We start from the raw sequence: 57,671 nt of genomic DNA on the forward strand, positions 1-57,671 counted from the left end.
GGGCCGACCGGTCAGCGTGATAACGCGCCCTTCATCCGTGTCCTCGACCGTGATTTCGGCACCAAAGCCCGCAAGCATCCGTTCGGAATGATCGCGGGTCGCTTCCTTCTCGATCACGATGGTCTTGCCGGGAGCGTTCAGCCCTGCCAGCAGAACGGCGGATTTCACTTGCGCCGAAGGCACAGGCACCTCATAGCGCACCGGGGTGGGGTCCGCAGCTCCGACAATGGTCATCGGCAGACGTCCACCGTCTCGGCCGACAGATTGCGTTCCGAACAGCGCCAGCGGATCGGTGACCCGCGCCATCGGACGTTTGTTCAGGCTCGCATCTCCGGTGAAGGTCGCTGTGATCGGAGAAGTCGCCATCGCCCCCATGATCAGGCGCACGCCAGTGCCCGAATTGCCACAATCGATTACCTGATCTGGTTCGGAAAAACCACCAACGCCTACGCCATGCACCGACCATTCGCCACCGCCATGATCCGATACTTCGGCTCCAAAGGCACGCATGGCCTTAGCGGTGTCCAATACGTCCTCGCCTTCCAGCAGGCCCGATATCTTGGTTTCTCCCACAGCCATTGCCCCCAGGATCAGGGACCGGTGCGAGATCGACTTGTCCCCGGGCACCTCTGCGGTGCCTGTCAGCGGGCCGCAAGGCTGCGACGTCATCGGGATGGGCGTGCCGTGTCCGGACATGGGGGCTCCTGTTTTCGCTATCAGTCCTCAGGCCGATTAGCGAATTGGGGCCGGTTGGTCCAGCGACAATCAGTCTTTGCGGCGGAAGGTCAGGTAATGGGGTGTACGGCCTTCGCGCAGCGCCTTCTGTTCGTAGCGCGTGGAAATCCAGTCATCCCACGGCTCACGCCAGTCGGCAGGGCGCTCGGCCAGCCATTCGAAGCCCGCCCGCGGCACCTCTTCCAGCGTTTGGCGCACATAGTCAGGGATGTCTGTGGCAACGCGAAAGATCGACCCTGGCTTTAACGCGCGCGCCAAGGGCTCCAGGTGTTCAGGTGTGACAAACCGACGGCGGTGATGCCGTGTTTTGGGCCATGGATCGGGATAGAGCAGAAAAGCGCGCGATATGCTGGCTTCTGGCAAAACGTCGAACAAGTCTCGCGCGTCCCCGGGATGTACGGCAAGGTTTTCAACACCGGCCTGACGGATTTTACCCAACAGCATCGCAACACCATTGATATAGGGTTCGGCTCCGATGATGCCGATATCCGGGTTTTGCTGAGCCTGATGCACCAGATGCTCACCGCCGCCAAAGCCGACCTCAAGCCAAACAGGCTTGCCTCTGAATAGACCGTCGAGATCAAGCGGATCGCGTTCAGGATTACCGTCCCAATCCACCGCACCGGGGGACAAGGCAGCAAGATCTTCCGACAGATAAGTCTTTTGACTGGGCTTCAGGGTTTTGCCCTTAAAGCGGCCATAAAAATTTCTGCGCGGGCGTTTTGGGGTCTTTGTACTCATGGCGCAGCCCATACTGCGGGGCTGAAATTGTTGCAAGTGGTCGCCCGCTTGCAAAAAACGCGCCGAAACCGGCGCGTTTTTCTAATTTTTAATCAGACCGCCTGTTTCAGCGCGTCCACTAGATCGGTGCGCTCCCAGCTGAATCCGCCGTCCGCATCGGGTTCACGACCAAAGTGGCCATAAGCAGCGGTCCTCTGATAAATCGGCTTGTTGAGTTGCAGATGTTGGCGAATTCCGCGCGGAGTCAGGTCCATCACCTGCCCAACTGCTTTTTCGATCACTGCATCGGCAATCTGGCCAGTTCCATGCGTGTCGGCATAGATCGATAGGGGCTTTGACACCCCAATCGCATAACTCAACTGAATGGTGCAGCGCTCTGCCATCCCTGCAGCAACGACATTCTTGGCCAGATAACGCGCTGCATAAGCCGCCGAGCGGTCCACCTTGGTTGGATCTTTGCCCGAGAATGCGCCACCACCGTGAGGTGCTGCACCGCCATAAGTGTCGACGATGATCTTGCGACCGGTCAGACCCGCATCACCATCCGGACCGCCGATGACGAACTTGCCCGTGGGATTCACGTGCCATTCGGTTTCGGCGGTCAGCCAGCCGTCAGGGAGGGTTTCACGGATATAGGGCTCGACAATGGCGCGAATATCACCCGAGGTCAGCGCCTCATCCATGTGCTGCGTCGACAGCACGATTGAGCTGACACCGACTGGCGTGCCGTCGCGATAGATAACAGACAACTGTGATTTTGCATCCGGGCCAAGGGCGGGTTCACTACCATTTTTGCGAACTTCAGCGAGACGGCGAAGGATAGCATGCGAGTATTGGATCGGTGCAGGCATAAGCGCTGGCGTCTCGGTCGTGGCATAGCCGAACATAATGCCCTGATCGCCTGCACCTTCGTCTTTGTTATCGGCAGCATCCACGCCTTGCGCGATATGGGCCGACTGCTCGTGCAACAGGTTCGTCACTTCGACGGTTTCGTGGTGAAACTTGTCCTGCTCGTAGCCGATATCTTTGATACATGCCCGCGCGATATCGTCGATATGCGCCATATAATCATGCAACTTGTCCTGATCCGACAGACCCACTTCACCGCCGATTACCACGCGATCCGTGGTGGCAAAAGTTTCGCAGGCAACGCGGGCCTCGGGTTCTTCGCGCAGGAATGCGTCTAGTACTGCATCGGAAATACGATCGCAGACCTTATCCGGGTGTCCTTCGGAAACGGACTCCGAAGTAAAAGTATAATTCTGTCGGGACATGAATGTGCTCCATTAAGTTTACCCCACCACGTCAGGAAGCCGTTGTGACAGGCGTGCGACCGAATACGCTTAGCGTTTGACAGGGTCAATCGGAATTTGGTCGTTTACGCGCCGGGTGTGTCGCCATAGCAGCGCGAATAGCACCAATAGAGCTACTAATACCGGACTATCACCAATTCGGGAATAAACGGTCGGAGTTTGTGGGCGCGGCAATTCGGCGTCGATAAACCCCGCCTGCCCAAGCGCCAGCGCCTCGGTGATCTGCCCCGCTGGGTCAATCATTGCCGAAACTCCGGTATTGGCCGAGCGCAACATCGGCAGGCCTTGTTCGATTGCACGCATCTGCGCCTGGGCGAGGTGCTGATACGGGCCGGAACGCGTTCCGAACCAAGCGTCGTTTGTAATCTGCAAAAGAAAATCCGCACGATCCGGCGCGGATAAAATATCCTGCGTGAAAACCGCCTCGTAGCAGATCAGCGGCAGCGCCTTGCCAAGCACGCCTACATCCATCAATGCGGCACCCGGTCCCGCGCTAAAGCCATTCCCTGTGGTTGCGGCCATCCCGTAGATGCCGAACCTTGCCATCACTTCACCAAATGGCACATATTCCCCAAAGGGCACCAAGTGATGTTTATCGTATAGCCCGTCTTGCTGACCCTCCTCATTTAGATAGATCATCGAGTTATAAATCTGCTGCCCATCTGCACGCTGAATGCCCAGGATCACCGGGGTGCCCTGTGCCGCTTCGCCAATGGCTGAAAGATAGGGCTGTGCGCTGCCCAGCCATGCCGGGACCGACGTTTCCGGCCAGACGATCAGGTCCGGGCGGGGCTCGGCCGCTGTGAATTCAAGTTGGCGTGCGAAAAACACTGACGCATAGGCAGGATCCCATTTCTGGTGCTGGGGTGCATTGGGTTGAATCAGCCGCACGATATGACCAGAGGGCATGACAGGAGGTCGGTTCGCTGCATAGAGCAAAGCCAAGGCCGCACAGCCTGCGGTCAACGCGATAGGTACAACGATGCCGCTTCGGGTACGATTGCTGAACAAGGCTGCGCCCAATGGCAATGCGGCAAGCAGTGTCAGCGCTCCCAATCCATAAGGGCCGACAAGTGACAGAGTCTGGGCAAACGACGTATCCACCCAAATCTGCGCGATGCCTGCCCAAGGAAATCCGGTCAGAATGTAGCCACGCGCAAACTCGACCAGCGCCAGCGTGACAGACAGCAAAGCCCCCTGCAAGACGGGCGCTCCACCGATGCGTTTCGAAACTCCGAAGGCCAACGCCCAGAACAAGGCCAACCCGCCCGACAAGAAGATCAGAGCAAAAGGGGCCATCCACGCATGGCGTTGGAAATCAACCAGAAACGGCTCGATAATCCAGCTTAATGCGTGCGCAAAATAGCCCGTTGCGAAGACCCAACCCAGCAAAACCGCTCGGCGATTTGTCTCAGTGCTCAGATACAACGGCGCTATCAGCACCAGCGACAGCAAGCTTATTGGCCAATATCCCAATGGTGCCTGACCACTGGCCGCTGCGACACCCAACAGCGCCGCCAGCACCAACCGCAGCCAAAAGGGCCACCCCTCGGCAGGGTTCATGCAACAATATCCGGCAGCATGACACGCAACCGTTTTATGCGGCGCGGGTCTGCGTCAATGACCTCGAACTCGGGCCCTTCGGGGTGGCATACAACCTCACCACGCGCCGGAACCCGCCCCGAGAGCATGAAGACCAAACCGCCCAATGTGTCGATCTCTTCTTCGTCTACATCTTCGTGGCTGGTCAGAGAGCGGCCAATCTCGGCCTCGAACTCTTCAAGTGGTACACGCGCCTGAACCACGTAGCAGCCGGGTTTCTCTTGTATCCATAGCTGATCTTCGTCGGCATCATGTTCGTCGGCGATTTCTCCGACAACCTGTTCAATCAGATCTTCGATAGTCAGCAAACCATCGACTCCACCGTATTCATCGATCACCAGAGCCATATGGCGACGTTCTGTCTGCATCTTGGTCAGCAAAACGCCAATTGGCATCGATGGTGGCACGAACAGCAATGTCCGCAGCATCGACCTCAGATCGAACTCGGAGGAGTTGCCGTTAAAGCCATGAGTCAGCGCAAAGTCCCTGAGATGCACAAACCCCAAGGGCGTATCCAAAGTGCCATCGTAAACCGGAATGCGTGACAAGCCGCTGTCGCGGAAAATCTGGACAAGTTCGTCTTTCGGGGTTGTCGAGGGGACCGATACGATTTCGGCTGTTGGGATCGCAACATCTTCGACCCGCATTCTGCGCAGGTTGATCATGCCCCTTGGCTGAGCGCTGACGACCTCTGCCCCGTTTAGCTGGCTGGTCTCTTCGCCCTGAGAAGAAAATACGTCGATGAGTCGAGAAAAAAGCCCGCCTCTCTCGTCGCTGTCATTGCTGCTGTTCTGAGAATGCGCGCCATGCGCCGCCCTAGAACTGCCGTCTGTTTCGCCCATTATCCTGTTCCAAATGATCGGGCAAAGGTGCCCATGTCATACATTATATGGGTCATCTATACCCAGTTTGCCAAGTATCTCGACCTCGACCCTTTCCATCAAAGTGGCGTCGAGGTCACGAATGTGATCATACCCCAGCAAATGTAGTGTACCGTGAACGATCAGATGCGTCACGTGATCGTCGGTGCTTTTGCCGGCTTCAGCTGCTTCGCGCGCGCAGGTGTCATAAGAGATCGCAATGTCGCCCAGCACGATTTCGCCAGTAAAGTCAGGTTGCGGAGCCGGCGGAGTGTCTCCCGCCCGATCCGGGGCCAGTTCTTCGGCAGGCCAGCTGAGGACGTTGGTCGGCGTGGATTTTTCACGAAATTCAGCATTCAACTCAACGATCCGTGCATCATCGCAGCCCAGCAAGCTGATCTCGCATTGATCCGCCTCAAGATCGCAATACTCAAGAACAGCAGCAATTGCGCGCGTGGCCAAAGGCTCCAGCCCGCGCCAGCGATCATCCTCAAGCGTGATTTCCAGATTCATACCTTTGGCTCCGAGCCCAGCTTCAATCGGCGCCTTGAAAGTTAACCGGTTTCGCGCCCCGCATCGGCCTCATACGCCTCGATAATGGCGGCGACAAGCGGATGGCGGACGACATCTTTCGAGGTGAAATAGTTGAAGCTGATATTCGGGATCGTTTTCAGCAACCGTTCGGCATCCTTGAGACCCGACTGCACACCGCGCGGCAGATCAACCTGAGACCGGTCGCCGGTAATAACCATCCGGCTACCTTCACCAAGCCGGGTCAGGAACATCTTCATCTGCATCGTTGTGGCATTCTGCGCCTCGTCCAGCACCACAAATGCATTTGCCAGCGTACGACCGCGCATGAAGGCAAGCGGAGCAATCTCGATCCGCTTTTCTTCGATCAGCTTGGCAAGTTGCTTTCCGGGCAGGAAATCATTCAGCGCGTCATAAAGCGGCTGCATGTAGGGATCGACCTTATCCTTCATGTCACCGGGCAGGTAACCGAGCTTTTCACCGGCCTCGACCGCCGGACGGCTGAGAATGATGCGGTCAACGTGCCCGCCAATGAACATGGACACCCCGACCGCAACGGCCAGATAGGTTTTGCCGGTGCCCGCGGGACCAATGCCAAAGGCCAGTTCGTTGTTGAACAGCGACTGCACATAGGCCTTCTGGGCGTCGGTGCGCGGCTCGACCAGTTTTTTGCGTGTCTTGATCTCGACCGTGCCACCCTTGAACATCTCAAGCTGGTCACCATCGCGCGTGCCAGTTCCGACCTCGGAATTGCCCATGCGCAACTCGCGGTCGACATCTGCGGCTTCCACATCACGCCCACCTTCGAGCCGTGTATAGAGGGCCTGTAGAACCTCAATCGCCTGCTTTTGCGAATCCTCGTCGCCCAGCACGACAAGCTGATTGCCGCGTCGCACAATCTGCACCGAGAGCTTCTGTTCGATATCGGTCAAGTTGCGGTCATACTCTCCGCACAAATCGATCAATAATCTGTTGTCTGGAAATTCAACAAGCGCCTCACGCTGGGGCATGTCATCTTGCGGTGGGGTCAGGGCACCGATGGCCAATCCGTTCTCCTGTCTTGGCGGTTCACCTTGAGCGTAGACAAACTGAAGAGGTAGACGCAAGCGGCAGTTTCAAAATTTGCACACCTCATGACAAATGCGCCGATGAACGCTGAAACAGCCAACTTTAAACGCCAATCGCGCGGATATCAGAATGTATAGTTCAACCCGATCCGCAGTCCGCGATAGCTTGGCGTCGATTTGGTCGAGAATGACGGACCCAGTTCGACCGTTTTTGATTCGAACTGCAGATACTCGATCTCGCCGGTGATCGACCAATTTTCGTTCAGTTTGTGTTCAGCGCCCAAGCTGGCCGAGAAACCTTGTCGGCGGTCCTCGCTCTCAAATCGGCTTGTCCCGCTTGCATCAGTTAGTGAGCCTGACGTGGTGATATCGCCGCGGACATAACCCACAGTCACGAAATAGAGGACACTGCCGCTGCGGTTGGTAAGCCCGTTCCGCAGGCGGATGGACAATACATCCGAGATCGCGGATCTGCCGCTGACCTCTGCCCCACCGGATCGGGACGAGGTGATGTCATCGAGCGTGCCAAAGTCATAGCCGACTTCCAGCCCATACACATAGTCGCGCCCACCTCTGGCTGGCAGAATGCCGCGCCAGCCACCGCGAAAACCTGCGAAATTTCCGCTTGGCTTAAGGTCGCCCGCAGCAAACGTGTCTCCGTCGTTCACGCGCAGGCCAAACTCGTCCGAACCGCCCGAGGCATGTCCGGCGCTGACCCCCAGATAGAACGCATTGACGTCGCGCGCGAAACGCTGAGACGAGATTACGTCGGGCTCAGTGACTTCCCCGACGACATCGCCGGCCAAAGTCGGGGCAGCGCAAGATAGAAACACGACAGTCGCCGACAAAACACGGGAAAGGTTTACACTCGGAAAACGTATCCAGCTCACTACTCGTACCCTCCGCAAAGGCGGGCCGTCAGGCGGGGTCGGTGCGTTTGTCGACACCCAAAATTCGGCCCAGAAAAATCTAGCCTTCCTCGGAACATAGTTCCAAGCCATAAATCAAGGGTTAAATTTCAAGGCGAAAACCCTTTGCGGGCCAGCCACAAGGGATCAGACCAACGCACCACCCAGCGAGTTCGCGCCAGACGATTTTATCCTTACCTTACGTAAGTCGCCGCTCGCGATATCAGCGTCAGCGACGTGAACCGCATGCAGATACTCGGATTTTCCAACCATCTGGCCCGGTTGCCGCCCAGGCTTTTCAAACAGGACATTAACTGTCTTTCCGACCATCGAGTCCTGAATCTCGCGCTGGTGGCGCGTGATCAACCCTTGCAAGCGCTGCAGGCGTGCATCCGCCACTTCGGCCTCGACCTGTGGCCGTTCTGCTGCAGGTGTGCCGGGTCGCGTCGAGTATTTGAAGGAATAGGCGTAGCCGTATTTGACCTCTTCGACCAAATCCAGAGTGGCCTGAAAATCCTCTTCCGTCTCTTCCGGGAAGCCCACGATGAAATCGCCGGACATCAGAATATCGGGGCGCGCTTCTCGGATACGCTCGATCAATCGCAGATAGCTTTCAGCCGTATGGCTGCGGTTCATCCGCTTCAGAATTTTGTCCGACCCCGACTGCACCGGCAAATGCAGATATGGCATCAACTTCTCACAGGTGCCATGCGCTTCGATCAGCGCATCATCCATGTCGTTCGGGTGCGAGGTGGTAAAGCGTATGCGCTCTAGCCCGTCGACCTTGTTCAATTCCCAGATCAGACCGGCAAGGGTCATGTCTCCGTCCGGTCCAGCCCCGTGATAGGCATTGACGTTCTGCCCCAGCAGCGTGATCTCACGCACACCGCGCTCAACCAGATCGCGGGCCTCACGCAGGATGCGATCTGCCGGGCGGCTGACCTCGGCCCCGCGTGTATAGGGCACAACGCAGAAGGCACAGAACTTGTCACACCCCTCCTGCACGGTCAGAAATGCCGTCGGTCCGCGCTTGGCCTTGGGGCGGTTCTTGAGCTTTTCGAATTTGTCTTCTTCGGGGAACTCGGTATCAAGCGCCTTTTCACCCGCGCGCGTCTTCGCCTCCATCTCGGGCAGGCGATGATAGCTTTGCGGCCCCACCACCAGATCGACAAGCGGCTGGCGGCGGATGATTTCCTCGCCTTCGGCCTGAGCGACGCAACCCGCGACACCGATTTTAAGGTCCGGCTTTTCCGCCTTGAGGCCCTTGAAACGGCCCAGTTCGGAATAGACTTTCTCAGCTGCCTTTTCTCGAATGTGGCAGGTATTGAGCAGGATCATATCCGCATCATCGGGCGATTTGGTCTCGACATAGCCCTGCCCGCCCAGCGCTTCGGCCATGCGTTCGCTGTCATAGACGTTCATCTGACAGCCATAGGTCTTGATAAACAGCTTTTTCGGTTCAGACATGGGTTGGCCTTTGCAGTCGCTGGATCGGCGTCGTCTATACGTATCGAACGCCGCTTGCAATGCTGGCGCAATTACCCGAATTTGGCGGGAATTTCCAGCAAGGCGGCAACGAAACCAACGATGCAGTACGAATCCCTTGATCACCTTCTGAATTCCGATCGGTCGATCCTGAGCAAGGGACCCGTGGCACTGATATTTGCCGAAGATGATGTCGAGCTAGAAGGGACGCTGCACCATCATTTGAAGCTGGGGTTCAAATCCGTGATCACATTCCTGCCCCAGGAATTCACGCTGGATGAAGCGCTGGAGGAAAGGGTTCATCGAGTGACGATGACCTGCGCGCCCAGAACCGTCGTATTTGAGGCCGTCAATCGGATCATTCAGGCGGCTCAGGGTGCATGGGTATACTACTGCTACAACTCTGAATATCTGTTCTACCCTTTCTGCGAGACCCGCTCGGTCGGAGAGTTACTGGCCTTCCATTCTGAAGAACGGCGCCAGGCCATGCTGACCCATGTGATCGATCTTTATGCGAATGATCTGACGGCCTATCCAAACGGAGTGGCCCCCGATCACGCAATGCTGGACAAGACCGGATACTACGCCCACACGCGGCATGACGCATCTGGCAAGCCGCTAGAGCGGCAACTGGATATGTCTGGTGGTCTGCGCTGGCGGTTCGAAGATCATATCCCGTATGAACGGCGCCGTATCGATCGGATTTCGCTGTTCAAAGCAAAACCCGATCTGAAACTTCTGCCTGATCACACTTTCAATGAGCCGGAATACAACACCTACGCCTGCCCGTGGCACAACAACCTGACCGCCGCGATCTGTTCGTTCCGGGCGGCCAAAGCATTGAAGACGAACGCCGGATCGACGTTTGATATCTCAAACTTCTGCTGGAACCATTCAACTCCGTTCGAGTGGGACTCGCGCCAATTGCTGGATCTGGGCCTGATCGAATCGGGCCAGTGGTTCTAGGTTCTAACGCTGTAGCAGAACTGGGAACCAGTCCTCGCGCAGCCGCTGCCCCGGCACCATTTCATGTCCCGGAAATGGCGGCGAAGTCCGGCCTGGACGCTCGACATAACGTGCATCATCACCAACCAATCGCAGCGAAAATGCCCTGCGTCGGCTATCGGAAGTATTGCCTCGGGCCCCGTGTAGCGTGCGATAGTTGAAGGCCACTGCGTCACCGGGCTCCATTTCAAATTCTACAATCTTCATCCCTTCGGCATCTGGGTCCGGAATCGGCATGTACTGCCCCTCGTCGGGGAAGAAACCTTCTTCCGAGACCCAGCGGGTAGGCAGCACTTCTTTTTCCCAGCGGTGCGAACCGGCAACGCAGCGCAAAGTCGCTTGTTTCACCGGATCCAACGGTGACCAGAAGCTGATATTCTGTTGACCATCCACAAAATAGTACGGCCCATCCTGATGCCACGGCGTTGTCATTGAGGTTCCGGGTTCCTTCACCAGAACATGGTCATGGAACATTTGCACGGATTGCGACTGCATGAGATCGGCCGCTACTTCAGCAGCAGGAGATTTTTCGATCACTTCACGAAACTGCGGGATACGGGACCAGTTGCAATAGTCGTCAAAAAAACGGCCGGTTTCGCCATCTTTCCTGTTCTCCGAAGCATAAGGACCCGGCTCGGCCATATTCGCGGCAACCCCGGCCCGTAGGGTTTCAATATGATCGGCGAACAGGCTTTTGACCAACACAACGCCGTCCGTCTGGAAGTTGTCGATCATGGCCTGAGAAACAAGAGGGTGAGTCATTGCGGTCTCCTTAGATTTGTCGCCCGATCTGCGCATGAATAAGACATCTGTTCAAATCATATCTTTCAATTTAGGTATTAACTCTATGTTATACCTCACTCTACGCCAATACGAATATGTTTGCGCCATCGGTCGGCATGGCAGCCTGTCTGCTGCGGCACAACGCCTAAATGTCTCGCAACCTGCCTTGTCCAATGCGCTGACCCGGGTCGAATCACGTTTGGGATATCCACTGTTTGCCCGAAGACGGGGTGCCGCGATGGCGCTGACCCCGCAGGGCCGCAAATTCATCGAAGAGGCCGAGGCCTTGTTGAAGCGAGCTGCGCTTTTGGAACAGTCAAAGCAGCCGATAACCGGCGAACGCCGATTGCGCCTGGGATGCTTTGTCGATCTGGCACCCTTTCTTCTGGCCCAATCTCTGCACCGCCTGCAAGAAGCTTTGCCCGACGTCGCCCTGACACACGGGGTTGAGACGTTCGAAGGCCTGATTTCCGGCTTGATCGATGGCAGATACGATTTTGCACTCACCTATGACCTCGGCATGGATGCCGGTTTTTCCTGCAAGAAGTTGTTCGACAGCACTCCACACGCTCTGCTTTCACCTGATCATACACTGGCGGCGGCCAATCAGCTCACCCTGACCGAGCTAGCGTCATATCCACTGATTCTGTCTAAAGAGGGTTTGTCTGCACAGCATGTACTCGCGCTTTTTAGACGCAAAGGTCTGAACCCCACAATCTCGCACCGAGCGGAATCATTGGAGCTTTCGCGCAGTCTGGCCGCTCATGGGGAAGGCATCGGGATAAGCTATACCAGCCCTAAAAACGGCTTCAGTTATGATCAGGTCCGCGTGATAAGCCTGCCGATCACCGATCCAGATGCAACCGAATCTGTTGTATTGGCACGGCATGGCACGGGGCCGACAGATCCGATGATCACGCAGGCTGAGCATGCGTTGGTTACGTTGTTGTGTAAGGATTAGAGGTTACTTCTTCCGCAGGCGGATCACCACATCGACCGATGCGATTTCGACGCCTTCAGGAGCTTCCGGCAATTGTTGGATCACCAATTGGTCGGATGGTGCATCGCTCAGACGGCTTTCGTCTTCCCAATAGAAATGCGGATGGTCATGCGTGTTGGTGTCGAAGTAGCTTTTGGACCCGTCAACAGTGATCTCTTGAAGCACCCCGGCATCGCAAAACGCCCGCAATGTGTTGTATACGGTCGCCAGCGAAACCGCGTCACCTTTGGCTTTTGCGGATTCAAACAGGCTTTCCGCTGTCACATGACGATGCAGACCGTCGCCCACAAGCAATTCGGCCAAAGCAACCCTTTGGCGCGTGGGGCGCAAACCTGCGTCAACCAACCAATTTGCAGCGATCTCACGGCTCTGAGGTGTCATGAATCCGATACCTGTGTTTTGCTGCCCTTAATATAAGTGCGCCCTGCCTGCAATTTCAAATGAAATTCATTCGCAAAGAATATTGTAGTCACAACAAGATATGGAGTGCTGGTCTTGCAGGACCTTGCATACGGGTGATAGACGAGGCCAGATGTAATAAACGGACCCAGGCAGGAGAGGCGGCAGAATGGCCCAATTCCCGAGCAGTTTTGACAAGGACGATCTGCTGAAATGCGCCCGCGGCGAACTATTTGGCCCTGGCAACGCGCAGTTGCCGGCTCCGCCGATGTTGATGATGGACCGCATTACCGAGATTTCCGGCGACGGTGGAGCGCATGGCAAGGGTCATGTGCTGGCCGAATTCGATATCACACCTGAGCTTTGGTTCTTTGACTGCCATTTCCCTGGCAATCCGATCATGCCCGGCTGTCTGGGCCTGGACGGTTTGTGGCAACTGACCGGCTTCAACCTCGGCTGGCGCGGCTGGCAAGGACGTGGCATGGCCGTTGGCGTCGGAGAGGTCAAGTTGACCGGCATGGTGCGCCCGGACCGGAAGATGCTGACCTATAAGATTGATTTCAAAAAGGCGATCCAGACGCGCCGCCTGACCATGGGTGTGGCAGATGGCATCGTCGAAGCCGATGGCGAATTGATATACGACGTCAAGGATATGAAGGTCGTTCTGTCAGACGCCTGAGCCTGACCGGCCGCAATAAGGAGTACGCACATGCGTCGAGTAGTCGTCACCGGTCTGGGGGTTGTGTCCTCGATCGGGAACAATGCCGAAGAGGTGCTCGCCTCGCTCAAAGCAGGCAAATCCGGCATCGTAGCAAGCGAACAAATGGTCGAGCACGGCTTTCGCAGCCAAATCGCCGGTTCGCTGAAAATCGATGTGGCCGATCACGTGGACAAGCGGACCCTGCGGTTCATGGGTCCGGGTGCTGCCTATGCCCATATCGCGATGAATCAGGCCATCGCGGACGCCGGGCTGACCGAAGATCAGGTGGTCAATCCGCGCACAGGTCTGGTGGCCGGTTCGGGTGGACCATCGACCAGCGCGATGTTGACCGCGCACCAAACCGTGCTGAAAACCGGCGCAACCAAACGGATCGGCCCGTTTGCAGTGCCAAAGTGCATGTGTTCGACGATTTCTGCGAACTTGGCGACCGCGTTCAAAATCAAAGGTATCAACTACTCGATCACCTCGGCCTGCTCGACCTCGCTGCACTGCATCGGCAATGCGGCTGAACAGATCATGCTGGGCAAGCAGGATGTGATGTTCGCGGGCGGCGGAGAAGAGCTGGACTGGACCCTGTCCTGCCTGTTCGACGCGATGGGTGCGATGTCGTCCAAGTACAACGACACACCTGATAAAGCCTCGCGCGCATTCGATCAGAACCGCGACGGATTTGTGATTTCCGGCGGTGGCGGCATCGTGGTTTTGGAAGACCTCGAGCATGCGCTGGCGCGCGGTGCGAAAATCTATGCCGAAGTAACCGGCTATGCCGCGACATCTGATGGGCACGACATGGTGGCACCATCCGGCGAAGGCGGCGAGCGCGCGATGCGTCTGGCGCTGTCGACCGTGCCCGAAGGCCGCAAGGTCGGCTATATCAATGCCCACGGCACCTCGACCCCAGTGGGCGACGTCGGAGAAGTCGAAGCCGTACGCCGTATCTTTGGTGAAGGCAGTGTGCCTCCGATTTCATCGACAAAATCGATGACCGGTCACGCGCAAGGCGCAGCGGGGGCGCTTGAGGCGATCTTCTGCCTGCTCATGCTGGAACATGATTTCATTACTCCGTCGATCAATGTCGACACACTTGCCGACGGCATCCTGCCCGGTGAAATTGCAACTCAAGTGGTTGAAAACGCAGGCTTGGACAGCGTGATGACCAATAGCTTCGGCTTTGGCGGCACCAACGGATCCATGGTTCTGTCGAAGTATAACGGGTGAACAAGATGTCGGATATTCTCAAGGGTAAACGCGGCCTGATCATGGGCGTGGCTAATGACCGCTCTATCGCGTGGGGCATCGCCAAAGCCATGCACGAAGCGGGCGCTGAGCTGGCTTTCACCTATCAGGGCGAGGCGTTTGGCAAACGGCTTGAACCGCTGGCCCAAAGCTTGGGCAGCGACTTCATGGTCGATGCGGATGTGACCGATGATGATTCACTGGATCGCGCGTTTGGCGAGTTGTCCGCCCGCTGGCCAACAATAGATTTTGTTGTCCACGCTATCGCTTATTCGGACAAGTCCGAACTGACCGGTCGATTCTTGAACACCACGCGGGCAAACTTCAAACACTCGCTGGATGTGTCGGCCTATTCGTTCATCGAAGTTGCCCGTCGCGCTTATCCGCTGATGAAGGACAATGGCGGCACATTGTTGACCCTGACCTATCAAGGATCGAACAAGGTTGTACCAAACTACAATGTCATGGGCGTCGCCAAGGCTGCGCTGGAATCGGCGACGCGCTATCTGGCGAACGATCTGGGCCCCGAGGGTATTCGCGTGAACGCCATCTCGCCCGGCCCGATGAAAACATTGGCAGGTGCGGCTATTGGTGGTGCACGCAAGACCTACAAGTTCTGCGACCAGAACGCACCGATGCGTTCGAATGCCACGCTGGAGGCCGTCGGAGGCACCGCTGTGTATCTTGCGTCCGACGCCGGCAGCTATACTTCGGGTGAGATCATCCGCGTCGACGGCGGGTATCATATTTTGGGCATGCCCCAGCCAGAGGCCATGTGACCATATCTTTCCCTGCGGCTGCCAAGATTTGAACATCTTTGCCCCGCAGGGATTACGATATGAGCAAACTTGAACAGATCCTTGCGAGCAACGCGCGCTCGCCAGCTTTGAAACGCAAATCAGGAAGCGGACGTGCGCGTCTTTTGCTGCTGATTCTCACATCGCTGCTGATTGCCTTTGTGTTTCTGACCCAACCGCCCGTGCGCGATGCGATTGAGCCGTTGTTGTCACATATCCCGGGCCTTTGATCCAATCAGCATCAGTTGATCGAAACGATTTCGATATCGAAGACCAGATCTTGCCCCGCTAGTGGATGATTTGCATCCAAGGTCACTGTCGCCTCATCTACCTCGACGACAGTCACTGGCAATACCTGACCGTCAGGAGTTTGCATCTGTAACTGCGTGCCGGGTTCAAGCGGAATGTCATCCGGGATGCCTTCACGCGGGATCTGCTGCCGCATGCCCGGATTGATCGGGCCATAGGCGTCAACGCAATCGATCTCGACACGCTTTTTCTCGCCAATCTCCATGCCCGGCAGGGCAGCGTCCAGACCGGGTATGATCTGCCCGGAACCAACCGCAAACTCCAACGGATCGCGCCCCTCGGAACTGTCGAAGACTTTGCCGTCCAGCAGAGTTCCGGTGTAGTGGATGCGAACCGTGTCGCCTTGTTTGATTGCGGTCATGATGGCCTCCGGCCTGAAAAGAAATGAACGGCGCAGCCTAGAGGCTGACACAGCATTGTAAACCCTGCCCTCTTTAACCCCGGAACCGGTTGTGTTTACCTGCGCCCGATCAGGGGAGGATCGGATGGCTATCACCACGTGTGTATTCGACGCTTATGGCACTCTGTTTGACGTGGCCGCCGCCGCAAGGCAGGCCGCAGCGGAACCGGAGTTCGAAACGTTGGCTGATAAATGGCCCGAGTTGGCCAATCACTGGCGTTTAAAGCAACTGCAATATACTTGGTTGCGTGCTGTCGCTGATGCGCATTGTGACTTTTGGGATGTCACGCAAGATGGGCTGGATTGGGCCTTGGAAGCGGTAGGCCTTCAGGGGGATAACACCCTTCGGCAGCGTCTGCTCGATTTGTATTGGGAATTGCAGGCCTATCCCGAGGTCCCCGATATGTTGAAGGCGCTGAAGGCCGGTGGGTTGCAGACCGCCATCCTATCCAACGGTTCACCCCCGATGCTGAACGGGGCGGTGCAGTCTGCCGGGATCGGTGATGTGCTGGATGATGTTCTGTCGGTCGAAAGCGTGGGGGTCTTCAAACCCCATGCCAGCGTATACGATCTGGTGCAGAACCGCTTCGGCTGCGCGCGTGATGAAGTGCTGTTCGTCAGCTCAAACGGGTGGGACGCTGCCGGGGCAAGCGGCTATGGATTTGTCACAGCTTGGGTCAACCGCGCTGGCGAGCCAATGGACCGTCTGCCGTGGAAACCTGCACATGTGCTGCCAGACCTGACGACGATCCCTCAATTGGCAGGGCTTTGATGGCATATTTCACCACCTCGGACGGCAAACGCCTGTACTATGAAGATACCGGCACGGGCCATCCTCTGCTTTGCTTGGCTGGCTTGACGCGCAACTGCCGCGACTTTTCATTTCTTGCGCCACATATGCGTGATCTTCGTATGATTGCGATGGATTATCGCGGGCGCGGCAAGTCCGATTTTGATGCGAACTACATGAATTATAACATCCTGCGCGAGGGGCTGGATGCGGTTGATCTGCTGGATCAACTGGGCTTGGAAAAGGTGACCCTGTTGGGCACATCACGCGGAGGGCTGATCGCCATGGCCTTGGCCGCCAGCCATCCTGACCGGCTGGCAGGTGTGATATTAAATGACGTTGGCCCGGTAATCGAACCCGCCGGCATTGCCAAGATTATGGACTATGTCGGCAATCCCCCAAGTTCACAATCCTATGATGAGGCTGCGCAGGTCCTGCAAACGATGATGGCGCCACAGTTCCCGGGCATCGCTCAGGACGTCTGGAAACTGCAGGTAGAACATCAATACATTCAAACCGATACCGGGCTACAGCTGCGTTATGACCCCGCATTGCGACAAGCGCTGATCGAGCAGGCCGCCATCACCCCGGCACCGGACCTGTGGCCTTTGTTCGACGCCCTGCGTACGATCCCCACCGGTGTGATCCGCGGCGCAAACTCTGACCTTTTAAGCGCGGCCACAGTGCAAATGATGCACGCACACCACCCCGAATTGATCTCGACCGAAGTGCCGGGCCGAGGACATGTCCCGTTCCTGAACGAGCCTCAATCCCTAGACCTGATCCGCAAGATACTGGACGCCAAATGAGCAACATAGACATGATCGAAGCCGCCGCCGAGCGGCTGAAAGGTCACGTGCGCGAGACACCACTTCTGTCATCGCCTTTCCTGGATGAAATCGCGGGTCGCCGCGTTCTGATCAAACCCGAATGCCTGCAACACACCGGCAGCTTCAAATCTCGCGGCGCGTGGTCAGCTATTTCGGCATTAGATGAGGCGGCGCGCAATCGGGGCGTCATCGCCTATTCCTCGGGCAATCACGCGCAGGGTGTTGCTTATGCGGCGGCACAGCATGGAATCTCGTCCGTCATCGTCATGCCGTCGGATGCGCCAAAGCTGAAAATTGAAAACACCCGCGCGCTGGGCGGTGAGGTCGTCCTTTATAACCGCGCCAGCGAAAGCCGCGAAGACATCGGCGAGGCATTGGCTGCCGAGCGCGGTTTGACCTTGATCCGGCCTTATGACGAACCGCAAGTGATCGCTGGCCAGGGAACAACGGGACTGGAGCTGGCGCGTCAGGCACGGGCGCTGGGCGTGACCGAAGGTGACGTGCTGATCTGCTGTGGCGGCGGCGGGCTGACATCTGGTATAGCGCTGGCATTAGAGCGTCACGCGCCCGGTCTGCGCCCTCGTCCATGCGAGCCTGAAGGGTTCGAAGACGTGAAACGCTCGCTGGCAAGCGGGACGATCCAAAGCAACGACGCTACTTCGGGAAATATCTGCGACGCAATCCTGACGCCACAGCCGGGGCAGATTACCTTTCCCATCCTACAGCGGCTTTGCGGCCCTGGTCTGTCGGTATCTGAACAGGAATCACTACGCGCCATGGCCCTTGCGTTTCTGCGTCTGAAGATCGTGCTGGAACCGGGCGGAGCTGTTTCGCTGGCCTCCGCCCTGTTTCGCAAGGATCAGATTGATGGGGATGCGGTGATCGTAGTCGCCTCGGGCGGCAACGTGGATCCGCAGATCTTTGAACGGGCGTTGGAATTCCTTACCTGACAATCGCTTACAGCCGGTGCAAAATCCGGTCGTAGTCGTTTTAACCGACACCCTGAGCAGACGGGGACGCTAAACATGCATATCGCTGACCTCAAAGATGTTCGGATACACTACCGAATTGATGGCGACGCCGCTGGCGCCCCCATCGTGTTTGCTAATTCACTGGGTACGGATATGCGGCTGTGGGACCCGATATTGTCGCTACTGCCCAAAGGCCTGCGCATCATTAGGTACGACAAACGCGGGCACGGATTGTCATCAGCACCTTCAGCGCCCTATTCCATGGGAAATCTGGTGCGCGACGCCGAGCAATTGCTGGATTATCTAGAAGTCAAGGATTGCGTATTCGTGGGTCTGTCCGTCGGTGGCATGATTGCGCAGGGCCTGGCGGTCAAGCGTATGGATCAGATCCGCGCGCTGGTGCTGTCGAATACGGCCGCCAAGATCGGCACTCCCAAGATGTGGCAGCATCGTATGGATGCTGTCCGTACCGGCGGGATCGAGGCACTGGCGGATGCCACCATGGATCGGTGGTTCTCGAAATCATTTCGCGCCAGCGCCGAGATGACGCTTTGGCGCAACATGATGGTCCGACAACCGGTCGATGGCTATCTGGGCTGTTGCGCTGCAATCTCGGGCACCGATTTCTATACGCCAACCAGCGGATTGCGCCTGCCGACCTTGGGGATTGCGGGCAGCGAAGACGGCTCAACCCCGCCCGATCTGGTGCGCGAAACGGTCGATCTGATCCCTGGTTCACGCTTTGCGCTGATCCGAAAGGCAGGCCACCTGCCCTGCGTCGAGCGCCCTCAGGACTTTGCCCAATTGATTGGTGATTTTCTGACCGAGATCGGACATATTTGAAGGAGGGATTGTTGGCAGATTTCTTGCTTGTACATGGCTCTTGGCACGGTGCCTGGTGCTGGCGCGATCTGATCCCGGAATTGACCACATTCGGACATACCGCCCGCGCCATCGATATGCCAAGCCACGGCTCGGACCCGACGCCTATCCGCGATGTCACCCTTGGAACGTGCAGAGATGCCGTGCTGAAGGCTTCGACACCAAAGACCATCATCTTAGGGCACTCGTGGGGTGGATATCCAGTAAGTGCGGCTGCCGAGACCGACCCGAACGCCATGCGAGGTGTGATTTATCTAAGTGCCTATGTTCCGAAATCCGGGCTATCTATGGTCGAAATGCGCAAACGAGCCCCACGCCAACTGATCGGAAATGCCGTCGAAGTATCCGGCGACGGGTTGTCGTATTCGGTGGTACCGGATCAGGTGCACGACCTGCTTTATCACGACTGCGCGCGCGAGGTGGTTGCCTATGCATTCGCGCGCCTGTGCCCCCAGGCGATCGCACCGCAGACTACCCCACTAGACGTCGGCGATAACTTCGCGCGCGTTCCAAAAGGGTACATCAGAACTACCGATGACCGAATCGTTCCAACCGAATATCAGGCCGAGATGGCGGGTTGTGCGGACCCTGATATGCACCTCACGATAGACAGCTCTCACTCGCCGTTTTTTTCGCATCCTGAGCATCTTGCCGGGTTGATGCACCAGATCTCGCAACGAATGTAGCCAGCCACCGTCGATGTCCCGACCCCGATACGCCGTGCGCCGATCTGTTTGGTTGTCGCACACTGAACCGATGACCCACACAATGCTTATCAATAGGTGGATTCTTTTGCGTCTACCCCACTTTGGCAGAACAACGACACATCCGTGACGGTTTCCACCTTGCAGGTCCCGCCGGGACGGGTCACCGTGATCCCGTTAGGGAGCGGGAAAACACATGCAAACCATCAAAGCAGCCGTATGCCGGGCCTTCGGCGAACCTCTGGTCATCGAAGACATCCTGATCGCACCACCCGGCATGGGCGAGGTCGAGGTCACGCTGGATGCAGTGGCGATTTGCCATTCGGACATTTCCTTTGCAAGCGGCGCATGGGGCGGCCACTTGCCCGCGGTTTACGGGCACGAAGCGGCTGGCATCGTTTCTGCTGTTGGCGAAGGCGCAGGGGATTTCAAACTTGGTGATCCCGTTGTGGTAACCTTGATCCGCGCCTGCGGGTCCTGCCCGTCCTGTGCCGGTGGCATGCCCACCATTTGTGAAACACCTTATGACACGGTGAAAGGTCCGCTGCAGACTGCCGACGGTGATGCGCTGGAACAGGCCATGGCATGCGGGGCCTTTGCCGAAAAGGTAGTTGTCAGCCACCGACAGATCGTCCGCATACCTGAGACCCTGCCCAAGGACCTTGCCAGCCTGCTGTCTTGCGGGGTGATCACCGGTGTTGGCGCAGCGGTCAACGCCGCCCAGCTTCGCCCCGGGCAGGACGTGGTTGTCATCGGCGCCGGGGGCGTCGGCTTGAACGCAATCCAAGGCGCACGTATCGCCGGAGCTCGCCGTATCGTTGCGGTCGATATGACACAGGATAAGCTGGATATCGCAATGGAGTTCGGCGCGACCCATGGTGTTTTGGCCAGCCAGAAAGAGCCGTGGAAAGCCGCCTACAAGGCGCTGGGCGGACGTGGCGCAGACGCCGTCTTGATTACTGTTGGTGCAATCCCCGCCTATGATCAGGCCCCGCGTTATCTTGGTCGGGGCGGTAAGGCGATCATGATCGGGATGCCCCATTCTGGTGACATGTCCAGCTACGAACCCGTCGTGCTGGCCGCGCTTGGCCAGGGCATGGTGGGCTCAAAAATGGGCGATGTAGTGATCCAGCGAGACATCCCCTGGATGATCGATCTGTATGAACAGGGGCGGCTGAAACTGGACGAGTTGATCTCGGGTCGCTGGACCCTGTCACAGATCAATGAGGCCATCGAAGACACCAAGTCCGGTGCGGCCAAACGCAATGTAATCTTGTTTGATCGCGACTGAACCCCGCAAAAGGAACACCCGATGAAACTGCAAGATCTCGATGTCATTGTCACCGCGCCTCCGGCACCGGGTTGGGGTGGGCGCTATTGGATTTTGGTCAAGGTCACCACGGATACGGGCGTGATCGGTTGGGGGGAATGCTACGCGTCCTCGGTTGGTCCCGAAGCCATGACCCATGTCATTCGCGATGTATTCGAACGGCACATGCAGGGCGAAAACCCCGAGAATATCGAGTTGATGTTCCGCCGCGCCTATTCCAGCGGCTTCACTCAGCGACCAGACCTGACCGTCATGGGTGCGTTCTCAGGGCTCGAAATTGCCTGCTGGGACATTTTGGGCAAGGATCGTGATCGTCCGGTCTATGCGCTGCTGGGTGGGCGGATGAACGACCGTATCCGGGCGTACACCTATCTCTACCCACTTCCTCAGCATAACCTGACGGACTTCTGGACTTCACCTGAGCAGGCCGGAGAAAGTGCTGCTGAAATGGTCCGGCGCGGCTATACCGCCGTCAAGTTTGATCCCGCCGGGCCTTATACAATCCGCGGCGGGCACATGCCCGCGATGTCCGATATCTCAATGTCGATAGCGTTTTGCAAAGCGATCCGTGAGGCAGTTGGAGCCAAGGCCGATCTGCTGTTCGGTACTCATGGCCAGTTCAACACAGCCGGAGCTATACGTCTGGGCCAAGCGCTGGAACCCTTTTCGCCGCTGTGGTTCGAAGAACCCACACCCCCCGACATGATCGAGGATATGGCCCGTGTGGCGCGCAATGTCCGTATCCCTGTCGCGACCGGTGAACGGATGACAACCAAAGCGGAATTTGGCGCGGTCCTGCGCGCCGGGGCCGCCGAAATCCTTCAGCCTGCGTTGGGACGCGCTGGTGGTATCTGGGAGATGAAGAAAGTCGCCGCGATGGCCGAGGTTTTCAACGCCCAGATGGCACCCCATCTGTATGCGGGACCGATCGAGTGGGCGGCGAATATTCATCTGGCGGCGTCGATCCCGAACCTGCTGCTGCTTGAAAGCATCGAGACCCCATTCCACGATCAACTGATAAAGGGAAGCATCCGCGTCGAGAAGGGGTTCGTCACTCCTCCGATCGAGCCCGGCCTTGGTATCGAAGTCGATGAAGGCCTTGCCCGAGCCCATCCCTACAAAGGTAACGGGCTGCACCTACAGATGCAGGAAACCCCATGTGACTATGCAAATGGGAATGCGTTTCAAGGCGGTGCACCCGCAACCGAAGGGTAACAATCGACAGGCGAGCAAGCCGATCAGTTCGAGACATACCCCGCGATGACCTGCAACAGTTTAAAGGCTGTGGCTGCATCGTTCTCGACGACCGCCAGAAATTCCTCTTCACCGATCCGTAGGCAGGACAGTTCCGTTTCAGCCACCATGCTCAACGCCCGAGGCTCTTTTCGGATCAACCCCAGCTCTCCCACCAACGCGCCCGCACCAACCGTAGTGATCAGTTGATCGGCCTCGCCCGAACGCGGCAGGTACAATCCTGCCTCGCCCTCAAGGATGACATAGGCGCCATCGGTTGGCTGATCATCCTTCAGAAACACCACCTGGCCAGGTTTCGCTTCGAACCAGCGCGCACCAAAGGCCAGCAGTCGAAGCTGGCGACGGTCGAGCCCAGAGAACAACGGGGTCTGCTCAAGCGCACGCAATTTGCGTACCAGATCGGCAGACGCCGCACCGTCGCCGTCGACGTCGGTTGGGCCTTCACCCGTCACGACCCGGCCCTGACGGATTTCAACATACATGTCGAAAACATCTGGATTTTCGAACGCATCATTTAGATAGATTACAGTAGTTTCGGGCAGCAATTCACGCAGATTTTTATAAACTGCGACCTGTGTCTCCATATCATAGCTGGCAAGCGCGGTTTCCAGGATCAGAATATCCGGCTTTTTGATCGCAGCGCGGGTAAAGGCCAGTGGTTCGGCAAATACCGCAGGCAAGTTCTGGCCGCCAATCGAGACCGGAACATCATAGATCAGTTCCACCACCATCGGTCGCGCCCCGTTCTCGGCCAGAACATCGACGATCAGTTTGCGCGCCTCGTCGGTCCGCGCACCGCCGATCTGGCTGACCTTGCCAAACAGTGCGTTTTCCATGACCGTCAAACCGGGTGCAAAGGCATCTTCATCCAACGGGACGAATACATCGTGCAAGGGTTCCAGCAATTTGGCCGAATGGCTGTGGCGAAGCTCAAGAATGCGGTTCTTCAGCTCATCCGAAAACGCCGGGCCAATCTGCTCGGCCGAGATCACAAATGGCACCGAAAGCAAGCTAGCCAATTGTTCGTCATCCAGCCCGTTTGCGCCTTCCTTCCGGGTTTGCTCGACCAATTCAACCGCGGCCTCGTAGGTCTGGGCCTCAAGCCCCAGCTTGCGAAACAAAGGATGATCTGTTCCATCAAGCCCAAATATCTGGCGCAGCATCTCAATTACGTCGCGTGTCAGGCTGATCAGGGTTTCATCCAACCCCAACTCGCGCAACTGGCCCAGAAACACGGTCTGCTGTGCCAGCAATTGTCGCGTCACCGGAACGCAGGGGGTGGCAAACAACAGGTTCTCAGCAACGGGTAGCGCAGGGTTATACGCGCAGCGATCGAAAATCAGCGCCTGCTGATCAAGCCCGGCCTCGCGCACCGCCTTCTGAACCCGAGGGCGCAATTCGACCAGCTTTGCTGCCAGTTCCGGGCGCTCATTCGCATCAAACACCTGCTCGGCACCGCGCTGAAACAACGCCGCGCCCGAGCCCATGCCATCGATCAGTTTCAGCCACCAATCGCGCAGCCGCGCCGTATCGTCAAAACCCGCCATTCCGGGGTCAAGCCATTCGGCGTTGAATGGATCAGCACTATTGCCTGCCCTCAGCGTCTCGGGGAAATCCGGATCCTCGGTGGACTTGGACAATGGATGTGACCGCATCGGCATCATCACATTTTCACCCAACGTGCCCTGAAACATTATGGGGCGCGAGGTTGCTAGACCTATTCGTTGGGCAACAACGCTTTGATGCAGGCCAGCCATATTGATGCCGCCGATTTCAATACGGCCAGAGGTTGGCAGTATCTCGCGGGTCAGCAACTCGGTCAGCGCATGGCGATCTTCCTCGCTGGTGGCCGAAATGCCGACCGTTTTACCTGCTGGGAACGTCAGGTCCAGATCATCCAAAACCTGATTGCCGTCGATATCACGAACCGAGACTTGATTCAGTACGATATCGCCATTCAGATGTGGACGATCCGCTGGCTCTCCGTCAAACAGGGCCTCATCAATCATTCCATCCGGTGCGAAACGATCAATCACAACATCCCATCGCAGCGACATGTCCTGCGTTTGATTATAATAGGTCAGCAGTTCTTTCCAGGGTGAGCTCAAGTCTTTGTAAGCCGCCAGCGCAGCCACCAGAGCACCCAGCGAAACAGACCCCTGCAACACCAGCAGGCCACCGACAAGGTAGAACATGAATGGCGTCAGCTGCGATATGAAGTTGTTGATGAACTTCATAAAGAACTTCTTCTGATAGATCTCAAAGCGGATGGCGAACAGGCGCCCCAGCTGATCCGAGATCATCGCCCGCCGATAACGCCAACCGCCATTGGCGCGCAGGGTCGAAGCACCGGCAGCGTTCTCGCCGATCTGGGCAGCCAAAACGCGGACCTCTTGAATGCGCTTCTTGTTCAGAAGATTGATCTGGCGTTGCAATCGCGGGATCAGCCAGGCCTGCAGCGGGATCAACGCCACCGCGGCCAGTCCGAACCAAACGCTTTGGAGGAACAGAAAGGACAGGATCGTGATCATTTGTCCGGCCTGCAGCACGGGCTGACTGATCGCATCCCCCATCAGCCCACCCATCGGTTCGCTTTCAGCGGTTATCATCGAGACCATTTCGCCCTGACTGACCCGCTCAAAATATGGTTGTGGGAAGCGAAGCGCGCGGTTGATCAACTGATAGCGAAAGCGACGCAGCATACGCTCGCTCAGAACACCCTTCATGGTGTTGATACGCATCTTCATCAGCCCGTGCGCCAGCACCGCAGCCAGAAAGGCAAAGCACAGGATCATCAGAAAAGTGGTCTGCGTCAGGCTATAACCCCAGACATCGACAATCTGACTTGTCGCGCCGATTGCGTCATTGATGATGCGCTTGGGCAGCTCCAACGTCAGGTAAAGCAAAGGAAACAAGGTCGACGTCACGGCCAGCAATATCAACTGGTCGCGCTTCGAGTATTTCCAGATGAACTGAAAGATCGATCGTTCTATTGAACCCGCCCCTACTAACGATCCGCCGCTCAAATCACTGATTTTGGCGTGAATACAACGGGCCGAATTTACCGCAATCGTATCCTCGGACGCAAATGAATTTCCGATTTGCGCCTAATTTGCGTTGTGTGAACAAGTTCATTTGCGCGTTTCGCGTTTACCCCCTAATCTCCTGATTCAGGACGATATCGGGAGGATTCATTTGCCTGCCAGCTTTGGCGCTGTGTTTCTGTTGCTGTGCCTGCTTCAGATCAAACACATGTTCGCCGACTATTATTTACAGACGCCCAAGATGCTTTCCGGGCGAGGCACGTATTTCCACATGGGACGCGCGCAACATGCTGCTGTGCATGTTGTGGGTTCGGTCGTGATTTTCGCGCTCTTTCGCGCCCCGATTGAATTCATACTGATCATCGCTGCGTTGGAATGGATCGTGCATTTCCACATCGACTTTGCCAAAGCCAACTATTCTGACCGCAAACAGTTGCAACCCAATCAGGCCGCTTTTTGGCGTGCCGCTGGTCTGGATCAGTTGTTTCACAACCTTACTTATATTGGCATGGCCTGGGCTTGGGTGGCTTTCGCGGCTTAAGCTTCAGGGTACCACCGGTCGGTTCCGCTTGATCGTCCGCAGCACGACATTCGTTTGCGCGCTGGCGACGGCGGGCAAACGAAACAAGAAATCTTCCAGAAACGTGTTGTAAGCAGACAGATTCCTGCACAATACACGCAGATGATAATCCGCCTGACCTGTCGTGGCGTAGCATTCCTGCACTTCGGGGCTGATCTCGACGGCCCGGATGAAGTCGACAATCTTGTCCGGGTCATGCCGGGTCAGGTGAACATGCACGATTGCTTCGAACGTCAACCCCATCTCGGCAGGATTCACCAAAGCGCCGTACCGTTCGATCACCCCAGCCTCTTCCAGCGCGCGCACCCTGCGCCATAGGGCTGAGGCCGACATGCCGACTGCATCTGCCAATTCGGCATTTGAAACCCGGCTGTCATTTTGAAGCAGCGTCAGAATGCGGCGGTCCCGATCATCAAGAGCGGTCATCTTGGAAAGATTCATCCGTAATTTTAACTAAATCTGGTGAATCCTATCATATTTTGCAGAACTCGCACAAACTCTGAAACAGAAATTCACCTGCGGGGGGTTAAAATAACCGAACACCAAGGACAAAAACCCATGGACGCGCAGCAATGAGCCACCACGAACCCTCTCCCCGCACCTATCGGCTTGAAGACCGCTATACCCTGACGCAGGGCCGGGTTTTTCTAACAGGCACGCAAGCCTTGGCGCGGATTATGATGGACCAGGCCCGACGCGACCGTCAGGCCGGGCTGAACACGGCGGGGTTTGTCTCGGGCTATCGCGGATCGCCACTGGGCGGGCTGGATCTTGAGCTATGGCGCGCAAAGGACCGACTGAAGACGGATCGCATCACGTTTATGCCCGCCGTGAACGAAGACCTCGGCGCAACGGCGGTTCTGGGTGCGCAACAGGCCATTTTGGACCCGCATTGCGAGGTCGATGGCATCTTTTCGATGTGGTACGGTAAAGGCCCTGGTGTCGACCGATCAGGCGATGCATTGAAACATGGAAATGCATATGGGTCTGCGCCAAAAGGTGGCGTGCTGGTCGTGGCAGGCGATGATCATGGTTGCGTCAGTTCTTCGATGCCGCATCAGTCGGATGTGGCCTTCATGTCGTGGTTCATGCCGACATTGAACCCAGCCTCGGTCGAGGAATATTTGGAATTCGGCGAGTACGGGTTCGCTCTGTCCCGTTTCTCAGGCACGTGGGTCGGGTTCAAGGCGGTCTCGGAAACGGTCGAAAGCGCGCGGTCCGTCGATCTGCACCCGGATCGCAGCTTTTCCCTGCCGCAGATCGACTTGCCCGAACGCGGCTTGCACGTCCGCACTGCCGATTTGCCCTCGCCCGAGATCGAGACCCGCATCCAGCACAAGTTGCGCGCCGTTCGGGCCTTTGCCGAAGAAAACCCCATCGACCGGCGTATTTATGACATCGACAGTGCGAAGTTCGGCTTCGTGACCACCGGCAAGGGGCACCTCGATCTGATGGAGGCGCTGCGTTTGCTGGACCTTGATGAAGCCGCTTGCCGCCGCTTGGGGATCGACATCTACAAGGTTGGCATGGTCTGGCCGCTGGCCCGTCGCAACGCGTTGCGCTTTGTGAAAGGCAAGGCCGAGGTTCTGGTCGTCGAGGAAAAGCGCGGCATCATCGAAAGCCAGTTCAAAGAATACTTCTATGACTGGCCCGGCGACAAACCCCATAAGATGGTAGGTAAATATGACAGCCATGGCGAACCGCTGATCCCATGGACCGGGGAACTCAGCCCTTTGATGCTGGCCCCTATTGTTGCCGCCCGACTTAACACGTTCTTCCCTGAAGAAAACCTGCCTGCCAAAGCGCGCGCGCTGACCGAGACGGAACCTCCCGTGATCAATGTCCCGGGCGCAACGCGAACGCCCTATTTCTGTTCGGGCTGTCCGCACAATACCTCAACCAAGGTGCCCGAAGGCTCCACCGCTGCCAGCGGCATTGGTTGTCATGTAATGGCATCTTGGATGGATCGCGAGACGGTCGGCTATGCACAGATGGGAGGCGAAGGCGTACCCCATGTGGTGGCCTCACAATTCAATGGCGGCAAGCATATCTTCCAGAACCTTGGCGAAGGAACGTGGTACCATTCGGGTTCGCTCGCGATCCGTCAGGCGGTCGCGGCCGGGACAAATATCACGTATAAAATACTCTACAATGATGCGGTCGCAATGACCGGAGGGCAACCAGTGGATGGACCTGTCAGCGTTGCAGGCATTGCGCAAACCTGCCGGGCCGAGGGGGTTGAGCGGATCGCGCTGGTCTCGGACAACATTGCCAAGTTTCACCGATCCGATTTCCCGGCTGGCACTACGTTCCACGACCGGGCAAAGATGGACAGCCTGCAACGCGAATTGCGCGACATTCCCGGTGTTACGGTCCTGATTTACGAACAGACCTGCGCCACCGAGAAACGCCGCCGCCGCAAGCGCGGTACGATGGAGGACCCCTCGACCTTCGTCTGGATCAATGATCTTGTCTGCGAAGGTTGCGGCGATTGTTCGGTCGCATCGAATTGCCTGAGCGTTGAGCCGCGAGAAACCCCGCTGGGGCGCAAGCGCAAGATCAACTTAAGTTCGTGCAACAAGGATTTTTCGTGCCTGAACGGATTCTGCCCAAGTTTCGTGACCGTTGCAGGCGCAACCCGGCGAAAGCGGGCCATAGATCTGGACCTCGACGCGCTTGAGGCAGACCTGCCAGACCCAAAGCTTCCGTCTTTGGACACACCGTTTGATCTGCTTGTGACAGGCGTGGGTGGCACTGGGGTTGTCACGGTTGGGGCCCTGATCACTATGGCCGCGCACCTGGAAGGCAAAGGTGCCTCGGTCCTGGATTTCACCGGATTTGCGCAGAAATTCGGCACGGTACTCAGTTATATCCGCCTTGGCGCAGCTCCGGATGCGCTTAACCAAGTACGCATAGATCAAGGCGCTGCGGATGCGGTGATTGGCTGTGATGTGGTGGTGAGTTCGGCCCCCAAAGCCTCAGCTCATTATGCCCGCGGGACACGCGTTGTGCTGAACAGGGCTGAGATGCCCACCGGCGATCTTGTCCTGCGTCGCGATGCCCAATTGCGGGTCGATAAGCGGGAACAGGCGATCGCAGATGTGGTTGGGGTGGACAATCTCGCCAGCCTTGACGCAAATGCAATAGCTGAGGCGCTACTGGGGGATTCCGTCTTCGCCAACGTCATTTTGCTGGGTTATGCATGGCAAAACGAGCTGGTTCCGGTGTCGCATCTTGCATTGGCTCAGGCCATCTTGCTGAACGGTGTTGCCGTCGAAAAAAACCGGCTGGCCTTTGCTCTTGGGCGTTGTCTGGCGGCTGACCCCGACCGCATTCACGGGCTGGCACTACCCGAAGAGGCAAACTGCACCTTGGATCAGGTGATTGCGCGTCGGGTGGCGTTTTTGACAGATTATCAGGATGCCGCATATGCGGATCGCTATGCACAACAGATTGAAGCAATCCGCGCGTCGAACGCGAAAATATCCGACGATATTCTAGAATCCGTAGCCCGTAACCTGTTCCGCTTCATGGCCTATAAGGACGAGTTCGAAGTAGCCAGGCTGCAAACGACCCAAAACTTCGACAACGAACTGAAGCAACAGTTCGAGGGAGATTTCAAAACAAGTTACCACTTCGCCCCGCCAATGCTCAGCTGGCGCAAGGACGAACGGGGCCGCCCCCTCAAGTTTGCACTGGGCCCATGGATGCGCCCGGTTCTGCGGGGACTGTCCCGTCTACGTGGTTTGCGCGGCTCGGTCCTGAACCCCTTCGGCTATCACTCCGAAGCGCGACTGCATCGAGATATCCTAAACTGGTACCAATCGCTGTTGGACATGTATCTGACAAACCCCTCCGCCCATTCCGAGGCCGAGTGGCTGGACGCGCTGTCAGCTGCGGACCAGATACGCGGTTTCGGTCCAGTACGGGAAGAAAGCTATGAGAACGCGCGCGCGATGGCGCGTTAACCAAGCACCGAGAAACTGCTATCGGTATTGACCGGTCGCTTGCGGGAATAAAAACCGGTGTCGATTGTGCGTCCAATGTAAGGCAGTTCAAACTGCATCGGCTTGTCGTCATGATCAGCACCGCCTTCGACGTAGTCGATCAGTTCAGCCATCATTTTGCCTGCAATCGGCGCGTTCTTGTATTGGTTACCGCTGGTGCCGCAGGCCATGTAAAACCCCGGCAGGCTGGACTTGTCATAGATCGGAATCCAGTCAGTCGAGGCATCATACAAATCCACCACCCCACGGGTTCTGGAGGGTATCCCCAGGCTAGGGACCCGTTGGGCATAACGCATGGCCTGCGTGGTCCATTGATCCGTAAAATCGTGGTTATAGCTTACATCATCTTCGCACCATTGATGCGGATCACAAGCCGGATCCTCGGAACCGATCAGAATATGATTGCCATGTTCTGGACGGCAATACAGCGCGATATCACTATCCGAGACAATTGTTCCTTGCGTTTCGAAATCAAATCCTTCGGGCGCGGGTACATGCACCACCTCCTGCCGCAGCGGGCGGGTTTGAATGGTCATGTCACCCAGAACCCCGGCCATTTCGTTGACAAGCGCTGACCCGGGACCGGCAACATTCACCACCACTTTGGCGTGGATTTCTTCACCAGAGGCAAGTCTGACACCTGCGACGCGCCCCTGCTGCGACAGGATTTCGCGTACGTCTGCGCCTGTTCGCACTTCGGCACCATGCAGCTTGGCGGCATCCATCAGGTTTTGCGCCGACAAGGCCGGATCGGTCACATAGCCTGCTTTCGGCCAGAACACTGCGCCCTGAATCCGATCTCCGTTCGGTTGGCCGAACTCCGGATCATCCATGCGCCGCGCCGGGGCAAAGCTGTCCAGAGAATAGATCGGCAGACGTTCGGTAATCCGCTCAGGTGTCCATTCTTCAAACGGACAATCCAGTTCGGCGCTGTACTTCTTATGTTTCTCAAGAAATCCATTGGCCTCGGTCTTGACGACCAAACAACCGGTCTCACGAAACTGCGCCAAATCGGCTTTGTCGGGCAAGCCCAGATAGTTCGCCCAATCACGCCAATAGTGATAGCCTTCCCAAGCGAACGCGGTTCCATCGAGGGTCGAATAATGCATCCGAATTATCGCGCAAGAGCCTGCGGTCGAGCCATGCCCAACCTGCGCATTGCGATCCAACGACAGAGTTTTCCAACCGGCCTTGGACATCTCGAACGCGATGGCGGCTCCGATCACACCGGTGCCAATGATGATTGCGTCAGGTTGGTTCATGTCCTGCCCCTTCCCAGAAATGTTTCGCATACGCGCTGAATTCGGTGATTTCCTCGGGTCGCGGTTCGACCCCTGTAAAAACATAAAGGTAGTGTGGAACCATCGACAGCCTGATCGCCAATGGTTCGTTTAACTGCGCCAGATCATATCCGATCTGCATATAATATAGCACCCGCGCCCGCGTCTCTGCCTCGGTCTCATCATAGTTGAACCGGATGAACATCGCGCGCAGCGCGGCCAGGCGACGGGCATCGGACTGGTCCAGCATACGCCGCACCTTTCCCGATCTTCGTGCCCAATCCCGCACAGCAAAATCAAGCGCCGTATCAAATAGTTCGGTATTCACAACGCAGCGCTGAACATTGCACACCGCAGCCGTGATCGTTTCAGCAGGCAATTCGGATTGCGCGATCAAGGCCGCGGTATTTGTCGCCTGCCACCGCGCCAGCAGCGCATCCAGTAATTCCTGCCGCGACTTGAAGTACCAGTAGAATGATGAGCGCGAGACCGCCATCCGCTCGGCAAGGTTCATGACTTTCACCTGCTCGACCCCGTCCGAAATCAGGACGTCCATGGCCACGTTCAGCCAATCATCGCGCGTGACCTTGACGTTACCAATCAGTGGCTCAGCTTCGGGATCGTCCCTGTGCAGGATGGGTTTGGTGCTCATTCAACTCTCCGGCGGTGCGCCGCCCTCTTCTGTACGGCGCGCTATGAAATCCTTCAACGCACCAAGGCGATCCGTATCTGATGCCGGTGCTTTGAAATTTGCCAGGATTTCCCTCCAAACACCGGTCGCGCGGTGGTTGGCGTCGATCGCGCCACGCTCGGTCCAGGTGCCAAAATTTGCGTAATCATGCAGGTGCGGCTCATAAAATGCGGTATTATAGCGCTCCATCGTCTGACTGGTGGCGAAGAAATGTCCGCTGGGTTCAACCTCGCTCAGCGCAGTATCAAACCCGATCTCTACACCATTGGCCTGTGCCCCTGCACAAAGCTCGGCCACCATGTTCAACACCTCGGCATCACAGATCATCTTCTCGAAGGATACTGTCAGGCCACCTTCGAGCCACCCGGCCGAATGAATGATCACCGTCGCCCCGGCCATCAGGCAGCCCCACAGGCCGAACTGGTTTTCATTGGCGGCCTGAACGTCGTTGATATTTGCCGCAGACCCCGCCGCAGACCGCCAGGGCAGGCCCAGATGCCGGGCCAACTGGCCCGCTGCCAAAGACGCCTGAAAATGCGAGGGCGTCCCGAATGCAGGCGCCCCTGATTTCATGTCGACATTGCTGGTAAAGGTCCCATAGCACACCGGCGAACCGGGGTTGGTAAGCTGGGTCAGCGTCAAGGCCGCAAGCGCCTCGGCATGGGACAGCGTGATGGCCCCGGCCACCGTGATCGGAGCCATTGCGCCCATCAGGGTAAAGGGTGTGATGATCGACATCTGCCCATGGCGCGCAAAGTCGAGCAGCCCCTGAGCCATTGGAATATCCAGCGTCCGCGGGCTGTTGGTGTTGATAATCGTGTAACAATGGGCGTTAGCGCGGAACTCCTCATCAGACAGGCCCCGCGCCGTCGAGAGCATCTCGAAGCAGTCCATCACTTGCGGCGTGCCCCGCGAGAAGAAGAACGGGAACTTATCCGTCAATTCCATCTGCGCTTGTGTGGTGAAATAGTGCCGCACATTGGTTGGCACGTCCTGCGGTTCGACCTGCGGCGAGATCATCTGGAAGACATCAAAGTGATGAGTGAGCTTTAGGAACTCCAGATAATCCTGCCCACTCGCTGGCCGACGACCGCGTTCCAGATCGGTCGCGTTTGGAGCGCCAGCGCCGGGTTGGAACACCAAAGAGCCCAGCTCCAAAGTGAAATCCCGGTGCCGAGCGCCTGCACGGCAGGCTATGGATTTCGGGGCCGAGGCAACGGCGGCCTCAACCATATCTCGCCCGATAAAGACCATCTCGCTGTCTTCATCCACACGCGCGCCACCCTGCGCGTAGATTCGCCGCGCTTCGGGCAATAGAACTTTCACGCCCAACTCTTCCAGTGTGCGCAATGCGGTGTCGTGCATATCTGCAATCTGATCCGTCGGGAACACTTCCATCTGTGGAAACGGATTGCGCAACTGGCGATAATTCACCTCGCGACTAGATTGCGGGGCGGCATCGGTCCCGCGCCCGCGCCGTCGGCGTCTTTGGCCCAAGTCCGACATGGTCAACCTCGCATCGCTTTGCCCAGCGGGTCATAGGGCGACGGCGCAATCACGCGGGCCGGGCGTTCGACACCGACCACATGCACCGACAACTCGGTGTCTGGTTCAGCCTTGTCGCGGTCGACCAAAGCCATGGCCAGCGACTTGCCCGTGTAGTGGCCATAGCCACCCGAAGTCACAAATCCAACGCGCTCATCCCCAGCCCAGATCGGTTCATACCCACTGGCATCTGCGTCCAGCGCATCAACCTCAAGCGTCACTTGAACTTGCGCCGGACCGTTGCCATCGCGTTCAGCCAGCGCAGCCTCTTTGCCAACGAAATCCTTGTTCCAGTCGATCCAGCGATCCATTCCGGTCATGCCTGGCGTGTAAAGCTGAGTGAACTCTGCAGACCAGATACCAAAGCTCTTCTCAAGCCGCGTCGACAGCATTGCGTTGAATCCGCATTCGCGGATACCGTCCCCGGCCCCGGCCTCTAGCAGCATCCGGCGCAGTTTGATATGGTCGCCATAGCGGCAGTTTATCTCATACCCTTTTTCGCCCGTCACAGACATACGCGCCACACGGGCACGCACCAGACCGATATCAAAGTCGCCGCAGCCCATGAATTTCAGGCCCGAGATATCCTGTTCGTCCAGTTTCTCGACCACAGCCTGCGATTTCGGTCCAACCACGGCAAAACCGCAATATTCCTCGCCCAGATCGCGGATATTCACGGCGTCCATCATGTGATCATTGAACCAGCGCATATGCCATGCGCGCAGATAATAGCTGCCCATGATCCACCAGGTCCCGTCGCCCCAGTTCAGCACGGTCAGATCACCCTTGAGGCGACCGTTCTCACCCAGCATTGGAGCCAGTTTGGCACGCCCCGGTGCAGGCAGTTTCGACGCCATGATCCTGTCCAGCCAAGCCTCGGCATTTGGCCCAGTGACCTCGAAGCGCGAAAAGCCCGAGATATCCAGTAGTCCCACGCCTTCGCGGATGGTTTTGCACTCCTCAGACACGATGTCGTGCGCATTCGAGCGTTTCAGCGTCGGCGTCTCTTCAAAGCCCTTGGGCGCAAAGTAAAGCGGCACTTCCAGATCCCAACTGACGCCCCATTTGCACCCCGCCTCGGTCATTGCATCATGGGCTGGGGCCATCTTCAGCGGGCGACCTGCGGGCAGTTGCTCGTTCGGGTAAGTCATCACGAAACGACGAGAATAGAACTGACCGGTTGTTTCGCGGATGTAGCGTTTGTTCTGAGCGAAATCGCCATAGCGCGCCACGTCCATAGGCCATGCGTCGGCCTCAGGCTCGCCATGGATCATCCATTCGGCAAGCGTCTTACCAACGCCGCCACCCTGCAGGAATCCGGCCATCACCGCACAAGCTGACCAATAACCGCGCTTGCCTGGGACCGGACCGACCAGCGGGTTGCCATCGGGTGAGAAGGTGAACGCGCCGTTCACCCATGTTTTGATGCCAACATTCTGGATCGACGGGTACCGTTCAAAGCCCAGCGTCAGCTCGTTCTCGATCCGGTCCAGCTGTTCCTGAAACAGCTCTTCGCCATAGTTCCATGGCGCGCCGTCCATGGCCCAGTGCTCGTGATCGACCTCGTAAATACCAACCAAAACGCCCTTCTGGTCCTGCCGCATATAGGTGAAACCTTCGAGGTCCACGGTCATCGGCATCTCGAAATCTGTCTCAGCCACCTCTGGCACTGTGTCAGTGATCAGATAATGGTGTTTCAGCGGCGAAACCGGCAGCTCCACTCCGGCCATGCGCCCCACCTGTTTGGCCCAGAGGCCAGCTGCGTTGACCACATGTTCACAAGTGATAGTGCCTTTGTCGGTCACAACTTCCCAACCATCCGCAGTCTGCGTCAGGCTTTCGACCTTGGTTTCTTCGTAGTATTCCGCGCCGCGTTTCTTGGCCGCTGTTGCATAAGCCTGAACCGTACCGGTTGTATCGATGTAACCTTCGCGATCCGCCCACATTGCGCCCAGCACGCCGTCGGTGGACATGATCGGGCAGCGTTTCTGCGCCTCCTCTGGCGACAACAACTCACAGTCGTCAATGCCGATGGACTGAAAAATGCGGTAGTTGGCCTGCAGCCACTCCCACCGTTCGGGCGTGCCCGCCAGCGTCAGGCCGCCGGTCATGTGCAGGCCGATATTCTGGCCCGACTCTTTTTCGATCTCGCTGAGCAGATCAATCGTATAGGCCTGCAGCGACGCCATGTTCGGATCTGCGTTCAGCGCATGGATGCCTCCCGCCGCGTGCCACGAAGACCCCGAGGCCAAACGCCGCCTCTCCAGCATGACCACATCTGACCAGCCAAACTTGGCGAGATGGTACAGAACCGAGGCGCCGACAACGCCGCCACCGATGACTACGACACGATACTGAGATTTCATCCTGCGCTCCCCTGCATGACTCGCAGAGGACGCTAGAGGCACTGTTCACTTCTGTCTAGACATTTCTGTACAGTTCGAGGGACAGCACCCGGATCAGCTTAAAGCCGGGCGCTCGGGCGTGTCTGAACGGCATCAAACCAGGCGCGTGTGGCCGTGTTCTCTTCTGGGATGCGCATCTTGATGACACGTGCGAAATCGACAAACACAAATGTGGTGATATCGGCCAGTGAAAACATGTCACCCGCAACGAAACCGCTCACTTGCAGACGGGCCTCAAGAAAATCGAAGAAGGCACGCACCCGCTCAGCCCCCCGCTGCGCTAGTTCAGGGATTTGCGCGTGGTTTGCAGGCCCGGTGATCGCGCGGTCTTTGAACGAAGGATGGGTGTTTCGCAAAGTTTCCGCGATTGGTGCGCCACATTGTTGTTCGGCGATGGCATTCCACATCTGAATTTCGCCTTTTTCATCCGGCGTTTGCCCCATCAAGGCAGGTTCCGGAAAGCGCGCCTCGAGATAGGCGGCGATGCCAAGATTTTCTGTGAGCGTGGTACCTTCATCCGTAACAAGCACAGGAATCGTTGCACCGGGGTTCACGGTCCGGAAGGCATCACTAAACTGTTCACCCTTGGCGATTGAGATATCACGAGTGTCAATCTTCAGCCCCTTTTCCGCGATAAACATCCGGGCACGGCGCGGGCTTGGCGCGGTCGAGCAATCGTAGAACAGCATTTTTGACGGTCCCCTCCAAAGCTTCACGCCTCGGACGTTAGACCGGGCCAGCACTAAAGCGCGAGTCGGATCACACAGTGACCCTACGGCAGATCAACGCCGATAGATGAAACAGCGCCCGTCGACCGCCCCTTCTGGCAGCGGCACCTCGGTCAGTGTTTCGAAATACATTCGATCGCTGGAAACCATCAGTCCGCCCCGCGCCAGAAGCGGTTCGATCAAAGGTGAGACGAGGCGGGCAAACGCATCATTCTTTTGCCGGTTGTGCCCCCCAAGATCGGCATGGATCAGACTGGCCGACGCGCCAAATCGTGTGACCGAAGCAGGCAATGTTTCGCGCACATCACCGAGAATCACCAGATCATCGGGCGGTGTCGAATCGGGATGAGACGCAACGGCCCGTTCAAAAACATAAACAGGACGGTCCTGAATGTGCTTAACCATGTGGTGATATGTGCGCCCATTTCCCAATCCCAGCTCAAAAACCGGACCAGGCTGCCCAGTGGTCTGCGCGATAGCAAAGTCCAGACAAGCGCGTTGCGAGACCATTCGGTCAATGAACAGATCCAATCGGCTTTGTTGCTCGGACACGGGGCACCTCTTTCAAAATCATTCGACACCAGTCGGGGGGCGATTGCGCCTTTGATGGCAAAAACTCAAGACTTTGTGTAGCCATACGGCCCGAGTTTCACGATTCCGCGACAATTCGGGTGAAGAAGGTGTTTGACTACGCCGCCCCAACCGCGCGAAACTGCTCAAAAAAGACAGGGAGTTCACAAAGCCGATGTTTTCTAGCGGCCAGACGGGTGGAAAACCCGCATGAGTGCGTTGTTGTCCGTTCGGGATCTCAGCATCGGCTTCGGCACGGGTCCATCCGTTGTCCAAGATGTCAGCTTCGAGGTCGAACCCGGGCAGACACTTGCATTGGTTGGAGAATCCGGTTCGGGCAAAACGATTTCCTGTCGCGCTGCACTGCGTATTCTGCCGCGTACCGCCCAGATCCGTAGCGGAACGATCACGCTGAACGATTCCAAAGGCACCGCTAATCTGATCGAACTGAGTGAAAGACAGATGCGTGGTATTCGCGGCAATCGGGTTTCTATGATTTTTCAGGAACCGATGCGATCTCTGTCACCGCTTCACAAAATCGGAAATCAGGTCAGCGAAGTTCTTTGGTTGCATCGCGGCGCATCCGATGCACAGGCCCGCAAAGAAGTTCTGACCCAGTTTGAGAGGGTTGGTTTCCCCGACCCTGCCCGCGCCTACGACAGCTATCCGTTCGAGCTGTCCGGCGGCATGCGCCAGCGCGCCATGATTGCCATGGCCATGGTGTCCAAGCCTGAATTGCTCATCGCGGACGAGCCGACAACAGCGCTGGATGTTACCACCCAAGCGCAGGTTCTTGGGCTGATCAAAGAACTGCAGCGCGAAACCGGTATGGCGCTGATCCTTGTTACCCATGACTTGGGTGTAGTTGCTAACATGGCCGAGCGGGTGGTGGTCATGCACAAAGGCCGCGTGATGGAAGCTGGCCCGGCAGCACCAATTCTGAATGATCCGGCGCACCCCTATACGCAGCAGCTGTTCGACGCTGCGCCTGAGATACCCGATCAGGATGCCGTCGGCATACCGATGCCCGACGAGGACCTAATTCTGCAGATGACCGGGGTCTCAAAGACCTACACGATGCGATCGAGCAAAGGTTGGAAAGCCGACAAACTGATCCATGCCTGCCGGGGCGTAGATATGAAGCTGGCGCGCGGCAAGACGCTTGCAATCGTTGGCGAAAGCGGGTCTGGCAAGACAACCGCCGCTAGAATCGCTCTGGGCGCTGAACTTCCCGACCCGGGCGGCGAAGTTCTGTTCAGAACAACAAGGGATTCCGAACCGATAACGGTTCACAGTATGACACGGACCGAACGCACCGCGTTTCAGCGCAAGGCGCAAATGGTGTTTCAGGATCCCTATAGCTCTCTTAGCCCCCGTATGCGCATTCAGGATGCCATGACCGAGCCGTTGGAGATACACCGCCTCGGCACCGTGGCAGAGCAGCGCGACAAAGCGGCCGCGATGTTGCAGCGGGTCGGGCTGAATGCCGATATGCTCAAACGCTATCCGCATGCGTTTTCTGGTGGACAACGACAGCGCCTGTCTATCGCCCGCGCGATGATGCTGGACCCGGCGTTGATTGTTTGTGACGAGCCAACCTCGGCGCTGGATGTATCCGTTCAAGAGCAAATTTTGACCCTGCTCGAAGAACTGCAGGACAGTCTGAACCTGTCTTACCTGTTCATCTCGCATGATCTGGCCGTCGTCGCACGCATTGCCGACGAGGTCGCCGTCATGCGCCGGGGTCTTGTGGTGGAACAAGCCCCACCCGAAACCCTGTTCTACAATCCACGTCATCCCTATACCAAGGCACTGATTGCCGCCCAGCCGGAACCAGATATCAATCGCCCGATTGATCTGAAACTGGTTGCGTTGGGTGCCGGTTCTCCCGACAGTTGGGATGACGCCTTTCGATTTTCCGACTCCGTGATACCTTCTTTGGTAGAGTTGGAGCCCGGCCATAAGGTACGTTGCCATGTTTAAGACCACTCACCGATTGATTCTGGCCGCGTCGCTGGCCATCGCAGGAATGCTGCCCGCTGCGGCAGAAATACCGTCTAATCTTCAGGAAAACGCGTTCTGGCAAACCGAGGTTGAAAGCGGTGACCTGCCACCGGTTGCTGAACGTATTCCGCAAGATCCACTGATCGTGGACTTAGCCGCCAAAGGTCGCGAATTCGGCGTACCCGGCGGTACACTGCGCACGATGGTCACCCGGTCCAAAGATATTCGGCAAATGGTGGTCTATGGCTACGCAAGGCTTGTGGGTTTCGATCAGGATTACAACATCGTCCCGGATTTGCTGGCTTCTTTCGAAAACGAAGACAATCGCAAATTTACTTTGAACCTGCGACCCGGCCACAAATGGTCAAACGGATCCGCGTTCACATCCGAAGACTTCCGGTATTGGTGGGAGGATGTGGCCAACAACGAATTGCTCAGCCCTTCAGGCCCACCAGATTTCCTGCTGGTTGAAGGCAAAACACCCACCGTCACCTTCCCCGACGAAACAACGGTTGTATTCGAATGGGATGACCCCAACCCGAATTTCCTGCAATCACTTGCTCAGGCGCGGCCGCCCTTTATCTATCGCCCGTCTGAGTTCCTTAAGCAATATCACGAGAAGTTTGCAGACCCCGAAGAACTGGCATTCAAGGTCGAAGATGCGCGGGTAAAAAGCTGGGCGGCGCTGCATAACAAGTTGGACAATCTATATAAGTACGACAATCATGAACTTCCGACGTTGCAACCATGGCTCAACGCAAGTTCGGGCAAGAAAATCCGGCACAACTTTGTCCGCAACCCTTACTACCATCGGGTGGATTCAAATGGGGTTCAGCTGCCCTATATCGACGTAGTCGAAATGGAAATCGTCGCACCGGGTTTGGTCGCGGCCAAAGCAAATGCGGGTGAAACCGACTTGCAAGGTCGCGGATTGGCATTCCGTGATGCCTCGATCTTGAAAAAGGGCGAGGCTGAAGGTGGATACAAGACGCTTCTGTGGAAAACAGGCGTCGCGTCGCAGATCGCGATTTATCCCAATTTGAATTACACTGACGATGCGTGGCGCGAGGTTCTGCGCGATGTACGTGTACGCAGGGCACTGTCGCTCGCCATTGATCGCAAGACGATCAATCAGGCGCTCTATTTCAAGCTGGCCCAACCCGGCGCGATGTCGGTTCTGCCCGCATCGCCCTTCTACGACGAAGCGAATGCGCAGGCTTGGGCACAGTATGACATCGACAAGGCGAATGCTCTGCTTGATGAGGCTGGGCTGACCGAGCGTGACAAAGATGGTATCCGATTGTTGCCCGACGGGCGTCCGATGGAGCTGATCATCGAAACCGCAGGTGAGCGGCAAGAGGTTGAAAATGCCCTGCAGATCGTCACGGATACCTGGCGTGAGATCGGAGTCGAACTGGTCATGCGACCATTGGATCGAGACATTCTGCGCAACCGGGTCTTCTCGGGCAATACAATGGCGTCGGTCTGGTTCGGCTGGGATGACGGCATTCCGCAAAGCCACACATCGCCGGCCTATCTCGCCCCGACCGATCAGGTCTTTCTGGCGTGGCCTAAATGGGGCCAATACTATCAGACAAATGGAGGGTCGGGCGAACCACCAGACATGCCCGAGGCCGAACTTCTCATGAAGCTTGCCCACGATTGGGAAATCGCCTCCACGGATGAAGAACGCAGAGCTGTTTGGTCTGAGATGCTAAAAATTCACGCCGACCAGCTTTATGCGATCGGCATCCTGAACGGTGCACCGCAGCCTATTGTCGTATCGAACCGCCTGCGCAATGTGCCTGAGCAGGCCATGTGGGCATGGGAACCCGGCGCACACTTCGGCATTCACCGTCCCGACGAGTTCTTCTTCGCCGACTGATTCAGGAGCAGCTAAATGGTCATGCTGCGCTACGCGGTGTATCGCTTTTTCACGATGCTGCTGACATTGCTGGTGGTGTCGGTTCTGATTTTCGTGATCATCAACCTGCCCCCCGGCGACTATCTCAGCAACCAGATCGCCGAACTGCAGGCTTCGGGACAGTCCGCCGGTGTCGCCAAGGCCGAGTTTCTGCGCAAGGAATACTCATTGGACCGGTCGTTGCCCGAGCAGTACCTGATCTGGATGGGCTTCTGGCCCGGACCGCATGGGTTCGAAGGCTTGTTACAGGGCAATTATGGCTGGTCCTTCGAATTTGACCGCCCCGTGCGCGAGATCGTGGGCGATACGCTGTGGTTGACGGTTGTGGTCAATCTGGCTGCCATTCTATTCGTCTATGCCGTTGCTCTGCCATTGGGGGTCATCGCTGCGGCCAGATCACGGACGTGGATTGACTATACCTCGGCCTTTGTAGGCTATCTGGGTCTTGCGACCCCGAACTTCCTGTTGGCGCTGATCCTGTTCTACTATGGCCATCGCTATTTCAACCTGCCCATCGGCGGACTGATGGACCCTTCCTTTGAGGGACAACCGATGAGTTGGGACAAGTTGAAATCCATCCTTGTCCACCTGATCGTTCCGACCTTCGTCATCGGAACCTCGGGTGCTTCGGCCATGATGCAGCGCCTGCGCGCCAATATGCTGGATGAACTAGGGAAACCTTATGTCGAAACAGCAATCGCCAAGGGCATGTCCCCATCGCGGATGCTGACGAAATACCCATTGCGCGTGGCCTTCAACCCGTTTGTCGCCGACATTGGAAACCTGCTGCCCTCGATGGTTTCCGGGTCGGTTTTGGTCTCGGTGGTTCTGGGTCTGCAAACAATCGGCCCGACCCTGCTGACTGCCTTGAAAACGCAGGACCAGTTCCTGTCGGCCTTCATTCTTATGTTCGTGGCTCTGCTGACGCTGATCGGCACCATGATTTCCGATATCCTGCTGGTCATGCTTGATCCGCGCATTCGTTACGAGGGGCGCGAAGCATGACCGATAAACCCGATGGTCGCTATGTCGACGACGCACCATTTGACCCGCAGGCCTCTATTCAGCAGCTTGAGCGCGCAGATCTCGATGCCCCTAATTGGGTGCTGGTCTGGCGCAAGTTCAGGACCCACAAGCTGGGTCTGATTTCTGGCCTCTTCTTACTGCTCTGCTACTTGATGCTGCCTTTTGCGGGCTTTATTGCCCCCTACGGCCCCAATGATCGGAACGGAGAGCACCTGTATGCTCCACCCCAGTCGGTCAACTGGTTTCATGAGGGGAAGTTCATCGGCCCCTACGTTTATCCAATAGTTGCAGAGGCGGACCTTGAAACTTTCCAGTGGAAATTCGTCGCTGACACGGAAGATCCGCGCCCAATCCGGTTCTTCTGCGAAGGGTCAGAATACAAACTCGCAGGCCTGATAAAATCCGATACGCACCTGTTTTGCGCACCCGAAGGGGCCACGCTGTTTCTGTGGGGCTCGGACCGTCTGGGCCGCGATGTATTCAGCCGCATCCTATATGGCGCGCAACTGTCGCTGACAGTGGGCCTGATCGGCATTTCGGTATCCTTCTTCCTCGGCATCCTGTTCGGGTCAATGGCCGGGTATTTCGGAGGGCGCATCGACTGGACCATCAACCGTGTGATCGAAATCTTGCGCTCTCTGCCGGAACTTCCCCTCTGGCTGGCCTTATCCGCCGCGGTGCCATCAAATTGGAGCCCGGTCGCGGTATTCTTCATCATCTCGATCATCCTCGGTATTCTCGATTGGCCAGGCCTTGCCCGATCTGTCCGCGCAAAATTCCTGTCTCTCAGGGAAGAGGAATACGTACGTGCGGCCGAGATGATGGGCGCAAGTTCCGGTCGTGTGATCCGAAAGCACCTGCTACCCAATTTCATGTCGCATCTGATTGCCTCGGCCACGCTATCAATCCCTGCGATGATCTTGGGCGAAACCGCCCTCAGCTTCCTTGGCCTTGGACTGCGGGCCCCGGCGGTCAGTTGGGGCGTGATGCTGAACGATGCGCAGAACCTCGCCTCAATCGAAATCTATCCATGGACCGCGATCCCGATGCTGCCAATCATCGTCGTCGTGCTGGCCTTCAACTTCCTTGGCGACGGGTTGCGCGACAGCCTTGATCCCTATCAGCAATGAGCTTGCTGTCCGCCCTCCCCTCACCTGACACCTACAGGGTCAATGGGGCGGGTGCGCGGCCCAGCGCCTTTGCGGTCTCGGAACTGGCGACGGCCAGTTTTGCGGCAGTCGGGCAGGAGCTGTCGCGCCTTGTGACAGCCTTGAACCTGGCGCCAGCGCCTCCGGAGGTGGCCGTAGATCATCGACTGGCCTCCTTGTGGTATGGCTTTTCCTTCAAACCCGAAGGGTGGGATATGCCCAGCCTTTGGGACGCGATTGCTGGCGACTATCAGGCCTCTGATGGGTGGATCAGGCTGCACACCAACCTGCCCAGTCATCGCGCCGCCGCCCTGAACGTTTTGCAAGTCGCGTCGGACCGTGCGCTGGTATCGCGCGCGGTTCGGGATTGGAGCATCTCTGAACTGGAAGCCGCGATTGTCGCCGAGGGCGGCGTCGCTGCCGCAATGCGCAGCCGCTCTGAGTGGCATGACCATCCGCAAGGACGCATATTGGCCCGCGAGCCGTTGATCGGATGGCAGGGGCCACGCAATATTCAACTACGTGATCGGCCTCAGGCGACTGCCGCGCGACCTCTTGCTGGGCTGCGTGTGCTCGATCTGACCCGCATTCTGGCCGGGCCAGTCTCGACACGAACACTTGCGGGTTTTGGCGCCGAGGTCCTGAGGATCGATCCACCCGGCTGGGATGAACCTGGCGTCATTCCTGACATTTCTCTCGGCAAGCACTGCGCCTATCTGAACCTGAAATCACCCGATGGAAAAGCAAAACTGCAAGAGCTGCTGGCCCAAGCGGACATACTTGTCCACGGGTATCGGCCCGGCGCTTTGGACGCACTCGGTCTGGGTAAAAACACGCGGGATCAGCTCGCCCCCAACAGGGTTGAAGTCACGCTAGACGCCTATGGCTGGCAAGGACCTTGGGCAGCGCGCCGCGGTTTTGACAGCCTTGTACAGATGAGTTCCGGAATCGCACATGCAGGGATGGGTTGGGCGGGGGCCGACAAGCCAACTCCGTTGCCTGTTCAGGCACTGGATCACGCAACTGGCTACTTGATGGCAGCCGCCCTGCTCTCGGCGCTCGCCGAAGCCGCATCCGGTCAGGCCGTCATGGATGCCCGGCTCTCGCTGGCGCGCACCGCCGAATTGCTGGCCACCCTCGCCAAGAGCGAGCCCGGTGACGAAATTACCGAGTCGCTGCCTGTCGATTATGCGGATGCGCTCGAACCTTCCGGGTGGGGGCCCGGCTATCGATTGAAGCCGGCGCTAACCGTTGGATCCGCAAAGATGCACTGGGCTTTGCCTGCGTCCAAACTGGGAACTTCGCAGCCCACTTGGCCGTCACTTACCGCTTAAAGCTGCCGCCGCGCGGGACGCGCGGCCCGGCCCAACGCTTTGGTTGACGTCTCGCCAGAGACGCAAACCAAAGGGGCGGGAGCCCTCCTAGCGATCATCGCCACCGCCGGGGCCGATATCGTCCAGATAGTCTTCGTCAATCGCGGCCTGAACGGCCCCTGTGACAGCCTCGCGTTGTTTGGGAGTCAGGTCCTCGGCCTCTTTGTCATCCGCCAGTCGCACGGTGACTTCCCGATGCGCAAACCGGATGCCTTCACGGGCAAACAGCTCACGAATATCCTGATAGACTTTCTTGCGCACCAGCCACTGATCACCCGGTTTGGTCATGAACTTGACCCGGATAATCATCGCCGAATCCTGCATCTCGATCACACCCTGCGATTTCAGCGGCTGAATGAAGTTATCACCAATCACCGGATCGCTCAGCAGCTCTTGACCCAGCTTCTTGATCAGCTTCCGCACCTTTTCGACATCGGTGTCATAGGTCACCCGCAACGGCAGCTTCATGATTACCCAGTCGCGGGAATAGTTTGTCAGAACCTTGATCTCTCCAAATGGGATCGTGTTGAGCGCACCAAGGTGGTGGCGCAGTTGGAAGGACCGGACCGATATCTTTTCGACCGTCCCTTTCACATCACCAATGTCGATGTATTCACCCTTTCGGAAAGCATCATCCATCAGGAAGAACGCACCCGAGAAGATGTCGCGGACCAGGGTTTGCGACCCGAAACCAACGGCCAGACCCACAACACCTGCACCGGCAAATAGCGGGCTGACATTGATCCCCAGTTCCATCAATACAATCAGCGCGATGGTTACAACGACCACAGCCAGAATGGCCCCGCGGAACAGAGGCAACAAAGTTGCAAGGCGGCTCTGCCCGCCTTCGCCTCCTTCGTCGCCCAGCTCGGCTTCAGCACCGCCGTCATCCGTCTCTTCCGCGATCTTGCTATCGATCCAGACGCGGAAGAAGTGAAACAGAATGTAACCCATAAACAGGATCACCATCACATCCAGCGCCCGCTCGATCGGCAAGTCATCCGACCAATTGGCCTGCGGGTTCCATATCACTACCAGCGCATAGAGACCCACCACAAAGGCCAGAATGCCTGCCACACGACGGGCAAGGTCTTCGTACGTCAGAATGGCGTGTTTGCGCTTTTCGGCCTGCGGCGTATCAGCCACCAGCTCATCCTCGATCTGCTCAGCCGCTTCTGCGTCGGCATTCATCACCTCAATTCTGCGATTGCGATCAAAATACCTTTCAAGCAGATAGTTCATCGCGCCGTAGGCCACGACGACGGACATAAAGATGGCATAGCTGCTGGCCACGATCGGGATCGAATCCTGAACCTCAAGCACCAGATCAACGGCCAGTTTGAACCAGCTGAACACCATATAAAGCACCAGAACCGGCGCCCAGGCGAAAGAGATGAACTTCAGTATCCAAGACACCTGATCCGGAGCACGCCCGCCACGAATAGCGTTCGAGATCGCGCGTGCATTGAACAGGATCATCAGTATGTTGCCCAGCGCCCCGATCAGCGTCAGGCTACCATAGACCATGGCATAGACGTTATAGTTCAGCCCAAAATCCGCGACCCATGTCGAGAACAGAACAACCGAGATGTCATAGGTCGCCAGTGCTGACGCCCAAACATACAGGCGCTTGGCGTCCCGGTCTGAAAAAGGCGGCAAGCGATACTGGCTAAGATAAGGCGACAGAACCATCCGCCACAAGTCCGAGACAGTGCGCGAAAGGAAAAATGCGGTAAAGATTGCCGTAACGGTAAACTGGATTGATATGTCTTCCGCTTCACCAAAGAACAGATAGCCAACGATCAGCGCCATAAGCATGGCAAAGATCGTTCCGCCAATGCCCATCACGAAACGATACACAAGGAAAGGCATCTTTTCACGATAGCCAACCGGGTTTTCCTTGATGCGCGCAACCACCAAACGCTTCGCGATGCGCTTGCCGTAGATTTCGATCGACAACCATCGCCCCAGCAAAAGGAACAACACGTTCAGGACCAACACCTCGACATAGGTCTGAATCCGCCCGTCCGGACTGGTCTGTCTGAGGATGTATTGGACCTCAAAGACCGAATAGGGCAGCGCCTCCATCCGCGAGCGTACGGAATCCCGGAACTTTGAGAACCGCTCTTGCGCCTTCATCAGCTGAGAACCCTCAGCCATGTGATCAATGCTATCTGCCTCTGGCGTCGCGTCGGCGCTATTGCCCGCTGCCGATACAACCTGCCCGGCGCTGTCGATTACGATTACGCTTGCGCCCGCCTCGGAAGCGGATCGAATGGCCGCCGCCAGATCGCTGTCAGCGGCAGAGCTTGAAGAACCGGTTTCCTCGCTTGATCCTATTGGGTATCCCGGAATAAGCGAAGTTTGCGCAACCGCGTCGGTTGCACTGGCCAGCATCGCCGCCCAAATCACCAAAATCAGCCCGGCCAGAACATTCATTTTCATCGTATATCGCATCCAATTCGTAGCTGCGTCCAAGACTATAGAACCTCAGAAGGCTGTTCAAATCATCCGCACACGCGGTGTCAACATCGTGAGAGCCCGTGTTCCTGACGCAATGGATGGGATAAAGTGTTTCCAAGACAACAAAAATTGAATATGACCACCTGAGGCGTCCAGCCTCCGAATTGGCTTGTGCATGAAGAACCATCGGCCTGCATATCGCAAGGTGCGCCTGTTGCCGGCGGTGGCATTATGCTGTTGCCAATTCGCAATGTTTGGCGCATTTGGACGGCGGAATCTGTGCCTTTGGCAAGAAGGTCTGGCAGAATTACGATAATCAGGTGCAGACGCGCGGAGTTGCACCGGAACCGAAACAGGCGAAGGCATGAGCCTAGGGATCAAAAACGAAAATCACGGCCGCGCACCGCGCATCCTGCTATATAGTCACGACACGTTCGGCCTGGGTCACCTGCGCCGATCACGCGCGCTGGCTGCGGCCATAACACAAGCCGATCAACGCGCTTCGGCCCTCATATTGACCGGTTCACCCATTGCCGGACGGTTTACTTTTCCGCGTCGGGTTGACCATGTCCGTCTACCCGGGGTCACCAAACGCGCCGACGGCTCGTATGCTTCGCAGACCATTGGCATGGGCATCGATGATGTGACTGAGTTGCGCGCAAGCCTGATCCAGACATCTGTCGAACAGTTCGACCCCGATGTACTGATCGTCGACAAAGAGCCTACCGGTTTTCGCGGTGAGCTGCTGCCGACGCTTGAGTATCTTGAAAACTCCTGCTCAACCAAATTGGTTCTGGGCCTGCGCGACGTTCTGGATGAGCCCGAAGTACTGGCCGCCGAATGGGAGCGTAAGGACGCGATCTCGGCGACTGAACGATTCTATGATGAGATCTGGGTATATGGGTTGCGATCGGTCTACGATCCTACACAAGGCCTTCCCCTCAGCCCGGCGACGCAACAGCGCATTCATTGGACAGGGTATCTACGTCGCGATCTTGGGCCGGTTGGTGAGCCACCAGAACAACCGTATATCCTGATCACCCCTGGTGGTGGCGGCGATGGCAAGGCGATGGTCAATTTGGTGCTGTCCGCATATGAAAAAGACCCGGATCTGTCACCCCGCGCTGTGCTGGTCTATGGGCCCTTCCTGTCAGGCGAACTACGCGAAGATTTTGAAACCCGTGTCGCCGCCCTAAATGGCCGTGTGACCGCCGTTGGCTTTGAATCGCAGATCGAAACGCTGTTCGCGGGCGCTGCCGGTGTGGTCTGCATGGGCGGGTACAATACCTTCTGCGAGGTTTTGTCCTTCGACAAACGCGCCGTCATTGTTCCGCGCACGACGCCGCGGCTGGAGCAATGGATTCGTGCCTCGCGCGCCGAGGATCTGGGTCTGGTACGCATGCTGGATGAAAACCGTGACGGTCTGACAGCGGATGCAATGATCCGCGCGATCCGCGCCTTGCCCCATCAGCCGCTGCCTTCGCAGGCCATTCGCGCAGGGCTGTTGGACGGGCTAAGTTACGTCACCCATCGCATAAACGCGCTGCTAGGCGCGGAACAAGAGCGCGCCACCGGATGACGCGCGAACCCCCCAAGCTGGCGGTGCTGGTCAAAGGCTGGCCGCGCCTGTCCGAGACGTTCATCGCGCAAGAATTGGTGGCCTTGCAGGAGGCAGGGCACAGCTTCGATATCTGGTCGTTGCGCCACCCGACCGATACCAAGCGCCATCCTCTGCACGATCGCTTCAAGGGGCAGGTGCATTACCTGCCGGAATACCTTTATGAAGAGCCTGAGCGGCTGGCGACTGCGCGAGACATTGCAGCTCGTCTGCCCGGATACGCACAAGCTTACCAGGTCTGGCGGCAAGACCTTCGCCGAGACCCGACTCACAACCGAATTCGCCGGTTTGGTCAGGCCTGCGTATTGGCCGCTGAGCTGCCCGATCAAACGCGGGCGCTGTATGCGCATTTCATGCACACTCCGTCTTCGGTCGCCCGCTATGCGTCTATCATGCGCAGCCTGCCCTGGAGTTTTTCGGCGCATGCCAAAGATATCTGGACCTCACCAGACTGGGAAAAGCGGGAAAAGCTGCAACTGGCCTCTCACGGCGCCATCTTCGGGGCAACCTGTACTGCCATTGGTGCCGCACATCTGCGCGAACTGGCTGATGATCCTGCGCGGGTAGAACTGATCTATCATGGGCTGGACCTGTCGCGGTTTCCTGCACCTCCCCAGCAGTGTTCGCGTGCAGAGGATGCACCCTTTCACATGCTGTCAGTCGGGCGTCTTGTCGAAAAGAAGGGCTTTGACCGGCTTCTCCAAGCTTTCGCGCTACTCCCCAGATCGCTGAATTGGCATTGGACCCATATCGGCGGCGGAAATCTGGGCGATGAGTTGAGCGCACAAGCCGATGCCGCAGGGATTTCCGATCGGATCACGTGGATGGGGGCTTGCGATCAACCGGAAGTCATTGCCGAGATGCGCCGCTCTGATCTGTTTGTCCTGCCCAGCAGAATTGCTGCCGACGGTGACCGCGATGGTTTACCCAATGTTTTGATGGAAGCCGCGTCCCAGCGCCTCCCGATCCTGTCAACGCCGGTGTCAGCCATCCCGGAGTTCATTGAATCCGGTGTTCACGGTCAGCTGTCAGCAGATGACCCGACCTCTCTGGCCTCGGCTATTGCGGATCTCGCCCAGAACCCGGCCAGAACGGCCGAGATGGCTGAGGCCGCGTATAACCGGTTGATCGCCGACTTCCGGATGGACCCGGGCATACGTCGCTTGTCCGAGCGGCTCAGCGCCTTGTGCGCGGACGGGCCCTGATGGCGCGGGTGGCTTTCTATGCGCCGATGAAGTCCCCCGACAGTCCCAAGCCCTCGGGTGATCGCGAAATGGCCCGCAACCTGATGCAGGCCCTCGGCGCTCAGGGAGACATTGTCGACTTGGCCTCGCATTTGCGGATTTACGACAAGGCAGGCGACCTGGCACTTCAGGACGAATTACGCCGCAAGGCAACTGCCGAGGCTGCACGACTGGCTGAGGAACTGCCCTCTGACACGAACCTGTGGGTGACTTATCACAACTACTACAAGGCCCCCGATCTGCTCGGCCCGGCCGTGAGCCGCGCAAGAGACATCCCGTATGTGCAGCTGGAAAGTACTCGCGCCACCAGCCGGCTTGCAGGCCCATGGGCTGATTTTGCGCAAGCGGCGCACGACGCGTGCGATTCTGCGCAGGTGATTTTTTACCACACTGCCAACGATCTGATCACGTTAGAACGGGAAAGGTTCGGTACGCAGGCGCTCGTCGAGCTGCCTCCGTTTCTTCCCATCACGGAATTACCCCCTGTTTCGACCCGTGATGGGCCGATGCTGACCGTGGGCATGATGCGGCCGGGGGACAAGCTGGCCTCGTACGCCATTCTGGCCGACACGCTGGAACATCTGACAGGGGATTGGGCGTTGGACGTGGTAGGCGATGGCCCGGCCCGATTGGAAGTCGAGGCGCTGATGGCGCGGTTCGGACCTCGTGTCCGGTTTCTGGGTCAGCTGGATCGGGACACGTTGCAGGTCCAGTACCGCCAGGCGTCCTTGTTCGTTTGGCCCGGGGTCAACGAAGCCTATGGAATGGTCTATCTTGAGGCCCAGGCCTGCGGCGTTCCCGTCGCAGCACAAGATCGCCCCGGTGTTCGTGATGTGCTGATACCTTCCGATCATCCCGATACCGTATCGGGTGCCAAAGGGTTGGCCGCGCGTATACAGAGGTTTCTGGACCATCCCGACCTGAGCCAGTCTGAGGGCAATCGTGCCCACGCATATGTCGCGCAACGCCATCTGATGCCATCCGCCACCGAGCGGTTCTGGACCACTGTGCGCCCATTATTGGAGAAAAACCGATGACCCGCCTCGCCCTTCTGCGACATGGACACACGGATTGGAATCGCGCGGGTCGCATTCAGGGGCGCAGCGACATTCCGCTGGATGCCGACGCCCGGGCTGAACTTGCGGGGTATTGCCTGCCGTCGCCATGGAACGCGGCATCAATCTGGTCCAGCCCGCTAAGCCGCGCGTCTGAAACAGCGCAGTTGGTATCGGGTAAAGCGCCCAAAACATCTCAGGCCCTGACCGAGATGAATTGGGGCGAATGGGAGGGACAGCGCGGTGCTGAGCTGATCGAGACACCCGATAGCGGTTACCGCCACATCGAAGACTGGGGCTGGGATTATCGACCACCGGGCGGTGAAAGCCCGGCTGAATTATGGGCAAGGCTTAATCCATGGTTGACCGAGTTGCAGGAAGACAATCTTGCAGTCTGCCACATTGGAATCATGAGGGTAATATTGGCCAAGGCCTGGGGCTGGAATTTTGCCGGACCCGCACCGTTTAAGATCAAGCGTAACAGACTGTTTATCGTAAACCTGGACGAAATGCGGCCTGAACCCGAACCCGTTCGATTGATTGCGCGTGAGGTTTGACCATGAAGGTGATGATCGTTGTTACCCATCTGTTGGGCACCGGGCATCTGAGCCGAGCCCTCACATTGGGGCGCGCATTCGCCGAACAGGACCATGAAGTGTTTATGGTCTCGGGCGGAATGCCTGCGCCACAGCTTGACACACGTGGGTTGTCATTTCTGAACTTACCGCCGCTGCGGTCTGATGGCACCGATTTCACCCGCCTGCTTGATCAGAATGGCGCTGTGGCCGACTTGGCCTACTTCGCTGCGCGCACAAACGCCCTGACGCAGGCGGTAAGCAGCTTCGGGCCGCAGGTTCTGATCACCGAGCTTTATCCGTTCGGGCGGCGCTCTTTGGCCGCGGAGTTCAAATCTGCGTTGAAAGCCGCACGAGACCTACCTCGGCCACCCGTCATCCTTGGTTCGATCCGTGACATTCTTGCACCGCCATCGAAGCCCGCAAAGGTAACCCAAACGGATGAGGTTATCGCAGAGTTTTACGACGGCGTTCTGGTCCATTCCGACCCCAAGATCACCAAGCTGGAGGTCAGTTGGCCTGTCTCGGCTCAACTGGCATCGCGCCTTCATTACACCGGTTTCGTCGCCCCAAGTGCTGCGCCAAGCCATCCAGATGGCATAGGCCAAGGCGAGATATTGGTCAGCGCGGGTGGCGGGTCGGTCGGCCAGCCGATCTTTCGAGCGGCCATCGAGGCCGCCCAAAAGATGCCCAACAGGCGCTGGCGATTGTTGGTGGGCGGGCAGGATGCAAAAGCGCGGATTTCCGAGCTTTCGCAAATGACCCAGAGTACCTCGGTTCTTCTTGAATCCGTCCGCCCTGATTTTCGCGAAATGCTGCCGCTTGCCGCCGCGTCGGTCAGCATGTGCGGTTACAACACCGCCATGGACCTGCTGCAAAGCGGTACCCCGGCGGTTCTGATCCCCTTCGATGATGGCAAAGAGGTTGAGCAATCTTTGCGCGCGCGATCTCTTTCGCAGTTGAACGGGATCGAGGTGCTTAACAGTTCTGACCTGACCGCCGGCTCGCTGGCCAATGCGCTGGAGCATGTCATTTCGAGTGTTGAACGCCCCCCGATGACCGAAGGGTTTGATGGCGCGCGCCGGTCAGTGGATATTGCAGTGAGCTTGTACGAGGCCAGCCGATGAGGCCTGATTGGCGCCCCTTGCAGTCAGAGTTGCAGCAGTGGCAGGACGCAGGATTGACCCTGCCCTTGTGGTGGCGTGATGACGATGCAGTTGCGGTGACACCGCAGCTTGAAAAGCTATCCGCCATGTCGGGCACGCTTGGCCTACCCGTCCATCTGGCTGTGATCCCGCGTGATGCGCAAGCGGCACTTGCAGAGTATGTGTCAGATCAATCTGTTTTGATCCCGGTTGTGCATGGCTGGGCGCATCAGAACCACGCGCCTGCAGACGAGAAGAAAGCCGAATTTCGCCTGCACCGGCCCCTTGAAGCGGTAGTTGCAGATGCCGAGGCTGGATTGTCCCGGTTGCGAGAATTGTTTGGTGCGCACCTGCGACCGATGTTTGTTCCGCCATGGAACCGGATCGACTCCAAAGTCGCCATGCAGCTTCACGGGCTGGGCTATCGGGTTCTGTCAACGGCGACCCCCCGAAAGATACTGCTCGCAGCGCCCGGCCTCGCGCAGATAAACACACATCTCGATCCAATCGACTGGCGCGGGACGCGCGGTTTGATCGACCCTGACAGACTGATCGCACAGACAGTTGAGCTGCTGCATGACCGACGCACCGGTCGCGCAGACGATGCCGAAGCATTTGGGGTGTTGACGCATCATCTAGTCCATGATCAGGACATCTGGACGTTTACACAGGATCTGTTGCTCAGGCTGCTTGATGGACCGGGCACACCCTGGACCGCACCACGCAACTGAACTCGCAAGGAGAGCCCGAATGAGCCGACTGGATTCCATGCTGCGCCGCCTGACGGCGCAACGCGATGGGCTAAACTGGGCCGTCGCACAGATCGGCACCATGGAAGGGGACGTTCTGGACCTGGGGCTGGGTAACGGACGTACCTATGATCATCTGCGTGAGATCCTGCCCTCTCGGCGTATATGGGTGATGGATCGCGTCTTGCAGTGTCATCCCGACAGTACGCCACCGGCACAGGATTTCCTGCAGGGTGAGGCCGAGCCGATGTTGCGTAAACTGGCGGACGCAGGCCAAACAATCGCGCTGGCGCACTACGATTTCGGCCGCGGGATCAAGTCCGAAGATGTTGCGGAAGCGGCGCGCCTCAGCCCTCTGATCAAACAGGTCATGCGACCCGGTGGGTTGTTGATTTCAGGGCAACCGTTGACGGGTTTTGCTCAGATTGAAGGCCCCGAGACCATCGCGCCCGATCGATATCTTTTCTATCGCGCCTGAGCAGGCTTTGAACTGGCGGGTTTGTATATTGAATCTATCGATCAGATTCACCGCAGTCAGGCCTATGCATTGACGCGAGTCGAGGGTATACGCCACCGCAACAGCACACCCACATGAGGCCAGTCATGAGCTTTGACCGTTCCATCAAGATCGCTCCCTCGATCCTGTCAGCCGATTTCGCAAATTTCGGACAGGAGATTCAGGCCATCGAAGCGCAAGGGGCGGATTGGGTTCATGTGGACGTGATGGACGGCCACTTTGTCCCAAACCTCACTTTTGGTCCCCCAGCGGTCAAAGCGTTTCGCCCACATGTTAAGACCGTCATGGATGTGCATTTGATGATCACTCCGGTCGATCCTTATATTCAAGCCTATGCCGATGCGGGCGCTGATGTGCTGACCGCGCACGTCGAAGCGGGGCCGCATTCGCACCGCACGCTGCAGGCGATATGCGCTGCGGGAATGAAAGCAGGGATCGCGTTGAATCCCGGGACGCCCGCCGAGGCCGTCGAACATCTGTTGGACCTGACTGATCTGGTGTGCGTCATGACCGTCAACCCCGGCTTCGGGGGGCAAAAATTCATCGACATGACCGCAAAAGTGCAACGTTTGCGCGAGATGATCGGCGACCGACCGGTGCATATCGAAATCGACGGCGGTGTTGATCCCAAAACAGCGCCTCTGGTGGCCGCTGCAGGCGCTGACGTGTTGGTCGCCGGATCAGCAGTTTTTAAAGGCGGGTCAGTTTCAAAACCGTCGGTCTATGGCGACAATATTCGCGCTGTGCGGACTGCTGCCGAAGGTGCACTGGGTTAACAACAAACCCTCCCGCCAGTCGTCGACGTTTCTTACGAAACGCCTCCTCCTGTTGGGCCCGGCATCGCGCTTTGCGCGGTGCCGGGCCCAAGGCGGCTAGCAATATTGGCGCAGCCAATGTTGCGCAGGCGCGGGAGCCTTTGCCCCGAGACTTCAGGCACCTTTGTTGAGATCATCAAAGCAGCGGTTCTCGGCCACCAGTTGTTCAAGCAGGGGTGCAGGTTGCCAGAAATAGGCATCTTCTTCAGCCCACTTGCGGATATCGTTCAATACGCCCGGCAAACCTTGCAAATCTGCCCATTTCAGCGGCCCACCCCAGTAGCGCGGAAAACCGTAGCCATAGAGCAGCGTAACGTCCACATCCAGCGGTCTACGCGCGATGCCGTCGCCTACCACCTTCGCCGCCTCATTCACCATCGCGACCATATAGCGACGGATGATCTCCTCATCCGTAAACGCGCGTGGAGTTATGTTCTGAGCCGCACGCTCGGCTTCGATCAATGATGTCAGCTCGGGGTTCGGCTCTCCACCCCGCTTGCCATTTTCATATATGTAATAGCCCTTGCCGGTTTTCTGGCCGAAATGTCCGGCCTCGCACAGCTTGTCGGCATAGAAACTGTCGCGAACGCGTGGATCCTGGCCTGCGGCCCGTTTCCGCTTGCGCGCCGCCCAGCCAATGTCCAATCCGGCCAAGTCTGACACTGCATAGGGGCCCATCGCAAATCCAAACCCGGTCAGCGCGGCATCGATCTGGAATGGGCTCGCCCCATCCAGCACCATGTGATCAGCACAGTTCCGATATGTGCCCAAAATCCGATTACCTATGAACCCGTCGCACACACCTGCCCGAACGGCCACCTTGCCCAACCTCTTGCCCAACGCGAAACCCGTTGCCACAACTTCGGGCGCGGTGTGATCCGCCACCACGATCTCAAGCAGTTTCATCACATGTGCTGGGGAGAAGAAATGCAGACCGATGACATCCCGTGACCTTTCGGTCGATCCGGCAATTTCGTTGATATCAAGGTATGAGGTATTGGTCGCCAATACCGCACCGCTTTTGCAGACCGCATCCAGTTGCGCAAAAACCTTTTTCTTCACTGCCATGTCCTCGAACACGGCTTCGATCACCAGATCGACGCCACTCAGTGCGTCATAGTCCGTGGCCAGGGTCAGCCGGTTCTGCAGAATATCATCATGTTTGTCCTGGCTCAGCTTTCTGCGCCTCACGGCGCCAGCCAGATTTGCCGCGATACGATCTTTAGCGGACCGCCCTGCCTCGTGTGACATCTCAAGCAGCACGACAGGAAGCCCCGCCAGCAGAACTGAGGTGGCAATCCCAGCGCCCATCGTGCCGCCGCCGATGACGCCGACCTGTTGCAGGTCCCGCGGCTCGACCCCATTCAACTCGGGCAATTTTGCAACCGCACGTTCCGCAAAGAATGCGTGGATCAACCCTTTGCGCTGATCCGAGGCCATCAGGTCCATGAACAATTCCCGTTCGCGGGCCAAACCGGATGCAAAATCCTCGGCCTCGCAACTGGCTTGTATTGCCCGCACTGCAATCGCAGGCGACAGTTGGCCCCGGCCCTTCTTCAGCACCGCGTTGTAGGCCGCATCAAAATCGATTGGGGCGGGCCGGGCCATATCGCAAACAGGACGCCGAGGTGCATCAGTTGCAAGCAGCTCTCTGACATAGGCCAGGCCGATCTCGCGCGGATCACCATCCTGAACTTTGTCCAGCACACCCATCTCAAGCGCTTCTGGAGCTCGGACGTGCCGCCCCGTCGTGATCATGTCCAATGCAGCCTCGACTCCGGCAACACGCGGCAAGCGCTGGGTGCCGCCAGCGCCAGGAATGATACCAAGATTAACCTCGGGCAACCCCACCTTCGCAGACGGCACGGCAACGCGATAATGACAGGATAAAGCAACCTCAAGCCCACCACCAAGCGCCGTTCCATGCAACGCAGAAACCACCAGCAAGGGCGACGCCTCAATCCGATCACAAAGTGCGGGTAGCCACGGGTCCTGTGGCGGCTTGCCAAACTCGCGAATATCTGCGCCTGCAAAATAAGTCCGACCCTCACCATAGATCAAAACCGCGCGCGCGCCCTCTGTTTCGGCACGTTCGATCGCAGACAACAAACCCCGGCGCACATCCACGCCCAGCGCGTTAACGGGTGGGTTCTCAGCCGACAAAACGGCGATATCGCCCACTTTCTCATACCCGATGACTTGGGTCATATGATCCTGCCTCCTCAGACGAAATGCGATGCCGGTAGTAAATCGGGGAATCCCCGGACACGGCGCGATCAAAGACTGGCCCGGTCTGCGTTCGTATTCAACTACATTTTCGACCGATCGTTCGGTTTATTTGATTTTCTCGGATTTAGTACCATAATCACGCGGTTCATGCCCGGAACCAACCTTTTACGTTGCGGTAGAACTCGCTTCGCGGCCTCAGACCGACGAAGCGCAAAGAACTGCAGCGTTTGGTCTGAACTCGCACGTAACCCGAGGGCGCGATCCAAATTGAAACCCAGCTAAC

The 57,671-nt window shown here is 57.5% G+C and carries 50 protein-coding genes and 1 riboswitch (1 of these 51 cut by a window edge); of the genes, 28 read left to right on the forward strand and 22 right to left on the reverse strand.

Annotated elements, in window-relative coordinates:
* From aroA to miaB, 9 genes are all read right to left on the reverse strand, one after another.
* Window positions 1–696: the 5' portion of a 3-phosphoshikimate 1-carboxyvinyltransferase gene (gene aroA / locus ACR0DE_RS18000; protein ID WP_480754587.1), read on the reverse strand. It extends 651 nt beyond the left edge of the window; only the first 696 of its 1,347 coding nucleotides appear in the window; its start codon is at window positions 694–696; its stop codon lies beyond the left edge, outside the window.
* 69 nt (window positions 697–765) lie between these two features.
* Complete coding sequence (gene trmB / locus ACR0DE_RS18005; RefSeq protein WP_480754589.1) at window positions 766–1,476, reverse strand: tRNA (guanosine(46)-N7)-methyltransferase TrmB; 711 nt, start codon at window positions 1,474–1,476, stop codon at window positions 766–768.
* A gap of 92 nt (window positions 1,477–1,568) precedes the next feature.
* Window positions 1,569–2,750, reverse strand: coding sequence for a methionine adenosyltransferase (gene metK / locus ACR0DE_RS18010; RefSeq protein WP_170511314.1), 1,182 nt, complete (start codon window positions 2,748–2,750; stop codon window positions 1,569–1,571).
* 5 nt (window positions 2,751–2,755) lie between these two features.
* Window positions 2,756–2,804: riboswitch (SAM-SAH riboswitch) on the reverse strand.
* 15 nt (window positions 2,805–2,819) lie between these two features.
* On the reverse strand, window positions 2,820–4,352 hold the full coding sequence (gene lnt, locus ACR0DE_RS18015; protein WP_480754592.1) for an apolipoprotein N-acyltransferase: 1,533 nt from the start codon (window positions 4,350–4,352) through the stop codon (window positions 2,820–2,822).
* Window positions 4,349–5,233, reverse strand: coding sequence for a hemolysin family protein (locus ACR0DE_RS18020; protein WP_170397541.1), 885 nt, complete (start codon window positions 5,231–5,233; stop codon window positions 4,349–4,351). Before ACR0DE_RS18020 ends, lnt begins: the two co-directional genes overlap by 4 nt.
* Before the next feature lie 36 nt (window positions 5,234–5,269).
* Window positions 5,270–5,764 (reverse strand): rRNA maturation RNase YbeY, encoded by a 495-nt coding sequence (ybeY, locus tag ACR0DE_RS18025; RefSeq protein ID WP_170511310.1) that lies wholly within the window; start codon window positions 5,762–5,764, stop codon window positions 5,270–5,272.
* Window positions 5,765–5,805: 41 nt separating this feature from the next.
* Window positions 5,806–6,828 (reverse strand): PhoH family protein, encoded by a 1,023-nt coding sequence (locus ACR0DE_RS18030; protein ID WP_170404555.1) that lies wholly within the window; start codon window positions 6,826–6,828, stop codon window positions 5,806–5,808.
* Between the two features lie 146 nt (window positions 6,829–6,974).
* Complete coding sequence (locus ACR0DE_RS18035) at window positions 6,975–7,739, reverse strand: outer membrane protein (protein ID WP_170511305.1); 765 nt, start codon at window positions 7,737–7,739, stop codon at window positions 6,975–6,977.
* Between the two features lie 165 nt (window positions 7,740–7,904).
* Window positions 7,905–9,224, reverse strand: coding sequence for a tRNA (N6-isopentenyl adenosine(37)-C2)-methylthiotransferase MiaB (gene miaB, locus ACR0DE_RS18040; RefSeq protein WP_170626509.1), 1,320 nt, complete (start codon window positions 9,222–9,224; stop codon window positions 7,905–7,907).
* A 120-nt stretch (window positions 9,225–9,344) separates the two neighbouring features.
* Here miaB and ACR0DE_RS18045 point away from each other — a divergent pair, with 120 nt between their 5' ends.
* Window positions 9,345–10,208, forward strand: coding sequence for a hypothetical protein (locus tag ACR0DE_RS18045; protein WP_480754594.1), 864 nt, complete (start codon window positions 9,345–9,347; stop codon window positions 10,206–10,208).
* Window positions 10,209–10,211: 3 nt separating this feature from the next.
* Here the strand turns inward: ACR0DE_RS18045 and ACR0DE_RS18050 are convergent, their stop codons facing one another.
* Entirely contained in the window at window positions 10,212–11,009 is a 798-nt protein-coding gene (locus ACR0DE_RS18050; RefSeq protein WP_480754597.1) for a phytanoyl-CoA dioxygenase family protein, read from the reverse strand.
* A gap of 85 nt (window positions 11,010–11,094) precedes the next feature.
* Here ACR0DE_RS18050 and ACR0DE_RS18055 point away from each other — a divergent pair, with 85 nt between their 5' ends.
* Window positions 11,095–11,991 (forward strand): LysR family transcriptional regulator, encoded by an 897-nt coding sequence (locus tag ACR0DE_RS18055; RefSeq protein ID WP_480754599.1) that lies wholly within the window; start codon window positions 11,095–11,097, stop codon window positions 11,989–11,991.
* A gap of 3 nt (window positions 11,992–11,994) precedes the next feature.
* Here the strand turns inward: ACR0DE_RS18055 and irrA are convergent, their stop codons facing one another.
* Complete coding sequence (gene irrA, locus ACR0DE_RS18060) at window positions 11,995–12,411, reverse strand: iron response transcriptional regulator IrrA (RefSeq protein WP_170397577.1); 417 nt, start codon at window positions 12,409–12,411, stop codon at window positions 11,995–11,997.
* 187 nt (window positions 12,412–12,598) lie between these two features.
* Between irrA and fabA the strand changes: the two genes are divergently transcribed.
* From fabA to ACR0DE_RS18080, 4 genes are read left to right on the forward strand one after another with little or no spacing between them, the layout of a single operon-like run.
* Window positions 12,599–13,108, forward strand: coding sequence for a bifunctional 3-hydroxydecanoyl-ACP dehydratase/trans-2-decenoyl-ACP isomerase (gene fabA, locus ACR0DE_RS18065; protein WP_170397581.1), 510 nt, complete (start codon window positions 12,599–12,601; stop codon window positions 13,106–13,108).
* Between the two features lie 30 nt (window positions 13,109–13,138).
* Window positions 13,139–14,368 (forward strand): beta-ketoacyl-ACP synthase I, encoded by a 1,230-nt coding sequence (gene fabB / locus ACR0DE_RS18070; RefSeq protein ID WP_170397584.1) that lies wholly within the window; start codon window positions 13,139–13,141, stop codon window positions 14,366–14,368.
* 5 nt (window positions 14,369–14,373) lie between these two features.
* Entirely contained in the window at window positions 14,374–15,165 is a 792-nt protein-coding gene (locus tag ACR0DE_RS18075) for an enoyl-ACP reductase FabI (RefSeq protein WP_170397587.1), read from the forward strand.
* Between the two features lie 59 nt (window positions 15,166–15,224).
* The gene (locus ACR0DE_RS18080) at window positions 15,225–15,413 is read left to right on the forward strand and encodes a hypothetical protein (protein WP_170511296.1); all 189 of its coding nucleotides are present in this window, start codon (window positions 15,225–15,227) and stop codon (window positions 15,411–15,413) included.
* An 11-nt stretch (window positions 15,414–15,424) separates the two neighbouring features.
* Here ACR0DE_RS18080 and ACR0DE_RS18085 read toward each other — a convergent pair whose 3' ends face one another.
* On the reverse strand, window positions 15,425–15,853 hold the full coding sequence (locus ACR0DE_RS18085) for an FKBP-type peptidyl-prolyl cis-trans isomerase (RefSeq protein ID WP_480754601.1): 429 nt from the start codon (window positions 15,851–15,853) through the stop codon (window positions 15,425–15,427).
* A gap of 124 nt (window positions 15,854–15,977) precedes the next feature.
* Between ACR0DE_RS18085 and ACR0DE_RS18090 the strand changes: the two genes are divergently transcribed.
* The 7 genes from ACR0DE_RS18090 (at window position 15,978) to ACR0DE_RS18120 (ending at window position 22,614) form a co-directional block, all read left to right on the forward strand.
* Window positions 15,978–16,664 carry a haloacid dehalogenase type II gene (locus tag ACR0DE_RS18090; protein ID WP_480754604.1) on the forward strand — a complete coding sequence of 229 codons (687 nt, stop codon included), beginning with the start codon at window positions 15,978–15,980 and terminating at the stop codon, window positions 16,662–16,664.
* On the forward strand, window positions 16,664–17,491 hold the full coding sequence (locus ACR0DE_RS18095) for an alpha/beta fold hydrolase (protein WP_480754606.1): 828 nt from the start codon (window positions 16,664–16,666) through the stop codon (window positions 17,489–17,491). The genes ACR0DE_RS18090 and ACR0DE_RS18095 overlap by 1 nt, the downstream gene beginning before the upstream one ends.
* Window positions 17,488–18,462, forward strand: coding sequence for a threonine ammonia-lyase (locus ACR0DE_RS18100; RefSeq protein ID WP_480754608.1), 975 nt, complete (start codon window positions 17,488–17,490; stop codon window positions 18,460–18,462). The genes ACR0DE_RS18095 and ACR0DE_RS18100 overlap by 4 nt, the downstream gene beginning before the upstream one ends.
* 75 nt (window positions 18,463–18,537) lie before the next feature.
* Window positions 18,538–19,326, forward strand: a complete 789-nt coding sequence (pcaD, locus tag ACR0DE_RS18105) for a 3-oxoadipate enol-lactonase (protein WP_170397605.1) — start codon at window positions 18,538–18,540, stop codon at window positions 19,324–19,326.
* Window positions 19,327–19,337: 11 nt separating this feature from the next.
* Window positions 19,338–20,051, forward strand: a complete 714-nt coding sequence (locus tag ACR0DE_RS18110; RefSeq protein ID WP_170397608.1) for an alpha/beta fold hydrolase — start codon at window positions 19,338–19,340, stop codon at window positions 20,049–20,051.
* 214 nt (window positions 20,052–20,265) lie between these two features.
* The gene (locus tag ACR0DE_RS18115) at window positions 20,266–21,360 is read left to right on the forward strand and encodes a Zn-dependent alcohol dehydrogenase (protein ID WP_170397613.1); all 1,095 of its coding nucleotides are present in this window, start codon (window positions 20,266–20,268) and stop codon (window positions 21,358–21,360) included.
* A 21-nt stretch (window positions 21,361–21,381) separates the two neighbouring features.
* The gene (locus tag ACR0DE_RS18120; RefSeq protein ID WP_223117633.1) at window positions 21,382–22,614 is read left to right on the forward strand and encodes a mandelate racemase/muconate lactonizing enzyme family protein; all 1,233 of its coding nucleotides are present in this window, start codon (window positions 21,382–21,384) and stop codon (window positions 22,612–22,614) included.
* A gap of 23 nt (window positions 22,615–22,637) precedes the next feature.
* Here ACR0DE_RS18120 and ACR0DE_RS18125 read toward each other — a convergent pair whose 3' ends face one another.
* Window positions 22,638–25,679 (reverse strand): ABC transporter transmembrane domain-containing protein, encoded by a 3,042-nt coding sequence (locus tag ACR0DE_RS18125; protein ID WP_170511501.1) that lies wholly within the window; start codon window positions 25,677–25,679, stop codon window positions 22,638–22,640.
* A 169-nt stretch (window positions 25,680–25,848) separates the two neighbouring features.
* Here ACR0DE_RS18125 and ACR0DE_RS18130 point away from each other — a divergent pair, with 169 nt between their 5' ends.
* Window positions 25,849–26,238 (forward strand): DUF3307 domain-containing protein, encoded by a 390-nt coding sequence (locus ACR0DE_RS18130; RefSeq protein ID WP_170397621.1) that lies wholly within the window; start codon window positions 25,849–25,851, stop codon window positions 26,236–26,238.
* A 3-nt stretch (window positions 26,239–26,241) separates the two neighbouring features.
* Here the strand turns inward: ACR0DE_RS18130 and ACR0DE_RS18135 are convergent, their stop codons facing one another.
* Window positions 26,242–26,703 (reverse strand): Lrp/AsnC family transcriptional regulator, encoded by a 462-nt coding sequence (locus ACR0DE_RS18135; protein ID WP_170424431.1) that lies wholly within the window; start codon window positions 26,701–26,703, stop codon window positions 26,242–26,244.
* Between the two features lie 146 nt (window positions 26,704–26,849).
* On the opposite strand from ACR0DE_RS18135, the gene ACR0DE_RS18140 reads away from it, so the two are divergent.
* Window positions 26,850–30,245, forward strand: a complete 3,396-nt coding sequence (locus ACR0DE_RS18140; protein WP_480754611.1) for an indolepyruvate ferredoxin oxidoreductase family protein — start codon at window positions 26,850–26,852, stop codon at window positions 30,243–30,245.
* Here the strand turns inward: ACR0DE_RS18140 and ACR0DE_RS18145 are convergent.
* The 6 genes from ACR0DE_RS18145 to ACR0DE_RS18170 form a co-directional block, all read right to left on the reverse strand.
* Entirely contained in the window at window positions 30,242–31,546 is a 1,305-nt protein-coding gene (locus ACR0DE_RS18145) for an NAD(P)/FAD-dependent oxidoreductase (RefSeq protein WP_480754615.1), read from the reverse strand. The two genes, ACR0DE_RS18140 and ACR0DE_RS18145, sit on opposite strands and share 4 nt — an antisense overlap.
* A complete protein-coding gene (locus ACR0DE_RS18150) occupies window positions 31,533–32,216 on the reverse strand; it encodes a TetR/AcrR family transcriptional regulator (protein WP_480754617.1) in 684 nt (227 codons plus the stop codon). Before ACR0DE_RS18150 ends, ACR0DE_RS18145 begins: the two co-directional genes overlap by 14 nt.
* Complete coding sequence (locus ACR0DE_RS18155) at window positions 32,217–33,761, reverse strand: trimethylamine methyltransferase family protein (RefSeq protein ID WP_480754619.1); 1,545 nt, start codon at window positions 33,759–33,761, stop codon at window positions 32,217–32,219.
* Window positions 33,762–33,763: 2 nt separating this feature from the next.
* Window positions 33,764–36,166 carry a GcvT family protein gene (locus tag ACR0DE_RS18160; protein WP_480754621.1) on the reverse strand — a complete coding sequence of 801 codons (2,403 nt, stop codon included), beginning with the start codon at window positions 36,164–36,166 and terminating at the stop codon, window positions 33,764–33,766.
* A 98-nt stretch (window positions 36,167–36,264) separates the two neighbouring features.
* Window positions 36,265–36,894, reverse strand: a complete 630-nt coding sequence (locus ACR0DE_RS18165; RefSeq protein WP_480754624.1) for a glutathione S-transferase family protein — start codon at window positions 36,892–36,894, stop codon at window positions 36,265–36,267.
* Between the two features lie 93 nt (window positions 36,895–36,987).
* Complete coding sequence (locus ACR0DE_RS18170; protein ID WP_170404613.1) at window positions 36,988–37,485, reverse strand: class I SAM-dependent methyltransferase; 498 nt, start codon at window positions 37,483–37,485, stop codon at window positions 36,988–36,990.
* A gap of 228 nt (window positions 37,486–37,713) precedes the next feature.
* Here ACR0DE_RS18170 and ACR0DE_RS18175 point away from each other — a divergent pair, with 228 nt between their 5' ends.
* Genes ACR0DE_RS18175 through ACR0DE_RS18195 form a run of 5 tightly spaced genes read left to right on the forward strand, consistent with a single transcriptional unit; the run spans window position 37,714 to window position 44,939 of the window.
* Entirely contained in the window at window positions 37,714–39,486 is a 1,773-nt protein-coding gene (locus ACR0DE_RS18175) for an ABC transporter ATP-binding protein (protein WP_170397648.1), read from the forward strand.
* Window positions 39,479–41,392 (forward strand): ABC transporter substrate-binding protein, encoded by a 1,914-nt coding sequence (locus ACR0DE_RS18180; RefSeq protein WP_480754626.1) that lies wholly within the window; start codon window positions 39,479–39,481, stop codon window positions 41,390–41,392. The genes ACR0DE_RS18175 and ACR0DE_RS18180 overlap by 8 nt, the downstream gene beginning before the upstream one ends.
* Before the next feature lie 15 nt (window positions 41,393–41,407).
* The gene (locus ACR0DE_RS18185) at window positions 41,408–42,436 is read left to right on the forward strand and encodes an ABC transporter permease (protein WP_170397654.1); all 1,029 of its coding nucleotides are present in this window, start codon (window positions 41,408–41,410) and stop codon (window positions 42,434–42,436) included.
* On the forward strand, window positions 42,433–43,587 hold the full coding sequence (locus ACR0DE_RS18190; protein ID WP_170397657.1) for an ABC transporter permease: 1,155 nt from the start codon (window positions 42,433–42,435) through the stop codon (window positions 43,585–43,587). Before ACR0DE_RS18185 ends, ACR0DE_RS18190 begins: the two co-directional genes overlap by 4 nt.
* Window positions 43,584–44,939 (forward strand): CoA transferase, encoded by a 1,356-nt coding sequence (locus ACR0DE_RS18195; RefSeq protein ID WP_170736588.1) that lies wholly within the window; start codon window positions 43,584–43,586, stop codon window positions 44,937–44,939. The genes ACR0DE_RS18190 and ACR0DE_RS18195 overlap by 4 nt, the downstream gene beginning before the upstream one ends.
* 87 nt (window positions 44,940–45,026) lie before the next feature.
* Here ACR0DE_RS18195 and ACR0DE_RS18200 read toward each other — a convergent pair whose 3' ends face one another.
* Window positions 45,027–47,423 (reverse strand): mechanosensitive ion channel family protein, encoded by a 2,397-nt coding sequence (locus ACR0DE_RS18200; RefSeq protein ID WP_170397663.1) that lies wholly within the window; start codon window positions 47,421–47,423, stop codon window positions 45,027–45,029.
* 382 nt (window positions 47,424–47,805) lie between these two features.
* Between ACR0DE_RS18200 and ACR0DE_RS18205 the strand changes: the two genes are divergently transcribed.
* From ACR0DE_RS18205 to rpe, 8 genes are all read left to right on the forward strand, one after another.
* Complete coding sequence (locus ACR0DE_RS18205; RefSeq protein WP_170424455.1) at window positions 47,806–49,020, forward strand: hypothetical protein; 1,215 nt, start codon at window positions 47,806–47,808, stop codon at window positions 49,018–49,020.
* The gene (locus ACR0DE_RS18210) at window positions 49,017–50,264 is read left to right on the forward strand and encodes a glycosyltransferase (RefSeq protein ID WP_480754628.1); all 1,248 of its coding nucleotides are present in this window, start codon (window positions 49,017–49,019) and stop codon (window positions 50,262–50,264) included. Before ACR0DE_RS18205 ends, ACR0DE_RS18210 begins: the two co-directional genes overlap by 4 nt.
* Window positions 50,264–51,340, forward strand: a complete 1,077-nt coding sequence (locus tag ACR0DE_RS18215) for a glycosyltransferase family 4 protein (RefSeq protein WP_480754629.1) — start codon at window positions 50,264–50,266, stop codon at window positions 51,338–51,340. The genes ACR0DE_RS18210 and ACR0DE_RS18215 overlap by 1 nt, the downstream gene beginning before the upstream one ends.
* Window positions 51,337–51,915, forward strand: coding sequence for a histidine phosphatase family protein (locus ACR0DE_RS18220; protein ID WP_480754631.1), 579 nt, complete (start codon window positions 51,337–51,339; stop codon window positions 51,913–51,915). Before ACR0DE_RS18215 ends, ACR0DE_RS18220 begins: the two co-directional genes overlap by 4 nt.
* Before the next feature lie 2 nt (window positions 51,916–51,917).
* Entirely contained in the window at window positions 51,918–53,060 is a 1,143-nt protein-coding gene (locus tag ACR0DE_RS18225) for a glycosyltransferase family protein (protein ID WP_480754633.1), read from the forward strand.
* Window positions 53,057–53,809: a polysaccharide deacetylase family protein gene (locus tag ACR0DE_RS18230; RefSeq protein WP_480754635.1), complete on the forward strand. Its 753-nt coding sequence runs from the start codon at window positions 53,057–53,059 to the stop codon at window positions 53,807–53,809. The genes ACR0DE_RS18225 and ACR0DE_RS18230 overlap by 4 nt, the downstream gene beginning before the upstream one ends.
* A 19-nt stretch (window positions 53,810–53,828) precedes the next feature.
* Window positions 53,829–54,305, forward strand: coding sequence for a class I SAM-dependent methyltransferase (locus ACR0DE_RS18235; RefSeq protein WP_480705691.1), 477 nt, complete (start codon window positions 53,829–53,831; stop codon window positions 54,303–54,305).
* Between the two features lie 125 nt (window positions 54,306–54,430).
* The gene (gene rpe / locus ACR0DE_RS18240; RefSeq protein WP_480754638.1) at window positions 54,431–55,120 is read left to right on the forward strand and encodes a ribulose-phosphate 3-epimerase; all 690 of its coding nucleotides are present in this window, start codon (window positions 54,431–54,433) and stop codon (window positions 55,118–55,120) included.
* A gap of 153 nt (window positions 55,121–55,273) precedes the next feature.
* Here the strand turns inward: rpe and ACR0DE_RS18245 are convergent, their stop codons facing one another.
* Window positions 55,274–57,367, reverse strand: a complete 2,094-nt coding sequence (locus tag ACR0DE_RS18245; protein ID WP_480754640.1) for a 3-hydroxyacyl-CoA dehydrogenase NAD-binding domain-containing protein — start codon at window positions 57,365–57,367, stop codon at window positions 55,274–55,276.
* Window positions 57,368–57,671 lie beyond the last annotated feature (304 nt).

This window comes from Ruegeria sp. C10 (genome assembly GCF_056537805.1).

What these genes read in the sequence shown, in the direction of transcription:
- ACR0DE_RS18205 (WP_170424455.1), top strand. Translation starts at nt 47,806, where the DNA reads ATGAGCCTAGGGATCAAAAACGAAAATCACGGCCGCGCACCGCGCATC.
- ACR0DE_RS18225 (WP_480754633.1), top strand. Translation starts at nt 51,918, where the DNA reads ATGAAGGTGATGATCGTTGTTACCCATCTGTTGGGCACCGGGCATCTG.
- lnt (WP_480754592.1), bottom strand. Translation starts at nt 4,352, where the DNA reads ATGAACCCTGCCGAGGGGTGGCCCTTTTGGCTGCGGTTGGTGCTGGCG.
- ACR0DE_RS18190 (WP_170397657.1), top strand. Translation starts at nt 42,433, where the DNA reads ATGACCGATAAACCCGATGGTCGCTATGTCGACGACGCACCATTTGAC.
- ACR0DE_RS18085 (WP_480754601.1), bottom strand. Translation starts at nt 15,853, where the DNA reads ATGACCGCAATCAAACAAGGCGACACGGTTCGCATCCACTACACCGGA.
- ACR0DE_RS18120 (WP_223117633.1), top strand. Translation starts at nt 21,382, where the DNA reads ATGAAACTGCAAGATCTCGATGTCATTGTCACCGCGCCTCCGGCACCG.
- ACR0DE_RS18210 (WP_480754628.1), top strand. Translation starts at nt 49,017, where the DNA reads ATGACGCGCGAACCCCCCAAGCTGGCGGTGCTGGTCAAAGGCTGGCCG.
- pcaD (WP_170397605.1), top strand. Translation starts at nt 18,538, where the DNA reads ATGCATATCGCTGACCTCAAAGATGTTCGGATACACTACCGAATTGAT.
- irrA (WP_170397577.1), bottom strand. Translation starts at nt 12,411, where the DNA reads ATGACACCTCAGAGCCGTGAGATCGCTGCAAATTGGTTGGTTGACGCA.
- ACR0DE_RS18100 (WP_480754608.1), top strand. Translation starts at nt 17,488, where the DNA reads ATGAGCAACATAGACATGATCGAAGCCGCCGCCGAGCGGCTGAAAGGT.
- ACR0DE_RS18145 (WP_480754615.1), bottom strand. Translation starts at nt 31,546, where the DNA reads ATGAACCAACCTGACGCAATCATCATTGGCACCGGTGTGATCGGAGCC.
- ACR0DE_RS18235 (WP_480705691.1), top strand. Translation starts at nt 53,829, where the DNA reads ATGAGCCGACTGGATTCCATGCTGCGCCGCCTGACGGCGCAACGCGAT.
- ACR0DE_RS18080 (WP_170511296.1), top strand. Translation starts at nt 15,225, where the DNA reads ATGAGCAAACTTGAACAGATCCTTGCGAGCAACGCGCGCTCGCCAGCT.
- ACR0DE_RS18055 (WP_480754599.1), top strand. Translation starts at nt 11,095, where the DNA reads ATGTTATACCTCACTCTACGCCAATACGAATATGTTTGCGCCATCGGT.
- fabB (WP_170397584.1), top strand. Translation starts at nt 13,139, where the DNA reads ATGCGTCGAGTAGTCGTCACCGGTCTGGGGGTTGTGTCCTCGATCGGG.
- ACR0DE_RS18050 (WP_480754597.1), bottom strand. Translation starts at nt 11,009, where the DNA reads ATGACTCACCCTCTTGTTTCTCAGGCCATGATCGACAACTTCCAGACG.
- miaB (WP_170626509.1), bottom strand. Translation starts at nt 9,224, where the DNA reads ATGTCTGAACCGAAAAAGCTGTTTATCAAGACCTATGGCTGTCAGATG.
- ACR0DE_RS18045 (WP_480754594.1), top strand. Translation starts at nt 9,345, where the DNA reads ATGCAGTACGAATCCCTTGATCACCTTCTGAATTCCGATCGGTCGATC.
- ACR0DE_RS18175 (WP_170397648.1), top strand. Translation starts at nt 37,714, where the DNA reads ATGAGTGCGTTGTTGTCCGTTCGGGATCTCAGCATCGGCTTCGGCACG.
- ACR0DE_RS18115 (WP_170397613.1), top strand. Translation starts at nt 20,266, where the DNA reads ATGCAAACCATCAAAGCAGCCGTATGCCGGGCCTTCGGCGAACCTCTG.
- ACR0DE_RS18020 (WP_170397541.1), bottom strand. Translation starts at nt 5,233, where the DNA reads ATGGGCGAAACAGACGGCAGTTCTAGGGCGGCGCATGGCGCGCATTCT.
- ACR0DE_RS18200 (WP_170397663.1), bottom strand. Translation starts at nt 47,423, where the DNA reads ATGAAAATGAATGTTCTGGCCGGGCTGATTTTGGTGATTTGGGCGGCG.
- ACR0DE_RS18195 (WP_170736588.1), top strand. Translation starts at nt 43,584, where the DNA reads ATGAGCTTGCTGTCCGCCCTCCCCTCACCTGACACCTACAGGGTCAAT.
- ACR0DE_RS18185 (WP_170397654.1), top strand. Translation starts at nt 41,408, where the DNA reads ATGGTCATGCTGCGCTACGCGGTGTATCGCTTTTTCACGATGCTGCTG.
- ACR0DE_RS18135 (WP_170424431.1), bottom strand. Translation starts at nt 26,703, where the DNA reads ATGACCGCTCTTGATGATCGGGACCGCCGCATTCTGACGCTGCTTCAA.
- ACR0DE_RS18150 (WP_480754617.1), bottom strand. Translation starts at nt 32,216, where the DNA reads ATGAGCACCAAACCCATCCTGCACAGGGACGATCCCGAAGCTGAGCCA.
- ACR0DE_RS18245 (WP_480754640.1), bottom strand. Translation starts at nt 57,367, where the DNA reads ATGACCCAAGTCATCGGGTATGAGAAAGTGGGCGATATCGCCGTTTTG.
- trmB (WP_480754589.1), bottom strand. Translation starts at nt 1,476, where the DNA reads ATGAGTACAAAGACCCCAAAACGCCCGCGCAGAAATTTTTATGGCCGC.
- ACR0DE_RS18075 (WP_170397587.1), top strand. Translation starts at nt 14,374, where the DNA reads ATGTCGGATATTCTCAAGGGTAAACGCGGCCTGATCATGGGCGTGGCT.
- ACR0DE_RS18230 (WP_480754635.1), top strand. Translation starts at nt 53,057, where the DNA reads ATGAGGCCTGATTGGCGCCCCTTGCAGTCAGAGTTGCAGCAGTGGCAG.
- ACR0DE_RS18180 (WP_480754626.1), top strand. Translation starts at nt 39,479, where the DNA reads ATGTTTAAGACCACTCACCGATTGATTCTGGCCGCGTCGCTGGCCATC.
- rpe (WP_480754638.1), top strand. Translation starts at nt 54,431, where the DNA reads ATGAGCTTTGACCGTTCCATCAAGATCGCTCCCTCGATCCTGTCAGCC.
- ACR0DE_RS18155 (WP_480754619.1), bottom strand. Translation starts at nt 33,761, where the DNA reads ATGTCGGACTTGGGCCAAAGACGCCGACGGCGCGGGCGCGGGACCGAT.
- ybeY (WP_170511310.1), bottom strand. Translation starts at nt 5,764, where the DNA reads ATGAATCTGGAAATCACGCTTGAGGATGATCGCTGGCGCGGGCTGGAG.
- ACR0DE_RS18165 (WP_480754624.1), bottom strand. Translation starts at nt 36,894, where the DNA reads ATGCTGTTCTACGATTGCTCGACCGCGCCAAGCCCGCGCCGTGCCCGG.
- ACR0DE_RS18215 (WP_480754629.1), top strand. Translation starts at nt 50,264, where the DNA reads ATGGCGCGGGTGGCTTTCTATGCGCCGATGAAGTCCCCCGACAGTCCC.
- ACR0DE_RS18220 (WP_480754631.1), top strand. Translation starts at nt 51,337, where the DNA reads ATGACCCGCCTCGCCCTTCTGCGACATGGACACACGGATTGGAATCGC.
- ACR0DE_RS18095 (WP_480754606.1), top strand. Translation starts at nt 16,664, where the DNA reads ATGGCATATTTCACCACCTCGGACGGCAAACGCCTGTACTATGAAGAT.
- metK (WP_170511314.1), bottom strand. Translation starts at nt 2,750, where the DNA reads ATGTCCCGACAGAATTATACTTTTACTTCGGAGTCCGTTTCCGAAGGA.
- ACR0DE_RS18090 (WP_480754604.1), top strand. Translation starts at nt 15,978, where the DNA reads ATGGCTATCACCACGTGTGTATTCGACGCTTATGGCACTCTGTTTGAC.
- ACR0DE_RS18160 (WP_480754621.1), bottom strand. Translation starts at nt 36,166, where the DNA reads ATGAAATCTCAGTATCGTGTCGTAGTCATCGGTGGCGGCGTTGTCGGC.
- ACR0DE_RS18140 (WP_480754611.1), top strand. Translation starts at nt 26,850, where the DNA reads ATGAGCCACCACGAACCCTCTCCCCGCACCTATCGGCTTGAAGACCGC.
- fabA (WP_170397581.1), top strand. Translation starts at nt 12,599, where the DNA reads ATGGCCCAATTCCCGAGCAGTTTTGACAAGGACGATCTGCTGAAATGC.